This is a genomic window from Clostridium sp. YIM B02569 (assembly GCF_022320765.1).
GTDB classification, from domain to species: domain Bacteria; phylum Bacillota; class Clostridia; order Clostridiales; family Clostridiaceae; genus Clostridium; species Clostridium beijerinckii.
The window spans coordinates 1-57,671 of record NZ_JAKJJX010000031.1; the positions used below are offsets into that span (position 1 = coordinate 1).

At 28.3% G+C, this 57,671-nt stretch carries 53 protein-coding genes and 1 riboswitch (1 of these 54 running past the window's edge); of the genes, 31 read left to right on the forward strand and 22 right to left on the reverse strand.

Going from position 1 to position 57,671, the window contains the following annotated elements:
* Positions 1-123: 123 nt before the first annotated feature.
* The 3 genes from L3B96_RS22750 to nrdJ all read right to left on the reverse strand — a co-directional run bounded on the left by L3B96_RS22750 (position 124) and on the right by nrdJ (position 5,553).
* Complete coding sequence (locus tag L3B96_RS22750; RefSeq protein ID WP_275297333.1) at positions 124-1,491, reverse strand: MATE family efflux transporter; 1,368 nt, start codon at positions 1,489-1,491, stop codon at positions 124-126.
* A 97-nt stretch (positions 1,492-1,588) separates the two neighbouring features.
* Complete coding sequence (locus L3B96_RS22755; RefSeq protein WP_238948655.1) at positions 1,589-3,121, reverse strand: sigma-54-dependent transcriptional regulator; 1,533 nt, start codon at positions 3,119-3,121, stop codon at positions 1,589-1,591.
* A gap of 338 nt (positions 3,122-3,459) precedes the next feature.
* Positions 3,460-5,553 carry a ribonucleoside-triphosphate reductase, adenosylcobalamin-dependent gene (gene nrdJ / locus L3B96_RS22760; protein WP_238948656.1) on the reverse strand — a complete coding sequence of 698 codons (2,094 nt, stop codon included), beginning with the start codon at positions 5,551-5,553 and terminating at the stop codon, positions 3,460-3,462.
* A 515-nt stretch (positions 5,554-6,068) separates the two neighbouring features.
* On the opposite strand from nrdJ, the gene L3B96_RS22765 reads away from it, so the two are divergent.
* The 5 genes from L3B96_RS22765 (at position 6,069) to L3B96_RS22785 (ending at position 12,140) form a co-directional block, all read left to right on the forward strand.
* Positions 6,069-6,917 (forward strand): 4Fe-4S binding protein, encoded by an 849-nt coding sequence (locus L3B96_RS22765; protein WP_238948657.1) that lies wholly within the window; start codon positions 6,069-6,071, stop codon positions 6,915-6,917.
* Between the two features lie 159 nt (positions 6,918-7,076).
* On the forward strand, positions 7,077-7,862 hold the full coding sequence (locus L3B96_RS22770; protein WP_238948658.1) for an HAD family hydrolase: 786 nt from the start codon (positions 7,077-7,079) through the stop codon (positions 7,860-7,862).
* A gap of 329 nt (positions 7,863-8,191) precedes the next feature.
* Positions 8,192-8,767 carry a 3D domain-containing protein gene (locus L3B96_RS22775; RefSeq protein WP_236898120.1) on the forward strand — a complete coding sequence of 192 codons (576 nt, stop codon included), beginning with the start codon at positions 8,192-8,194 and terminating at the stop codon, positions 8,765-8,767.
* A 410-nt stretch (positions 8,768-9,177) separates the two neighbouring features.
* Complete coding sequence (locus tag L3B96_RS22780) at positions 9,178-9,357, forward strand: DUF2935 domain-containing protein (protein ID WP_343073107.1); 180 nt, start codon at positions 9,178-9,180, stop codon at positions 9,355-9,357.
* A 317-nt stretch (positions 9,358-9,674) separates the two neighbouring features.
* Positions 9,675-12,140 carry a sensor domain-containing phosphodiesterase gene (locus L3B96_RS22785; protein ID WP_238948660.1) on the forward strand — a complete coding sequence of 822 codons (2,466 nt, stop codon included), beginning with the start codon at positions 9,675-9,677 and terminating at the stop codon, positions 12,138-12,140.
* 97 nt (positions 12,141-12,237) lie between these two features.
* On the opposite strand, the gene L3B96_RS22790 is transcribed toward L3B96_RS22785, so the two are convergent.
* From L3B96_RS22790 to L3B96_RS22805, 4 genes are all read right to left on the reverse strand, one after another.
* Positions 12,238-12,840, reverse strand: coding sequence for a hypothetical protein (locus L3B96_RS22790; protein ID WP_238901177.1), 603 nt, complete (start codon positions 12,838-12,840; stop codon positions 12,238-12,240).
* Between the two features lie 168 nt (positions 12,841-13,008).
* Positions 13,009-13,611 (reverse strand): trimeric intracellular cation channel family protein, encoded by a 603-nt coding sequence (locus tag L3B96_RS22795; RefSeq protein WP_012058740.1) that lies wholly within the window; start codon positions 13,609-13,611, stop codon positions 13,009-13,011.
* A gap of 148 nt (positions 13,612-13,759) precedes the next feature.
* A riboswitch (glycine riboswitch) is annotated at positions 13,760-13,846 on the reverse strand.
* 50 nt (positions 13,847-13,896) lie between these two features.
* Positions 13,897-15,633: an FtsH/Yme1/Tma family ATP-dependent metallopeptidase gene (locus tag L3B96_RS22800; RefSeq protein ID WP_236898110.1), complete on the reverse strand. Its 1,737-nt coding sequence runs from the start codon at positions 15,631-15,633 to the stop codon at positions 13,897-13,899.
* Positions 15,634-15,783: 150 nt separating this feature from the next.
* The gene (locus tag L3B96_RS22805) at positions 15,784-16,191 is read right to left on the reverse strand and encodes a GtrA family protein (protein ID WP_238948661.1); all 408 of its coding nucleotides are present in this window, start codon (positions 16,189-16,191) and stop codon (positions 15,784-15,786) included.
* A gap of 820 nt (positions 16,192-17,011) precedes the next feature.
* On the opposite strand from L3B96_RS22805, the gene L3B96_RS22810 reads away from it, so the two are divergent.
* The 6 genes from L3B96_RS22810 (at position 17,012) to L3B96_RS22835 (ending at position 22,416) form a co-directional block, all read left to right on the forward strand.
* Positions 17,012-17,926, forward strand: coding sequence for an LD-carboxypeptidase (locus tag L3B96_RS22810; protein ID WP_238948662.1), 915 nt, complete (start codon positions 17,012-17,014; stop codon positions 17,924-17,926).
* Positions 17,927-17,960: 34 nt separating this feature from the next.
* Positions 17,961-18,779 (forward strand): SH3 domain-containing C40 family peptidase, encoded by an 819-nt coding sequence (locus L3B96_RS22815; protein WP_238948663.1) that lies wholly within the window; start codon positions 17,961-17,963, stop codon positions 18,777-18,779.
* Positions 18,780-19,389: 610 nt separating this feature from the next.
* On the forward strand, positions 19,390-19,614 hold the full coding sequence (locus L3B96_RS22820) for a ferrous iron transport protein A (RefSeq protein WP_017211634.1): 225 nt from the start codon (positions 19,390-19,392) through the stop codon (positions 19,612-19,614).
* Positions 19,615-19,667: 53 nt separating this feature from the next.
* The gene (gene feoB / locus L3B96_RS22825; RefSeq protein ID WP_238948664.1) at positions 19,668-21,476 is read left to right on the forward strand and encodes a ferrous iron transport protein B; all 1,809 of its coding nucleotides are present in this window, start codon (positions 19,668-19,670) and stop codon (positions 21,474-21,476) included.
* 78 nt (positions 21,477-21,554) lie between these two features.
* Positions 21,555-21,743 (forward strand): FeoB-associated Cys-rich membrane protein, encoded by a 189-nt coding sequence (locus L3B96_RS22830; protein WP_238901172.1) that lies wholly within the window; start codon positions 21,555-21,557, stop codon positions 21,741-21,743.
* A 151-nt stretch (positions 21,744-21,894) separates the two neighbouring features.
* A complete protein-coding gene (locus L3B96_RS22835; RefSeq protein WP_238901171.1) occupies positions 21,895-22,416 on the forward strand; it encodes a metal-dependent hydrolase in 522 nt (173 codons plus the stop codon).
* Between the two features lie 116 nt (positions 22,417-22,532).
* On the opposite strand, the gene L3B96_RS22840 is transcribed toward L3B96_RS22835, so the two are convergent.
* Entirely contained in the window at positions 22,533-23,492 is a 960-nt protein-coding gene (locus tag L3B96_RS22840) for a DUF1189 domain-containing protein (protein WP_238948665.1), read from the reverse strand.
* Positions 23,493-23,846: 354 nt separating this feature from the next.
* Between L3B96_RS22840 and L3B96_RS22845 the strand changes: the two genes are divergently transcribed.
* The 9 genes from L3B96_RS22845 (at position 23,847) to L3B96_RS22885 (ending at position 31,703) form a co-directional block, all read left to right on the forward strand.
* Positions 23,847-24,275 carry a 6-carboxytetrahydropterin synthase gene (locus L3B96_RS22845; RefSeq protein ID WP_012058749.1) on the forward strand — a complete coding sequence of 143 codons (429 nt, stop codon included), beginning with the start codon at positions 23,847-23,849 and terminating at the stop codon, positions 24,273-24,275.
* A 12-nt stretch (positions 24,276-24,287) separates the two neighbouring features.
* Positions 24,288-24,956, forward strand: a complete 669-nt coding sequence (queE, locus tag L3B96_RS22850; protein ID WP_236898095.1) for a putative 7-carboxy-7-deazaguanine synthase QueE — start codon at positions 24,288-24,290, stop codon at positions 24,954-24,956.
* 89 nt (positions 24,957-25,045) lie between these two features.
* On the forward strand, positions 25,046-25,639 hold the full coding sequence (folE, locus tag L3B96_RS22855; RefSeq protein WP_236898093.1) for a GTP cyclohydrolase I FolE: 594 nt from the start codon (positions 25,046-25,048) through the stop codon (positions 25,637-25,639).
* 71 nt (positions 25,640-25,710) lie between these two features.
* Positions 25,711-26,364 (forward strand): 7-cyano-7-deazaguanine synthase QueC, encoded by a 654-nt coding sequence (gene queC / locus L3B96_RS22860; protein WP_236898091.1) that lies wholly within the window; start codon positions 25,711-25,713, stop codon positions 26,362-26,364.
* 30 nt (positions 26,365-26,394) lie between these two features.
* Entirely contained in the window at positions 26,395-26,898 is a 504-nt protein-coding gene (queF, locus tag L3B96_RS22865; RefSeq protein WP_012058753.1) for a preQ(1) synthase, read from the forward strand.
* A gap of 85 nt (positions 26,899-26,983) precedes the next feature.
* Complete coding sequence (locus L3B96_RS22870; protein ID WP_041897045.1) at positions 26,984-28,201, forward strand: NAD(P)/FAD-dependent oxidoreductase; 1,218 nt, start codon at positions 26,984-26,986, stop codon at positions 28,199-28,201.
* A 92-nt stretch (positions 28,202-28,293) separates the two neighbouring features.
* A complete protein-coding gene (gene cmk / locus L3B96_RS22875) occupies positions 28,294-28,947 on the forward strand; it encodes a (d)CMP kinase (protein ID WP_238901167.1) in 654 nt (217 codons plus the stop codon).
* 13 nt (positions 28,948-28,960) lie between these two features.
* Positions 28,961-30,868 (forward strand): bifunctional 4-hydroxy-3-methylbut-2-enyl diphosphate reductase/30S ribosomal protein S1, encoded by a 1,908-nt coding sequence (locus L3B96_RS22880; RefSeq protein WP_012058756.1) that lies wholly within the window; start codon positions 28,961-28,963, stop codon positions 30,866-30,868.
* Between the two features lie 226 nt (positions 30,869-31,094).
* Positions 31,095-31,703, forward strand: coding sequence for an NUDIX hydrolase (locus L3B96_RS22885; protein WP_238948666.1), 609 nt, complete (start codon positions 31,095-31,097; stop codon positions 31,701-31,703).
* A gap of 157 nt (positions 31,704-31,860) precedes the next feature.
* On the opposite strand, the gene L3B96_RS22890 is transcribed toward L3B96_RS22885, so the two are convergent.
* Positions 31,861-33,153, reverse strand: coding sequence for an NCS2 family permease (locus L3B96_RS22890; RefSeq protein ID WP_238948667.1), 1,293 nt, complete (start codon positions 33,151-33,153; stop codon positions 31,861-31,863).
* Positions 33,154-33,453: 300 nt separating this feature from the next.
* Here L3B96_RS22890 and L3B96_RS22895 point away from each other — a divergent pair, with 300 nt between their 5' ends.
* Positions 33,454-34,773 carry an ATP-binding protein gene (locus L3B96_RS22895; RefSeq protein WP_238948668.1) on the forward strand — a complete coding sequence of 440 codons (1,320 nt, stop codon included), beginning with the start codon at positions 33,454-33,456 and terminating at the stop codon, positions 34,771-34,773.
* A 112-nt stretch (positions 34,774-34,885) separates the two neighbouring features.
* Here L3B96_RS22895 and L3B96_RS22900 read toward each other — a convergent pair whose 3' ends face one another.
* Entirely contained in the window at positions 34,886-35,401 is a 516-nt protein-coding gene (locus L3B96_RS22900; protein ID WP_238948669.1) for a ferritin, read from the reverse strand.
* Positions 35,402-35,623: 222 nt separating this feature from the next.
* Here L3B96_RS22900 and L3B96_RS22905 point away from each other — a divergent pair, with 222 nt between their 5' ends.
* The 7 genes from L3B96_RS22905 to miaB all read left to right on the forward strand — a co-directional run bounded on the left by L3B96_RS22905 (position 35,624) and on the right by miaB (position 40,517).
* Positions 35,624-35,767, forward strand: coding sequence for a hypothetical protein (locus L3B96_RS22905; protein WP_017211617.1), 144 nt, complete (start codon positions 35,624-35,626; stop codon positions 35,765-35,767).
* 267 nt (positions 35,768-36,034) lie between these two features.
* Positions 36,035-36,673, forward strand: a complete 639-nt coding sequence (locus tag L3B96_RS22910) for a pentapeptide repeat-containing protein (RefSeq protein ID WP_238948670.1) — start codon at positions 36,035-36,037, stop codon at positions 36,671-36,673.
* Positions 36,674-36,865: 192 nt separating this feature from the next.
* Positions 36,866-37,357: a hypothetical protein gene (locus tag L3B96_RS22915; protein ID WP_238948671.1), complete on the forward strand. Its 492-nt coding sequence runs from the start codon at positions 36,866-36,868 to the stop codon at positions 37,355-37,357.
* A gap of 70 nt (positions 37,358-37,427) precedes the next feature.
* On the forward strand, positions 37,428-37,649 hold the full coding sequence (locus L3B96_RS22920; RefSeq protein WP_238948672.1) for a hypothetical protein: 222 nt from the start codon (positions 37,428-37,430) through the stop codon (positions 37,647-37,649).
* A 48-nt stretch (positions 37,650-37,697) separates the two neighbouring features.
* On the forward strand, positions 37,698-37,868 hold the full coding sequence (locus L3B96_RS22925) for a hypothetical protein (protein WP_012058764.1): 171 nt from the start codon (positions 37,698-37,700) through the stop codon (positions 37,866-37,868).
* Between the two features lie 291 nt (positions 37,869-38,159).
* Positions 38,160-39,029 (forward strand): GNAT family N-acetyltransferase, encoded by an 870-nt coding sequence (locus L3B96_RS22930; protein WP_238948673.1) that lies wholly within the window; start codon positions 38,160-38,162, stop codon positions 39,027-39,029.
* A gap of 120 nt (positions 39,030-39,149) precedes the next feature.
* Positions 39,150-40,517 carry a tRNA (N6-isopentenyl adenosine(37)-C2)-methylthiotransferase MiaB gene (gene miaB / locus L3B96_RS22935; protein ID WP_238948674.1) on the forward strand — a complete coding sequence of 456 codons (1,368 nt, stop codon included), beginning with the start codon at positions 39,150-39,152 and terminating at the stop codon, positions 40,515-40,517.
* An 844-nt stretch (positions 40,518-41,361) separates the two neighbouring features.
* Here miaB and ybaK read toward each other — a convergent pair.
* The gene (gene ybaK / locus L3B96_RS22940; RefSeq protein WP_017211610.1) at positions 41,362-41,850 is read right to left on the reverse strand and encodes a Cys-tRNA(Pro) deacylase; all 489 of its coding nucleotides are present in this window, start codon (positions 41,848-41,850) and stop codon (positions 41,362-41,364) included.
* An 803-nt stretch (positions 41,851-42,653) separates the two neighbouring features.
* Between ybaK and L3B96_RS22945 the strand changes: the two genes are divergently transcribed.
* Positions 42,654-43,643 carry a tyrosine recombinase XerC gene (locus tag L3B96_RS22945; protein ID WP_012058768.1) on the forward strand — a complete coding sequence of 330 codons (990 nt, stop codon included), beginning with the start codon at positions 42,654-42,656 and terminating at the stop codon, positions 43,641-43,643.
* Positions 43,644-43,772: 129 nt separating this feature from the next.
* Here the strand turns inward: L3B96_RS22945 and L3B96_RS22950 are convergent, their stop codons facing one another.
* The 3 genes from L3B96_RS22950 to L3B96_RS22960 form a co-directional block, all read right to left on the reverse strand.
* Positions 43,773-44,492, reverse strand: coding sequence for a hypothetical protein (locus L3B96_RS22950; protein ID WP_012058769.1), 720 nt, complete (start codon positions 44,490-44,492; stop codon positions 43,773-43,775).
* Positions 44,493-44,588: 96 nt separating this feature from the next.
* Positions 44,589-45,023 carry a hypothetical protein gene (locus tag L3B96_RS22955; protein ID WP_238948675.1) on the reverse strand — a complete coding sequence of 145 codons (435 nt, stop codon included), beginning with the start codon at positions 45,021-45,023 and terminating at the stop codon, positions 44,589-44,591.
* A 147-nt stretch (positions 45,024-45,170) separates the two neighbouring features.
* Positions 45,171-45,674: a GAF domain-containing protein gene (locus L3B96_RS22960; protein ID WP_238948676.1), complete on the reverse strand. Its 504-nt coding sequence runs from the start codon at positions 45,672-45,674 to the stop codon at positions 45,171-45,173.
* 246 nt (positions 45,675-45,920) lie between these two features.
* Here L3B96_RS22960 and lexA point away from each other — a divergent pair, with 246 nt between their 5' ends.
* Complete coding sequence (gene lexA / locus L3B96_RS22965; protein ID WP_012058772.1) at positions 45,921-46,526, forward strand: transcriptional repressor LexA; 606 nt, start codon at positions 45,921-45,923, stop codon at positions 46,524-46,526.
* A 147-nt stretch (positions 46,527-46,673) separates the two neighbouring features.
* Here the strand turns inward: lexA and L3B96_RS22970 are convergent, their stop codons facing one another.
* From L3B96_RS22970 to mutL, 4 genes are all read right to left on the reverse strand, one after another.
* Positions 46,674-47,966, reverse strand: a complete 1,293-nt coding sequence (locus tag L3B96_RS22970) for a methionine gamma-lyase family protein (protein ID WP_077830488.1) — start codon at positions 47,964-47,966, stop codon at positions 46,674-46,676.
* A 64-nt stretch (positions 47,967-48,030) separates the two neighbouring features.
* Positions 48,031-48,276, reverse strand: a complete 246-nt coding sequence (gene hfq, locus L3B96_RS22975; protein ID WP_012058774.1) for an RNA chaperone Hfq — start codon at positions 48,274-48,276, stop codon at positions 48,031-48,033.
* A 44-nt stretch (positions 48,277-48,320) separates the two neighbouring features.
* Entirely contained in the window at positions 48,321-49,250 is a 930-nt protein-coding gene (gene miaA, locus L3B96_RS22980) for a tRNA (adenosine(37)-N6)-dimethylallyltransferase MiaA (RefSeq protein WP_238948677.1), read from the reverse strand.
* Between the two features lie 60 nt (positions 49,251-49,310).
* Positions 49,311-51,305, reverse strand: coding sequence for a DNA mismatch repair endonuclease MutL (gene mutL / locus L3B96_RS22985; protein WP_238948678.1), 1,995 nt, complete (start codon positions 51,303-51,305; stop codon positions 49,311-49,313).
* A gap of 381 nt (positions 51,306-51,686) precedes the next feature.
* Here mutL and L3B96_RS22990 point away from each other — a divergent pair, with 381 nt between their 5' ends.
* Positions 51,687-51,842 carry a hypothetical protein gene (locus L3B96_RS22990; RefSeq protein WP_017211601.1) on the forward strand — a complete coding sequence of 52 codons (156 nt, stop codon included), beginning with the start codon at positions 51,687-51,689 and terminating at the stop codon, positions 51,840-51,842.
* Between the two features lie 49 nt (positions 51,843-51,891).
* On the opposite strand, the gene L3B96_RS22995 is transcribed toward L3B96_RS22990, so the two are convergent.
* From L3B96_RS22995 to mutS, 4 genes are all read right to left on the reverse strand, one after another.
* On the reverse strand, positions 51,892-53,055 hold the full coding sequence (locus tag L3B96_RS22995) for an SAM-dependent methyltransferase (RefSeq protein ID WP_012058777.1): 1,164 nt from the start codon (positions 53,053-53,055) through the stop codon (positions 51,892-51,894).
* Positions 53,056-53,215: 160 nt separating this feature from the next.
* Positions 53,216-53,866, reverse strand: coding sequence for a leucyl/phenylalanyl-tRNA--protein transferase (gene aat, locus L3B96_RS23000; protein WP_238948679.1), 651 nt, complete (start codon positions 53,864-53,866; stop codon positions 53,216-53,218).
* 165 nt (positions 53,867-54,031) lie between these two features.
* On the reverse strand, positions 54,032-54,889 hold the full coding sequence (locus L3B96_RS23005) for a pentapeptide repeat-containing protein (protein ID WP_238901031.1): 858 nt from the start codon (positions 54,887-54,889) through the stop codon (positions 54,032-54,034).
* A 166-nt stretch (positions 54,890-55,055) separates the two neighbouring features.
* Positions 55,056-57,671: the 3' portion of a DNA mismatch repair protein MutS gene (mutS, locus tag L3B96_RS23010; RefSeq protein WP_238901032.1), read on the reverse strand. The gene runs 171 nt beyond the window's last position; only the last 2,616 of its 2,787 coding nucleotides appear in the window; the start codon falls outside the window, past its right edge; it ends in the stop codon at positions 55,056-55,058.

Genomic DNA, 57,671 nt, shown 5'->3' on the forward strand with positions numbered 1-57,671 from the left:
GTCCTGTTCAATACAGAATTCAATCCTTCATGATAGCTTAGTTAAATTTGTCTAACTTTTTGGGGTCAGATCAACTATTTTAATGCCTTCTTTTAATTGATTTTTTAAGGTGAAATTTTAGCTTTAAACTTGAAATTTCTTCTCAGCTTTGTCGTAATCTTTTAATAAATGATTCTTCCTTTTAAATATGAAGTAATATGGAACTTCATAAGCTAACATGAATATCCATCCTATGAGGCTTGCATAGGCCATACTTATCATCCCTACATGAGAAACTAATATAAAAACGAATATTACTCTAAAGGATATTTGGATAAGTGTAGAGATTAATGTAATTTTCATGTTTCCCATGCCTCTGAAGAAACCTTGAATACCATTTGTAAATGCAGGAAATAAATAAAAAAATGCCATAAGTCCTAAGTAACTCACACCTAAGTCAACCATGTTATTATCATTAGAAGAGACAAATAATTTCATTATGGGTGTCTTAAAAATTAATACAACCAAGCAGATTATTATCCAATAGCAAAACTCTATGAATAAGCCAACTCTAAATCCAGCTTTAATACGATTTTTATTATTTGCACCACGATTTTGAGCAACAAAAGTCATCATTCCATGAGATATACTTTGTTGTGGAGTGAAAGCAAAATCATCAACTCTGTTTACAGCATTAAATGCTGCTATTGTAGCTACCCCTAATGGATTGATAGCACCTTGAATTAACAATTTGCCGATTGGCTGACAAGATTGCTGCAAAGCTGTTATTGATCCATGCTGGAGAGTTTGTTTTAAAAGCGTTTTATCTAATTTTATATCCTTTTTAGATAGTCTTAACAATGGTACTTTTTTATATATGTAAATTATACAAAATAGAGCGGAGCAAGCTTCAGAGATAGTTGTGGCTAGTCCAGCTCCAAGTACTCCCATATTAAAGCCTCCTATAAAAATAAAGTCAAGACATCCATTTAAAATAGATGCTATAGCTAAAAATCTTATTGGTGTTTTTGAATCCCCAACACTTCTCATTGCTGCAGATACTGCATTATATAGATATGTAAAAGGCATTGCGGCAAATATTATTCTTAGATAGAGTGTTGCAGATTCGAGAATTTCATTTGGAACTCCAAGGAGGATTAATATATTCTTAGAGAGGATTAAGCCTAATATTACAATTATTAGAGAAAAAAAACATCCGAATATTAAAGTTGTCGAAATCTCTTTTTTTAATTCTTCATATTTCCCAGCTCCAAAAAATTCACTCATAAGAACTGATGCTCCAATACATATACCTGTTATTCCCAAAATTACAATATTCATTACAGGATTAGCCGTTCCAACAGCTGCCAAAGCATCTGTACCAGAAAATCTTCCTACTATGATCGAATCTACGGCATTATAAGTAAGTTGGAGCAGATTTCCGAGTATTAATGGAATAGAAAAGCTTATAAGATGCTTATGTATATTCCCTTTAGTCATATCTTTAGTCATAATTTTCACTTCCTTAATATTTCTTCATTAGGTTATTATACTAAAGGTTAGATTACGTCTTCAACAAACTAATTAGAGAAAAGGTTTCATTTTGAAATCATTTTAACTTTCTCCATAATGTACTATGACTAATTTTCAATCTTTTCTCAACTTTGACCTGATTCATTCCTTCTTCCTCCATTACATGCTTTATAATACGAGTTTCTATTTCTTTTAAGCTTCCATTTAAATTAATAGGGATTAGAGAAGCATTTTTGTGATTTTCAAATTCTACTTTTAAGGCTGTTTTTACTTCATCAACATTAATATAAGAGCCATTACATTTAAGTGCTAATTGGTTTACAACTCTCATAAATTGTCGTATATTTTCAGGCCAATCGTATTCAGATAGTAATTTTATACCACCTTCTTTTATACCTACAACCTGACTTGCACATCTTAAATCTAGTTTTGAAAGATACATACTTACCATATTGCTGATTTCATTACTGTAATTTTTTAAAGGATTTAATTCAATTCTAACTTCATCAATTATTGAACGGAGTTGTCTAAGTAAATTTCCATTGCTAACACAGAGTTCAACAGGGAATTCGCAAGATGCAATTATTTTAATATCATTAGTTCTAGATAATTTTTTTAAAATATTAGCAATCTTTTTTTGTCCTTCTGTATATAACGTATCAATATCCTCCAGAAATAATGTGCCTCCTTCGTTTTTAAATTTATTAATTATGATTTTATATAGAAAGTCGTAGTTGTAATATTCAGGAATAGAGTGACAGCTTATACATATTAAGCTTTTTCTTTTTTGAGGACCATAGTAAGTGCATAAATATCCGATATCATTTTTACACATTCCATCTTGGCCAGTAATAATTGTTGGAAGTGGTGTGTTACTTAGATATGATATTTGAGAAAGAATTGTTTGAGGAAATACTGTATGTACAAAGTTTGGTGATATTTCATCTGGATTTAATATTTTTATAAAATCATCAATATTACTTTTTTCTCTTTTTTCATAATATGTACATTCAACTGCTTCAGATTTTAAATCTTTATTATTAGAAAGAGCGTTGCATAAGCGTATAGCTTCATCAATAGCGCTTTTTACAGCTTCAATTCCACTTGTAATAAGTATACTATTAATTCCAAACTCTTGCGCTGTTTCATATACCATATTATCACCAATAACGAGTTCATAGTTTTCTTGTTTTAGTTCTTTAATTAAGTCTCGAATATCTTTATGTTCAAAATAACACTTTGATTCGATTGAATAACCTAAAAGTTCACTTAGCCGTTTAAATGATTTAAATATATTTGGATAAGATAAGAATATTTTTTTTCCTTTATATCCTTCAGATAATTTTAAAATTCTAAGTATATCAAAGGCATTAATATGAATTTCAACAATAGGAGTTTGAGTAATTTGCCTGCAAACTTCAGCAGTACCACCCCTTGTTATAATTACATCATATTTTTGGTTTATATTTACTTGTTTCAGAATTTTTGGTCCTTGTTCATAATTCCCTTGATATACATCAATTTGGAAATCCTTATATTCAGATGAAACTGACATTGCGATTTCTTTTAAGCCAAAGTAGGGCGCTAAAAAAAGTATTTTTGCTTTCATAATTTTATTTACTCCATTAATTAATTTATTATACTATTATATCAAATATATAAATCAATTAATTAATTAATTACATATAGTATCTATATTTAAAAGTATGGAGATCCAGACACTTAATTGCAACATATATATGGAGTAAATATGTATTCAATTTTCGCTGATATACATATAAGTCTGGCTCTCATTATAGAACCCTATAATATATTGACACCTAAAAAGGCAGTTATCTATAAAATAAAAGTTTGTGTTTATAATTGAAAGAAGCCAGTGTTTTTACAGCACTGGCTTCTTTCAATTACTTAGTAGTTTCTTTTAATATAAGAATATAAAATATTATATTATCTTACTGGACAAACTCCATTTGCGCACTCGTTATCAATTATTTCATGTTCGTCATCATCATCAAGTTCAGCTAATAATTCATAATCTATAGGTTTAACATTTTTTATACGTTCCTCATAATCTTCCTTTGTTGTAGATTCATAAGGTAAAAGAGGGTAAGTTTCGTCTGTTAGAGGAAGGAAAGTTATACCAACCACATAGTCAAAATTCTCATAGAGCCAATTGGCAACATCATCCCACTCATTTTCTCTTACATGTACGGTAATTGAAGTATTGTGATCAGTCCAATTTATCATTGATAATTTATAAAGTTCAAGTTGTTCTATAGCTCCAACATCATATTTTGTTTTTCCGTAAGGAGCTTTGATTGGAAATTCTATAACTTTTGTTGTGCAATTTTCATCACTTTGACCATTTTCATTATAAATTGGATAGCATTTTAGCTTCTCTATCATTTTATATAGAGGATCAGATGTAGAGATTCTAACTCTTCTAATATAATAATTAGAATGTGAATAATGTATTCCTGAACTTACACATGGAAGTGTGGATAGAGATCCTTCAGGCTTAATTGTGGTCATAAGCTCAGGAATGGAAATTCCAAGTTCTGAGCAGTATTTAATACCTTCGCATCTAACTACATCTCGTAAACGCTTTAGCAATAAACCTAAATTTTTATAAGTCATGTTTGTTCTATTTACCATATCCATCATTCCAGTTAATGATATTCCAACGATTCTATCATTTTGCATGATTTTATTCCAATCTGGAAGTTCTACGTCTACTAGGGTCATTCTAATAGCTACTCTAGTAGATAGTTTTATTATTTTTTCTAATTTATCAATATCCAGATTATTATCTTCATTTACGAATGAGGCTAAATTGTTAGTTGATAGGTTGCAGCATTGATGTGAATTAAGCAAAATTTCTCCACATGGGTTACAACCTTTAAATGTACGTTTTCTTCTCATAGCTTCACTTCCATTAATAAAACCAGGTTCACCATTTATTTTTATGGATTCTAAAATTTTCTTTATTTTATTAAGCGATGGTTTTTCTTTATATAAAACAGAATTATTACTCATTTTCCTATGAGATACTTCTGAATTTTCAATCCAATTTCCATTGACTATTGTATATAGTTTACTTTTTGCATTTATAACATCTTCATCATTTTCATCGCAAATTATCATCATTGCACTACGCCTAACTCCACCAGAAACTACATTTTCACTTATTATAGTAGCTATATCAAGCACATCTATGGACCTTAAGCTTCCATTAACAAGATTACTGCAAACCTTATTTATTTTTTCAAACATTCTTTTTAATGATTTATGACCAGATGCTCTGCCACCAAACCTTTTTAATCTTTCACCCTCAGGCCTTACATAACTGTAATCAAATGTAATTTTCTTAATATTAATATATTCAGGACTTGTAATCAAATTAAAGTAAGTTTCTAGGGCATTACACCAGCCTTCTTTGCTGTCACCAATTTTAATCTTAGCGACTGATGGATCTCCATCGTCTAAAATAAGTTTGGTGTTTTCCATATATTCTTTTGGCATGAACTTATGAATATCTTCATTATATTCGCTGTCTAGATATATTCTCCTTATATTAGGCATTTTTGATATTAGAGATTTATCGATTCTAACACCGACACCTGAGCCAATCATGAGAAGATAAAATATGTCTACAAAATCATGGAATTTTTCAACCATTGTAAATGCACAGTTATAATTTGAAAGTGGATATTCCTTTACTATATCAGTTCCACCCATATAAAGAGTTCTACCTGATGTAAAGGTCCTTAAATTGAATAAATTATCAAATAACAGTTCAGCTTCTTTTACTTCATCTTGTAAATTTATGCTTAATCCCTGTTTCTTTTTAAATTCTATGCCAAGTTCAATGTTATAATCTGTTGTTCTAAGAACTGTTTCAAACCAAGTTTCCCTTCGTTTTTTATTGTTTAAATATCTAGAATAAGTTCGTAAATAAACAAATTCACCGATATTGCTTAAAGGCGTATTCCTAATTTCTCTGTATTTGTTTAAAAATGATTCTGATAATAGTTCGCTCATATATATTCCTCCAGTTTTACTTAATAAGCTAATAATTTCTTTCTAATCCTTATATTCTTTTGAATTATAATATCTTCAAGTTTTATAATAACATTATTTTAAATCATTTTATGATAAAATACAATATGTTGTACTTATAAAAAAGTATCTATACAATATATAGAGTTGTCCTATCCGCTATAATGATTGACTTTGACGAGTAATATGAAAATTTAATTAAGTATATTTAAAGAAGGACTTATAAAATAAAAATATGATTTTATAAAGAGATTATATGAGTAATTGCATAAACGTGATATCAATCACAGTTTTATATAATAAATCGTGATACTGTAATTTAGTAATATAAAATTTTAAGCGGCTTTATCTATAGATCTAAATATAAGCTATATGCAGTTACTTACAGGTATAACTGTAGGTTTTTTATTGCGCTCAAAAGTTTCATAATATGAATTATTACTTTTAGCTAAGATTAGCACATAGACCGCTTGCGCAGAAAGGATAGATAAAAAACAATGACTAAAAATGAGCTTGAATCATTAAAATTAGAAGGTTTCATGCAGCAACAAGATAAAGAATATTTTTCACTTAGAATATTGACAGATGCAGGAAATTTAAGTTCTAATGAAATGGTTTGTCTAGCAGAAATATCTGAATTATATGGAAATGGATACATGGGATTTACAACACGGCAATGTGTTGAAATACCTTGGATTAGAGAAGATTTGATTCCAGAGGTTAAGAAAAGGATATTAAACGCAGGAATCAAGACAGGAGGCACTGGTACAAGGGTTGTAGCTGTAGCTGCTTGCAAAGGAGCACTTTGTAGGTTCGGATTATTAGATTCACAAGAAATAGCTAAAAATCTCGATAGAAAGTTTTTAGGAATAGATCTTCCAGGTAAATTTAAAATTGGAGTAGCAGCATGTCCTAATAATTGTGTAAAAGCTCCAATCAGTGATTTGGGTTTTTTAGCTCAAAATGAGCCAAAGGTTGAGGCAGATATGTGCAAAGGATGTAAGATTTGCGAACGTACTTGTAAAGTTGACGCGATATCAATGGTACATAAAAAAGCAGTAATAGATTATGATAAATGCATTTCTTGTGGGCAATGTATCAAAGCATGTCCTTTTAAATCTATGAAGTTAGATAATGAAGGAGTTGCAGTATATTTAGGTGGCAAGTTTGGAAGAAATTTAAGAATAGGGAATCGTCTTAAAAAACTTTACCAGCCTGATGAATTGGAAGCTGTTACAGAAATGGTTATTGATTATTATAAAAATAATGCTAGCAAAGGTGAAAGATTAGGAATGACAATAAGTAGATTAGGTTTTAATCATATAAAGAACGCATTAGATATATAGATGTCGCTATAGTTAATTCTCATTTACTACTATTTTAACAATTATGTTATTGAAACATAATCAAATGAATTGACAATGATAAATAAATAAAATAAAATGATATTAAATGATAATAAAGTATAGTGAATGAGAATGAATTACTATGGGGGAGATGTAATCATGAAAAAAGCAGTTTTTTTTGACATAGATGGAACTTTAATGGACTGTTTAAATGGAATAACAGATATTAGGCCTAGGGTAAAAAAAACAATTCGCTCACTTCAAGCAAATGGAGATTATGTATTTATTGCAACAGGCAGACCATATGCCTTTTTAAATGAATCTTTATATAACTTTGGATTTGATGGATTTGTTCTTACTAATGGAGCATATGTGAAAGTTAAGGAAAAATGTATATATAAAGAATGCCTTAAAGGGGATTCTATAAAAGAATTAGTGTATAATTTTGAGCAGCGTAATATTCAATACATTTTACAAGGAGAAACATATTCATACATTAAAGATGAATATAAAAAATTACATTCTTTCTATGATTCTTTTAGTATATCTAAAAAATATTTCCAATCTGAATATGATCTAGAAAAAGTAGAAACATACAAAATTGAGATGCTATATAATGATAAAAATGGAATGGATTATTGCTTGAATTTAGCGAATGAGGATTATGATTATATTCATAATGTCGAAGAAAAATCTTTTGAACTATATTCAAAATCGAATACAAAGGCAACTGGAATATTAAGAGTATTGGACTTTTTAGATATTCCAATAGAAAATAGCTATGCCTTTGGAGATGGTAAGAATGATATAGAAATGTTATCTACAGTAGGATGCGGAATTGCTATGGGTAATGCCGAGGATTACGTTAAGGAACACGCTAAGAAAGTAACTGATACAGTACAAAATGATGGAGTAGCTTTAGGAATAGAGCGATTTATCTACTAAAATAGACTTGCATTTTATTTATTAAAATGCAAGTCTATTTTAGTATTATTTATATTAATCTAAAAAATCATATGATTTATTTAATGCACTTAAAGAGTACTAAAATTAAAATTTTTCAAATATTATTTACTGCCTATATTACCAAGAAATATGCGAGAATACGGCATATATAACCTTTTCATATGCAATTATGAAAATTATATCTATATGTAACAAAAATTACTTTTGTGTTTGATACATTCTTATCCTATAATAGGGCAATACCATATCGGTGGGGAAAGTAACCTATATTATTATTAGGTCACAAATAAAACACAAGGAGTGGTAATTTGATTAAATTAAAAATAAATGTTATAAAAACTTGTATATTTCTAGGAGTATGTTTGTTAGGATTTGAAACAAACTTTTTAGATCCGCAAACTAAAAATATTCAAATAAATAGAATTGTTACAGGTAGCTATAAAGAAGATTCTAATTTCCAAAAAGAAAGTGCCGATATTGAGAAATATGCAGAATCAGTAAAGAAATCAGATGAAGGTTCATCTGATTCAGTAAATGCATCATCGGTAAAAGAGCAAAAGCAAATAGGTAAACCTATTAAAGCAGAATTAACTGCATATAGTGATGATCCTAGATGTTCGGGAAAATGGAAGTCACAAACAGCAATGCAGACAACAACAAGAATAGGTGTTATTGCGGCCCCATCTAATATACCGCTTGGAAGCAAGATGTATATTCCGGAGTTGGAAAGTTATAAGCCTGATGGCATGTTTGATGTTGAAGATAGAGGTGGAGCAATTAAGGTAAAAAAAGATGGCACTTATGTAATAGATGTTTGGGTCCCGTCATATGAAGAGGCTAAACAATTTGGCAGAAAAACTACTACTATATATCTATTAGAATAAGAATAAGTATAAATTTAAAATTACTTTAATATCGGTGATTTTATTTACACAAATATCCTAAGGGAAGTTACATCTTTCAATTTAAATATTTATAAAATTATATGTAATATTGTTAATATTCAATTGGATGAAACCCTTAGGAATTTTTATAAAAAATTGTAATAATGATTTCATAATTATGACAGTAAGTTTATTAGGAATAAATTTAGTGCCTTTTTCTTGTTTTAAAAAATCAATTGAACATTAATTTTTTCAAAAATTCTATCGATGTATTATACTTCATGTAGTTGCATAAGTTATTTAAAGAAAAATTATTTTGGAGGATTATTTTGTCATCTAGTAAGATTAGAGAAATGTCAATTTTTGAACATCGCTTTTGGCTACAAATATTAGGCGATCATTCATGATTTATTTTAAATGCATTGTCTCCAGAAGAAACTTGTTTTATAGATGAAGCAACTCAATTTATTAAGTTATTTGATTATCTTCTAGAAAAAGCTCGTCGACCAATTTCGTTAGAGAATATTCATGATTTAAACTACAAGGCATATTCTGCAGTGATGAAGATAAGTGAATTTGGTATGTATTAATTTAATTAAGATATAGGTGGAATGTTCGCTTATATCTTTTTGTTTTATAATAAATTTTGTATATTATAAAGATATGTTAATGGAAGCATAATGTAATATTTAATAGTACATAGTATACTAATAATATAATCAGAATAAGACTAACTTTCTCAAATTATTTAATATTATAAATAAATGTAATATTGTTGTATTAACTTTAATGATTTAAAACGAAAATTCTGCTAAATTATGTAGAAAAATAATGAATAAGACCTCGTTAAATGGTATAATTGAATATATGTGTATAAAAATCTAATATCAGATTATTGAGGTGAATTATGAAAACCTATAATGTTAAATATAGGGACTTTAAAACTTTACAATTATACGTAAATAGCAATGACATAATGAAATATAATAATATATTAGTACAAGTGTTTTCTGGGATATGCAATAAAGAGTTTATAAATGAAGTAATAAGAAATTTAAAATTATTAATTCCTCAATGCAAAATAGTTGGGGCTACGTCGTCAGGTGAAATACTAAATGGAGATATATTTGAACGAGAGTGCATAATCTCCATAAGTGTTTTTGAGAAAACCATAATTAAATCCATTTTAGTTAAGGATAATATATGTGATTTTAGTAAAGGTGTGAAAATAGCTAGTCTTCTAATTAGTACGGATACGAAGGTAATAATATCTTTTGGCGATTCAAGCATTATGGGCGAGGAGCTTTTAAATGGGATAAATTCTGTAAATGATCATGTTCTGGTAGCTGGTGGAATTGCTGGAAAGAGCGATCCAGCGTATGAAACATATGTTTTTACAGAAGAGGGAGTAGAAAAAAATGCAGTAGCTGCAGTTGCTTTAAAAGGTGAATTTTTAAATGTAAATAACGGAAGTAGTTTTAATTGCATACCTATAGGGAAAGAACACGAGATAACATTGGTAGAAGATAACATAGTAAAAAAGATAGGAACTATATCAGTAAAAGAATTTTATAACAAGTATTTAGGTACTAACAATAATGATCAAATTCTACGTATGGGAAATAAGTTCCCATTAATGGTAAAAAGAAATAACAGATATTTTAGTACTCACATATTAAAATTTATAAATGCAGAAGAAGCACTTATATCTACAAAGCTGGATATTGGTGAGAAAATAAGGATTGGTTTTGGTGACTTAAGAGAAATTTTGCAAAGTACAAAGGAAATGTATAGTGAGATTACAAGGTGCCCATGTGAGAGTTTATTAATATATTCATGTGATTCAAGAAAAAATATATTTAAGAAAGTAAATGCAAAGGAAATAATACCGTTTAAAGATTTATCTGTAGGTGGTTTTTATACTTTTGGTGAATTTAACAATGTCAATGATAAAAATATGTTTTACACAGAAACGATGACTGTATTAGCACTTTCAGAAGATGTCAATGCAAGAATTAAAATTATATCAGAAATTGACGATGAATATTCTTATTTCAATGAGGAGGATTCAGCATTATATAATCTTATAAAGAATACTGGGGAAGAATTAAATCAATTAAATATAAAATTAGAGGAAAAAATAAAAGAAAAAACAGATGAGTTAGAAAAACAATATTATACGGATAAGTTGACGGGGTTAGAAAATAGAAATAAACTAATTAATGATTTGTGTATAGAAAAATACACTAAACTCACAATTGTTGATATAAGGTCTTTTAATGATATAAATGATTTTTATGGAAATACAATAGGAGATAAGGTGTTGAAAGATATTTCTAAGTTAATTAGCTGGTATTGTAAGGAGAATAAATTAAATTCATATAGAGTAAATTCAGATATATTTGCTATAGCAAGTAGTGATATATCAAAAGAAGATTTTATTGCAAGAATACAATTTTTACAAAATGAAATAAACAATCAATGTTTTGTTTACGAAGAAGGTAAAATTTTCTTGACAATTGTAATGGGAGTTGCATTAGAAGAAGAATTATTATTCGAGAAAGCAGAAATGGCTTTAAATTATGCAAAGAAAAATAAAGAATTATTTCAAATATATAGAGAAGATCTTAACATATATGAGGGAATCAAGGAAAATATAATATGGACTAAAAAAATTAAAGATGCTATAGCTGAAAATAGAATAGTTCCATTTTTTCAACCAATAGTTAATAATAATTTAAAAACAATCGAGAAATGCGAAGCTTTAATTCGTATGATTGATGAAAATGGAAAAGTTATATCTCCATATTTTTTCTTGGATATAGCAAAAAAAGCTGGATTATATAAAGAACTAACGATAATAATGTTAGAAAAAACTTTTGAAGTTTTAAATAAAACTAATTATGAAATATCTATAAATCTTCTTCTTCAGGATATAATGAACAGCGAAATTAGAGCCCTAATCATAAAAAAATTAAAGAAGGTACGAAACCCTGAGAAGATTGTATTTGAAATAGTTGAATCAGAAGGTATAGAAAATTTTAATGAAGTTACTGAATTCATAAAAGAAATAAAAAAATATGGATCTAAAATTGCGATTGATGATTTTGGAACTGGTTATTCAAATTTCAATTATCTTATGAAATTAAATGTGGATTATATAAAGATTGATGGTTCGATTATTAAAAATGTTCATAAAGATAAGTCAGCAGAAATTGTTACAAAAACTATAGTATTATTTGCAAAAGAGCTAGGAATAGAGACTATTGCGGAATTTGTGTCTGAGGAGGAAATATACAATAAGATAAAAGCTTTAAATGTAGATTACTCTCAGGGATATTATTTTTCAGAACCAAAAGAAAATATAGGGTGATTTTTAGGCGCCCTATATTTAAGAATGATTGACTTAATAATAATTAATAATACTTTTTGTAGTTGGGGAAATAATGTTTAATGAACTTATTTGGTTGTTAAACATTATTTGCCTTTTTTAACTTAGAAAAATAATATATTAAACATGTAATAAAGGCACATGTAATCTTTATCATAAGATCGGTTGCAGTATCTTCAAGACTTCCATTTGTCATGTCGGTTTTAAAAAAATAATCTGCTAAGAACTCATATATTTCCCATATGGTGCCTATTGCAATTGTAAAACAAAAAGCAAATACTAAGGTGAATTTAGAAAATTTTTTCTTGGTTGCATTTTTAGTTTTTTCTATAATTCCTTGTAAAAGATGTACTCCAATTATAACCCCATATGCACCAAATGTACCATGAAGAAATAAATCCCACCACCAGAACATACTATAGAACTTTAGAGTTTCTCCTAGATATAAAGTAGCAAATATAAATATTATTGATGCTGATAAAAAACTAGATGGAAGGGTTATTTTGTTAGAGTTAGCAACTTTAAGAACAATAAAAGGAATAAATATGCTTATAGCATCCCAGAGTAAAAAAAGTATATAACTCCACGGATTTGATGAGGCGGTCTTAATAGCTGTAATAATAATTAATATTTCAAATAATATTGCTAATATTACGCCAATTTTACTGCTTTTGTTAATCATTAAAATCAACCCCTTTCTAATGTATATACTTATAAATATTTATAGGGATTCTAAATCTAATGATATCTTTTCCTTTTGTATATAAAAATATGTACGTCTAAAAATAGGCTTGTCCTAGAGTAAAGTATTTTTTATGCTAATTTACTCTAGGATAATGACTTTCTATAATTAATTCTTATGAATTACAGGAAGATTTATTTTTTTCATATAACAAATCATTCTAATTAAAAAAATAACGATTAATGATATATGCTGAGATACATGAGTTCCTAAAAGCGGATATAGAAACCACAGTAAAAGTGAACCAAGAATACATGCAATGCAGTAAACATCAGTTTTGAAAATTTCAGGCTTTCTATTAGTAATTATATCTCTAAGTACGCCTCCACCAACTCCAGTAATGCTTGTAGCAAATAGAAATAGCATTAAATTATAGTCACTTTCAAGAGCTTTAATTCCAGAAGAGACAGAAAAAGCTGAGAGTCCTATTGCATCTATTGTCACAAACATATTATTATATTTTAGTTTTCCGCGAAGTATAACAGGAATTGTTGCACCTAAAATAATAAAAGGAATAGTTGTATAGTTTTCAAAAAATAATGGAATTCCAACATTCGTTACAATATCACGAAGAACTCCTCCTCCCATAGCTGTGACGGTAGCGAGAATATATATACCGAATAAGTCGAATTTTTCCTCGATTGCAACATGAGCCCCAGATGCTGCAAATGCAAATATGCCTAGATACTCCAATATATTAATATCATTCATAAATCAAACACCTCTTTCAATTAAATTTTATGCATAAAAATAGACGAATTGCATAAACAATTCGCCCCTGTTATTTTACCTGAAAGATTCTCTTTTAATAGTTAACTAAAAGATTGCTTCTTGGGTGTCATAAGACTTTACAGAGTTTCGTCAGAATTCGGTCCTTTTGCCTGAGAGTTTGTTGCGATTTCACCTTCGGCTCTACATTGCTTGTAGCATCTCCCAAATTCGTCACACGATTACTATAATTAATCAGAAATATTATAAATTAGTTTTAATAGCATCTCAAACTAATTTATTCAATTCATCTTCGTGTAAAGTCTCTTTTTCTAATAATTCTATAGCAATCTTATCAAGAGAAGCCCTATTTTTACTTAAAAGTTTCAGTGTTTCATTGTATAGATCGTTAACAATATTTTTACATTCTTCAATAACAGGATTTCCATAACTACTATATAAAGGACCTACACTTGATAGATTTATAAGCCCTAAGGTTTCTCCCATACCATACTCAGTAACCATCTTTAAAGCAATATCAGTAGTTTGAGATATATCTCCATGCGCTCCAGTAGAAATTTTATCTTTACCAAAAATTATTTCTTCTGCAGCTCTACCACCTAGTGAAACTTTAATTTTATTTTTCAAATAATCTATTCTGTGGTAATTGGTATCTTCAGGAATAGATAATGTATAACCTCCAGCACCTTTTGTTGTCGGTATAATTGTTATCTTAGAAACTTTATCCTGTGGAAGTAATAGCATATTAACTAATCCATGCCCTGCCTCATGATACGCAGTAAGAAGTTTATCTTCTTCTTTAAGATAACTTCGCTCTTTTTTTTCGTGGCCAGCTAAAGTTATAGAATATGCGTTTTCTATATGGTCATAAGTTATATAATCACTGTTGTCTTTGGCTGCTAATATAGCACTTTCATTAACTAAACTTTCTAGCTTTGCACCAGAAAAATATACTGTTTTTTTAGCAATATCTTTAATATCAATATTTTCATGTGGTTTGTTCTTTAAATGAAGAGATAAGATCTTTTCTCTTGCATTAACATCTGGCAATGCAACTTCTATATGTCTATCAAACCTTCCTGGTCTAAGAAGAGCTTTGTCCAACATATCAAGTCTATTTGTAGCTGCAATTACTACAATTCCTTCTTCTTGTCCAAATCCAGACATTTCAGTTAAAAGCGCATTTAATGTTTGATCTTTTTCATCGTTACTAGAACCATTTTTTCCATTACCTCTTGCTTTACCTATAGCATCGATCTCGTCAATAAATATTACAGCTTTTCCTTGAGATTTTGCTTTCTTAAATAAATTTCTTACTCTTGCAGCACCAACTCCAACATATACTTGAACAAAATCAGAACCACTGAGCGCATAAAATGGAACTCCAGCTTCACCTGCAACTGCTTTTGCAAGTAATGTCTTACCTGTACCTGGATCACCGTAAAGAATAACACCCTTTGGCATTCTAGCACCATACTTTTGATACTTTTCTGGGTTCTTAAGAAAATCTACAACATCCATTAAACTTTCTTTAGCTTCTTCATTTCCGGCTACAGCATCAAAGTTTAGGGCAGCTTTCTTATCTTTGCTAAAATCTTGCATTTCCATTGATGTTACAGAAGAAACTCCACCTTTTGATTTATATACAAGCATCGCAACTATTGCAAAAAGTGATAATCCTAAAATTCCAGAAGGGATAGTTTTTGAAATAGGGGGAGTGGTCTCGTCCTTAACTTCTATTCCATTTAGTAATAGCTTTTCTTTTAAAGTATCAGTATGCGGATTATCTGTAGAGTATTTATCACCGTTATTTAGTATTACAGTCATTTTAGGAGAAGTATCAACTATTACGGTTGATATTTTATTAGAATTAAGATCTTCAGTAAAATAAGAATAACCTTTATTAACTACCTTTGAATTTATTGATGTTACTACCATTACTATAAGAGACAGGATAGCTGTTATTATAGGAATAATAATATAGTATTTTTTTATCTTATTCATTAAGTACCTCCAATTCCAATTTCTTAAAAGATGACTTAAGGCATACATACTTATCACTTATTTTGTATCCCTGATATTGATTATACAGGTTTAAAATCAGAAGTCTAATTTCTTTCATTGATTTTACCAATGTAATTTTTGGAGAAATACTCAATTAACTTTTTTTCTGAATGCAAAAAATTTCATTAATATAAATGTGATTGGAACACCTATTATTGCCGCTAATAAATAAGCAATAATTTTATTTAAACCCATCAAATTAAAAACTATTATTACAACTATATTTTGAATAATAAAATTTGGAATGTATGATATTGCAAATTTTACAAATTTATTCAATTGCAGTTTTTCTTTAAAAGTTATAAGACTGTTCAATAAATAGGATATAATTAAACCTGAAATATAGCCAACTATAAATGCTATATTTTCATTTAAAAAGCTTGAATATATATAAGAAAAAACAGTTCCGTTAAATGTATTTATAACCCCTATTATTAAAAAAGTAACAAATTCTTTTGTATAGAAAGTATTTTTGAATTTTTGAACTATATTATCCATAAGTTTCCTCCTGTAAATTTTCTCATCTATGCTAATTAATTTAGTAAAGATGAGAAATCTTATTTTTTATTTAATTTCATTATGTATTTTCTGAATATATTTTAGTATTATTCAAATGAATAAGAGTTGAAGCTTACTATAAACCATATTGATGAAACCATGAACTTATAATTAACATAAGTCCAATGGAACAATCCCCTTAAAAATAAGCCAGTATCTATAAACTTGTATTAATGATTATAAAGAGCGTTTGTCAATAGGTTTATAATTATAATGATTATGCTTTATATCAACGCAAAGATACTCTATCAGTCTTATAGAAATTAAAGTTGTTTATTACCATTTTAAGAAACGAATTACTCTGGCTGAAGTGTCTTATTCAGCAATCAATATTACTTCAACTATAATATTGTTAAACAAATATATCAATAAAATTGATATATTTATTGTAAATCTATATTAATATGCAGTAGCGTTAACCTAAACATAGATTACTAAAATACTTATGTATATTTTAACTATATACATTATTTCTGAATAAACGCTGAACAGATTTCAAGAACTAGCTTTATTTAAAAGTTCATTCCAATAGTAATATTTCTACGTTATATTACATCGTAGAGTCTTAGAGTCTACAAAAATTTTAAGTATATATTATAAAGTATATTGGTTATTCATATAATTAAATAGATTTGGCAAATGATTATGAAATATCATTGTATTGCAAAATATTATTCATGTAATTTTTAGTAAACTATATTAAATACAATGGTCTTTTTATTTAAATTTGAATATAAAAATATACAAGTGAGGTATATATATGATAAGACCAAGGCCTTTAAAGAAAGGTGATAGAATAGGATTAATTGCAGCCTCAAGTCCAACAAAACCAGATAGAATAAAACCCTCAATTAAAGCTATGGAAGAGCTGGGGTTTGAAGTTGTTTTAGGGAAAAGTTGCAAGTGTTATCATGGATATTTATCTGGAAGTGATGAAATAAGAGCAAATGATATTAATAAAATGTTTGATGATAAGACTATAAAAGGTATTTTTGCAATAAGGGGCGGATATGGAGCAGGAAGACTTTTGAGCATGCTGGATTACAATATGATAAAAAGAAATCCGAAGGTTTTTGCAGGATATAGTGATGTTACAGCTCTTCATACTGTATTTAATGAAAAATGTAAATTTATAACTTTTCATACTCCAATGATATCAACCGAATTTTATAAAGGTGTAGATGATTATACAATGGATTATTTTATAAAAAATATATTTAGTGATAAGCCATTAGGAATACTAAAAAATCCAGATGGACAAGAAATAAAAACTTTAGTAAATGGAAAAGCAATAGGGAAATTGGTTGGGGGAAATCTTTCTTTAGTTGCATCATCTATGGGAACTCCATATGAACTTGATACAAAAGGAAAGATACTGTTCTTAGAAGAGGTAGATGAATATCCATATAAAATAGATCGGATGTTACTTCAATTAAAACAGTGTGGAAAATTTAAAGATGCTGCAGGCATTATTTTAGGTTCATGGACTGGTTGTGATCCAATAGAGGGGGATAACAGTTTAACATTAATGGAGATATTTGAAGAATTGATAAAGCCAGAAAATACTCCAACAATTTATAATTTGGCTTGCGGACATTGTGCTCCTACTATAAGTATTCCATTAGGAGCAAGAGTAAAGATAAATGGAGAAAGAAGCGAAATAGTTATTCTTTAATTTATTATCAAACATTATACATTGGAGTGATTTGATGAAAAATGCAATAGTTAATAATACTATAGGAATGTTAAAACGTGAGCCAAAAAATAATTCAGAAAGCGTAGATGAAGTGCTATTTGGAATGAATGTTGAAATACTCAAGGAGGAATTTAATAATTGGTTTTATGTAAGAACTCGCTACAATTACGAAGGATATATTAATGGTGTTTATTTAATAATAAATGATAAATTATCGAAAAAATGGGAAATGGAAAAAAATTCAATGGTTATTAATTCTTTTGCAGATATTCTTAATAAACCGCAAGCATCCGGGGTTTCAATTGCAACTCTGACAAGAGGAGCTAATTTAATTTCAACTTCTGAATGCAGCAAAGATAATAAGTTTACAAAAGTTATATTACCTAATCTTAGTATGGGCTGGATAAGAAGTAGTTTCATATCCAGTTTGAAGAGCGGTTATGATATAAATGATGAAGAAGATCTTAGGAATAATTTAGTATCATCGGCTGTATCCTATATCGGAACACAGTATAGGTGGGGCGGGAAAACTCCTCTTGGAATTGATTGTTCGGGCCTCTGCTCTATGGCATATATGTTGAATGGAATTCTAATTTATAGAGATGCAAAGATTAAAGAGGGTTTTCCTATTAAAGAAATAACATTTAAGCAAATAAAAAAAGGAGATCTAATATTTTTTCCAGGTCATGTTGCTATGTACTTAGGCGATGGCAAATATATACATTCATCAACAAGTAATGATGTAGTAAAAATAAATAGTTTTAATAAAAATTCAAATGACTATAATGAAAATCTAGATAGAAGTTTAAAACGATTTGGAAGTATATTTTAAAACTCATTTCATAAATTATGTAATATGGATGGTATAATGGATTAGCAATGTAAAGAGCTGTTAACAGAGGATGGGTAAATCCTTATGATTCGCCACTTAAACAATTAGCAAATTCTTATAGTGAATCAAAGCATATAATTAGCGAGATCAAAGAATAGTAAAAAGATTTCAAGAAAGGTGCCTATTTGTAATATTAAGGCGCCTTTTTTAAGTACTTAAATAAATATTAATTTTTAAATAAAATGATCATTGAAATATTTGAAATAGTTAGTACTTTAATCAATAATTTTGAAATATATCTATTTATAGAAAATCAAATAATTATAAATTTTAAGCAATTTTTCTAAATATACTTATATATTTGATTTATAGAATCATAAGTAATAGAATAGCAATATAAATTGCTAAATATATACAATTGATTATTTAATCTAAAATATTATTTATGCTAAATTGTATGCAAATTAATTTCGCATTGCTGTATAAGAAAAAAGCAACTTAAATATATTAAAAATATGAGTAAATATACCAATTTCGTATTGATTATTATAGACAATAATGATATTCTTAATTATATGATAAATAATTTCATTTAGGAGGTGTCATTATTATGAGTATTTGCAGTTTAAATCCGGGGGAGAAAGGAATAATTTCATCTATTAAAGGAGATTCAAAATTAGTTAAGAGATTATTTGCGTTAGGATGCATCGAAGGAACTGAGGTTGAACTTAGGAGAACAGCGCCACTTGGTGATCCAATTATTATAAACTTTAGAGGTTTTGATTTAGCTATTAGAAAAAAGGATGCTAAGAATATACTATTAAAAAAATTATAATAATTTGGGCTTAAATATTTTAATTATTAGCAAAATAGGGGAGACTTAAATAAATGATAAACGTAGCTTTACTTGGTAATCCTAATGTAGGAAAAACTACATTATATAATTTACTCACTGGCTCTAATCAGTATGTTGGTAATTGGCCAGGTGTAACTGTAGACAAGAAAGAAGGTTTTCTTTTTGAGAATATTAAGATTGTTGACTTGCCTGGAATATATGCTATGGACACTTTCTCGAATGAAGAAAAAGTGTCCAAGCAATTTTTAGAAGAAGGTGATGTTGATTTAATATTAAATATTGTAGATGCATCTAATCTAAATAGAAATTTATATCTTACAACTCAACTTAAACAATTTAATAAACCTATAATATTAGCTTTGAATATGATTGATGTTTGTGAAAATAAAGGAATTGTTATTGATTATAATAAGTTGTCTAAAGAACTAGATGTTGAAGTAATTCCAATTATTGCAGGAAAAGATATAGGAGTAGATAAAGTTAAGGAAAGACTTAAAGAAGGAAACTTTGCTAAACCATTGAATCATAGAAAGTTTGATTTTTCATCTGAAAAAGAAGCGTACAAATTTATAGAAAATGTATTAGAATCGTGTGTGACAATAAAAGAAAATATGCAAGAAAGTGTTACTGAGAAACTTGATAAGTTTGTTCTACATCCAGTTCTAGCATACCCTATTTTTCTTTTACTTATGGCTTTAATGTTTCAGTTGACATTTTCTTGGGTTGGGCAACCGATTTCGGATTTCTTAGATGACCTTTTAAATAATAATATTATACCGACTGCTCACCAACTATTATCCAATTCTTCTGATTGGTTTAGTTCTCTAATTGTAGATGGTATTATTTCAGGTGTTGGAGGAATTATAGTGTTGCTTCCAATAATATTAGTATTATTTATATGTATAACTATTTTGGAAGATAGCGGCTATATGGCTAGAGTCGCATTTATGATGGATAAATTGATGAGAAAGATGGGGCTTTCGGGCAAAGCTTTTATTCCTATGATAATAGGTTTTGGATGTACGGTTCCAGCAATTATGACTGCTAGAACTTTAGAAAGTGAGAAAGATAGAAAACTTACAGCATTGCTAGTGCCATTTATGTCATGTAATGCTAGACTTCCAGTTTATACTGTATTTGCGGCTGTATTCTTTGAATCTCATAGAGGATTAGTGGTATCTTCTCTATATTTACTTGGAGTCCTTGTAGCATTTTTGCTTGGTATCTTATTCAAAAATACATATTTCAAAAAAGATGAAGAACCTTTTATAATTGAAATTCCTGAGTATAAGATGCCTAAAATATCATCTATATATAAACAAACATTAGATAAAGCTAGCGGTTTTTTAAAAAAAGCTGCAACTATTATCTTTGCAATGAGCGTAGTAGTATGGTTTTTATCGAACTTTAATCTTCATGGTATGGTGAATCAAGTTGATGATAGTATATTAGCATCAATAGGTAATGTTCTCGCACCAGTTTTTAAACCTTTAGGTTTTGGTAATTGGCAATCTGCAGTATCATTACTTTCAGGACTACTAGCTAAAGAATCAGTTTTAGCTTCTATGCAAGTAATTTTTGCAGGGGATTTATCGGTAATTTTACCAATTCATTTCACTAATATTTCTGCATATGCATTTTTGGTTTTTATACTACTATATACTCCATGTATATCAACAATTGGTACGATGCAAAAAGAATATGGAAGTAAATTAACTTTGTTTTCAATTTTCTTTCAGTTGACTGTCGCATGGATTGCTTCTTTCTTAGTATTTAATTTGGGTGGTTTTCTTTATAACCTTGTGCATTTATTTTTAAAAATGAATAGTTTGTTTTTTTAATAATTGTTAAGAATATGATTAAGTATCATTCTCAAGACTTAAATCATATTTTTATAATAGCAGGTAGGTGAAGCTTAAATGATAGAAATATTAATCACGATTATAATAATTTCTTTTGCTGGATTTATACTCTTTAAATCTTTTAAGAATTCTTCAAAAGGAAAATGCAACTGTGGATGTAAAGGCTGTAAATCTGAGAAAATCTGTTCAGACAAAAGTAATACAGGTATAAAAATTGCTCAAACAAATAAGCCTAATAATCAATAATAGGAAAATATTAAATATATAAACTTGTCCACTAAAAGCATGGCGTTTTAGTGGATTTTTCTTTATATTATAAAATGATTTATAGTATAATAACAAAATGAAGAAATTTAAACCTAAGATAAAATGAGAAACCGAAAGTAGGAATTAAAAAATGAATTACAAAACACATATAAATGGTGGAATACTAGTAGGACTATATGCGAATTGCCAATTGGCAAATATGCCACTTATGTCTACAGCAGTATTCCTTGGAGGAGCTTTTGTTGGGAGTATATTTCCGGATATAGATCATAGAAATAGTTTTATTGGAAAGAAAACTAAAGGTGTATCAAAAGCGATAAATAAATTAGCTGGCCACAGAAAGTTATTTCATGCGCCACTTGTATATCTGTTTTTATATTCGATTGTCATTGGTATGTTTACAGATAAGCTTATGTTAATAGGAATAAAAGGGATATTCTTAGGAATATTTTCGCATTTAGTTCTAGATAGCCTAACGATTGGAGGATTGCCATGGTTTTACCCGTTTAGTAAAAAGAGGTTTTCTATTTGTATGATAAAGACAAATAGTAAAATTGAGGATATATTATGTGGAATGCTTATATGTATTAATATAGTAATGCTACTTGACATGCTTCACATAACTTCAATATTTACATTCACTCATAGATAAAATATAAAAATATCCTAAAGATTTACTAATCAATCTTTAGGATATTTTTATAAGGTACATTATGTTTGAAAAAAGAAATAGCATGTTTTAAGCACTTAATAGCATATAATATAATTTTACTTCATAAAATTTAATTCGGATTTATCACTATTTTTAATTTCTCTTATAGCCAAGCTACAATAGATTAATGTAATAATGGAGAATATAAGGAAAAATTCTGGCATTATTATTCCAGCAACATGTATTAAGGCTTCAAGTAAAAGTGGTAAACTCATCGCATAAAAACTTAAAGTACAAGCTCTAGAGTATTTTAGTTTTACTCCCATAAATGAACCTATAGAAACAGCAAATGGACCAAATATTAAGAATCCTAAAATCAAATTAGTAATAAAGGAATTAATAGGATTAACAACAAAAAAAACTATTGGCGTAAGTATTTTAATTATGGAAAGATAGTATCCTGAATTTTCGTTATTAATATTTATACTTGAAAAATCAGAAAAGTTGATAGTTCCAACTGTTCTATAATCTTTTCTAAGATATATGTTATTAGAATCAAGAAACACAGCATCTTTGTAGGAATTTAGAATGCTTTTATCAGTTTTACCTTTAGTATCAATAATAAAAGTATAATAATTTGATTGATCAGTACTTACGCTGAGCGTTGAGTCATCAATACTAAAAGTTGAGGAACCATTTTCAAGGTTGTCCTGAATACTTATGGCATCAGAGTCAAGTGAATTTACTGTATTTATGTTTCCAATAAAACTTGATATTAAATAAAATAGAAAATCACCTTCATGTTTATTGTAAATAGTTTTATCTGAATCAACAGATAATACGCCATCATTAAATTCAAAATTTGGTGCATTATTTGAAAGATCATTTTGTACTACCGATATTTCGCTAGCAATCATATTTATTTCCTTAACATTAGTTATTACTGAAAATAGTAATGTAACAAGAAAAATATATAATATTGACTTTCTAAGCCCTTGTGCTAAGAATTCGCTGTATGCTTCAAAATTAAAGAAACTATAAGCGAATTTATCTTTAAATCCCATTATTTTTTTCAAAAAAAGACCTCCTAAAAGAAAAGTTAGATAAATTTAACTGATTCTTGATAATTATAACACATTGGATAAAAATACAATAGAAAGTTTGCATAATTAAATGAAATATGTTATCATTACCAATATCAAAAAAATTTATGAAAAATTAAATACGGACAGTTCATTAAGACCATCCTGTCATTAAAAAAAACTAGGCATTTTAATTTTGAATTATTTTAATTTAAGATTAATTTTGTTGCGCTAGTTTTAGATGTTACAAAATTAATCTTTTTTATATTTAAATGGAAAGTTAATTTATGGATAAGCCTTATAAAACTGATTTCGAAAATTTTATAGAAATTATGTGAGGAGAAAAATATGTTTAAAATAAAAAGTGAAGTACAATTTGATATGGCGCATTATTTAAGTGGGTATGAAGGAAAATGTTCTAACATTCATGGCCATAGATATAAATTAATTGCAAAACTAAAATCTGAAAAGTTACATCAAGATGGTCAGCTTAGGGGAATGGTAGATGATTTCGGAAATTTTAAAAACATATTAAAAGAGATTGCAGAAACTTTTGACCATAAATTAATTATTGAAAATAATGAAGATGGGAAAGCTTTGGTTAAGAATTTGGAAGAACTACAAAATAATTTCAACATTTATTTAGTTGACTATAGACCTACAGCAGAAGAAATGTCTAGAGATATTTTTAATAGATTAAAAGCTAAAGGATTGTCAGTGTGTGAAGTAGAATTATTTGAAACTCCTAATAATAGCTGCATTTATACAGAGGACTAATGGAGGGGAATTATGTTTAATATAATTGAAAAATTTTTATCAATAGATGGGGAAGGTCCTACTTCTGGTGAACTTGCAACATTTATAAGGTTTCAAGGTTGCAACTTAAGATGTTCTTGGTGCGACACGACTTATTCATGGGATAAAGAAAGTACTGTAGAAGTTCTAACAGCAGAAGAAATTTACAAGTATATAAAAGAAAATAAAGTTACTAATGTTACTTTAACAGGTGGAGAGCCACTTATTCAAAAAAATATACATGAATTACTAGGACTTTTGAACTCAGATGATAACTTAAAAGTTCATATAGAAACAAATGGTGCTGTTAACATAGGAACTTTTAAAAATAAATTTATAAATAATAATATCAGCTATATTGTAGACTTTAAACTTCCTAGCAGTAATATGATGGATAGAATGGATTTCGATAATTTAAGTATTGTAGAATCCAATGATGTTTATAAATTTGTGATAGGAAGTAAGGAAGATTTACAAATAGCATACGAAATAATATGTAGGCACAATTTAACATCAAAATGCTTTGTTTATTTGAGTCCAGTTTCGGGAAATATAGAAATGCAAGAAATTGTAGAATTTATGAAAGATAAAAATTTGAATAAAGTAAGATTGCAAGTACAATTACATAAAATTATCTGGGATAAAAATGCACGCGGAGTTTAATAATTGAGTGGTTATTATATATAATATAGACTAGCTTATAGTAAATTTTATTTTTACAAAAGGTTTAGAAATACAAGGAGGCTTAAGTTATGCCAAAGAGGATAGATACAAAAAAGATAGAGGAATGTATAAGAGAAATTATTGTTGCTTTAGGAGATGATCCTAATAGGGAAGGATTACTAGATACACCTAAAAGGGTATCAAAAATGTATGAAGAAGTTTTTCAAGGAATGACACTTTCAAACAGAGAAATAGCAGAAGCGTTTGGAACCACATTTGAGAATGAAGATTATGATTCAGAAACTCATAATAATATGGTTGTGGTTAAGGATATACCAATTCATAGTTATTGTGAACATCACTTAGCGCTTATGTATAATATGAAGGTTACAGTAGTATATATACCAAAAGATAAGATAATTGGTCTTAGTAAAATTTCAAGAATTGCAGATATGGTTGGGAGAAGACTTCAACTTCAAGAACGTATTGGAACAGATATAGCAGAAATAGTTTCTATGGTTACAAAAAGTAGTGATGTTGGTGTACTTATAACTGGAGAGCATGGATGTATGACTTCAAGAGGAATAAAAAAACCTGGAACATTGACTACAACAACTACTTTTACAGGAAAATTTCAAACCAATGATTTACTAAGACAAGAAGCTTTACTAATTATGAAATAAGTAACGAACGAAGAAGCAGTAGTGCTTTGGTATATTTCTATTTAATTAATTTATTTTAGGAGGTTTTGAATATGAGTAATAAAGCAGTAGTTGTATTTAGTGGAGGACAAGATTCTACTACATGTCTATTTTGGGCATTAAAGGAATTTGATGAGGTTATAGCAGTAACTTTTGATTATAATCAAAAACATAGAAAAGAAATAGAGTGTGCAACTAGTATAGCAAAGGAGTTAGGAATAGAGCATCATATATTAGATATGGGGCTTCTTAATCAATTGGCTCCTAATGCGCTTACAAGAAATGATATAGAAATAAAAGCCGGAGAAAATGGTTCTCTTCCATCAACATTTGTTGAAGGTCGTAATATGCTATTCTTAACGTTTGCAGGAGTATTAGCTAAAGTAAAAGGCGCAAAACATATAGTAACTGGAGTGTGTGAGACTGATTTTAGTGGATACCCTGATTGTAGGGATATATTCATAAAATCTCTTAATGTAACTTTAAATTTAGCAATGGATTATAATTTTGTAGTTCATACCCCATTAATGTGGATAGATAAAGCCGAGACATGGAAGATGGCAGATGATTTTGGTAAGTTAGACTATATAAGAGAAAAGACTCTTACTTGCTATAAAGGAATTGTTGGCGACGGTTGTGGAGAATGTCCTGCTTGTAATCTTAGAAAAAATGGTTTAGATAAGTATTTAGAAAGTAAGAAAAATTAAAATATAAAATGAATTTAAGGAGAAAGAACAATGAGTGAAAGTGGAAGAAAATCAAAAGAACTTGAGGGTATAACATTGCTCGGAAATCAAGGAACAAAATATGATTATGGATATACCCCTGAAGTATTAGAGGTTTTTGAAAATAAACACCCAGATAATGATTATTTTGTAAAATTTAATTGCCCTGAATTTACAAGTTTATGCCCAATTACAGGTCAGCCAGATTTTGCAACAATCTATATAAGTTATATACCAAACATAAAGATGGTAGAAAGTAAATCGCTGAAATTATATCTTTTTAGTTTTAGAAATCATGGAGATTTTCATGAAGATTGTATGAATATTATAATGAAAGACTTAATAAAACTTATGGATCCAAAATATATTGAAGTATGGGGAAAATTTACACCAAGAGGTGGTATAAGTATAGATCCTTATTGCAATTATGGAATGAAAGGAACTAAGTTTGAGGATATGGCTAATTATAGAATGATGAATCATGATATGTATCCTGAGAAAGTAGATAATAGATAATAACCTAATGTATTGTATAAATGATTTATATTAATTAGCAAAGCAATGACTGCAATACATTTTTATTAAGGAGCTGATATTTAAATTGAGTAAAGTAATTGTTATAGGTGCAGGGCCTGCAGGAATGATGGCTGCTATACAAGCAGCGAAGAAACATGATGTAATATTATTAGATGGTAATGAAAGAATTGGAAAAAAGCTTTTCATTACTGGAAAAGGTAGATGTAATGTTACAAATGCAAAAGATATATCTGAGTTTTTTGAGTATATTCCAGGTAATCCTCATTTTCTTTATAGTTCATTATATAGTTTCACCAATAATGATACAATGAATTTTTTTGAAAACGAAGGAATTAAATTAAAAATCGAAAGAGGAGACAGAGTTTTCCCAGAATCTGATAAGTCTTCAGATATAATAAGAGGATTATCAAACGCTTTAAGTAGAACTAATGTAAAAATAAGATTAAAGTCAAAGGTTACTAATATAGAATTTAAAAGTAATAGAATTATAGCAGTAGAAATTAATAATGAAGAACGATTATATGGAGATCATTTTATTTTTGCGACAGGTGGTGCATCATATCCGCTTACTGGTTCAAGAGGAGAAGGACAAAAATTCGCAAGTGTGCTTGGCCATAATGTTACTCAATTAATGCCAGCTCTTGTTCCGATAGAAGTTGTTGATTCCAAAACAAAAGAATTGATGGGGCTGTCATTAAAAAATGTGGAAGTTATAATTAAAGAAAATGACAAGAAAGTAGTTTATAAGAATTTTGGTGAAATGTTATTTACCCATTTTGGAGTTTCAGGGCCTCTTATATTAAGTGGAAGTAGATTTATAGAAAAAGGAAAAAGATATACTTTGCATATAGATTTAAAACCTGCATTAAATTTAGGAGAATTAGATAAACGTATCCAAAAGGATTTTAATAAATATTTAAATAAAGATTTCAAAAATTCTTTAGACGAGTTATTACCACAAAAATTAATTCCTGTAATTATAAATAACTCAGGAATATTCGAAAATAAAAAAGTAAATGAAATAACGAGAGAGGAAAGAAAGACTTTAGTAAAGGCTATTAAGGATTTGAGCTTTGATATTAAAGGATTAAGACCTATAGATGAAGCAATTGTAACTTCAGGAGGTGTAGATATAAAAGAAATTGATCCGTCTACCATGAAGTCTAAAATAATAGAAAATCTTTCGTTTGCAGGAGAAGTTATGGATGTAGATGCTTTTACAGGTGGTTATAATGTACAAATAGCTTTTTCTACAGGATTTATAGCAGGAAGTAATATTTGATATAAAAAATATTTCCTTGTTTGGAAAGGTAAAAAATTATATAATCTTAATGAAGGCATAAATTTATAGGATTTGGAAATGAGGAGAAAGTTTTGAAAATTTCAGTAGCAATAGATGGACCGGCTGGAGCAGGAAAAAGCACTATAGCAAAATTGGTTTCTAAGAGGTTTGATCTTATGTATATAAATACAGGAGCAATGTATAGAGCTGTGGCGCTAAAAGCACAAGAACAAAACTTGCAACCAGAAAATGTTCAAGAAATTTGTAATATAATAAAAACTATGGAAATGCATTTTGAAAATGATGATTTGATTTTAAATGGTGAAAATATACAGGATAAAATAACTACTCCAAACATAAGTAGTATTGTATCTGAATATGCTAGTATTTCGGAAGTAAGAGCTATTCTTGTAAAACTTCAAAGAGAAATGTCAAGCAAATTTAGTGTAATAATGGATGGAAGAGATATTGGAACTGTTGTTCTAAAAGATGCAAATTTTAAGTTTTTCTTAACAGCTAGTCCAGAACAAAGAGCAACCAGGCGATTTAAAGAATTGCAGGAAAGAAATATAGAGTGTTCTTATGATCAAATACTAAAAGATATAATAGATAGAGATTATAAGGATACTCATAGGGCTACAGATCCGCTGAAAAAAGCAGATGATGCAATTGAGATTGATTCTACTAATTTAGATATTAATGGTGTTGTTAATGTAATTGCAGAGTACATAGGAAAAGGAAAGTAACAAGGAGATAGTAATGAGTAAAGTTATTCTAGCAAAAAATTCAGGTTTTTGCTTTGGAGTTCAAAGAGCTGTAAATGAAGCTATACGGATTCAAAAAGAACATAATTCGAAAATCTATACTTTAGGTCCTTTAATACATAATAATGATGTAGTAAAATATTTAGAAGAAAATAATATATTTTCTATAGAATTTGAAGAAATAGATAAATTAAATAAAGGTGATACTATTGTTATAAGATCTCATGGTGTATCTGAAACAGTTTTAGATACACTTGAACAAAAGGAACTAAAAGTCATAAATGCGACTTGTCCTTTTGTTGCTAATATTCAAAAAAAAGTTAAGAAATATTCAAAAGAAGGATATCATATAGTAATATTAGGAGATAAAAATCATCCAGAAGTCATTGGAATTAATGGATGGTGTGATGATAAAGCAATTATCACTAAAGATGGTACTTTTGATGAAGAAAATATGCCGCATAAGGTATGCGTTGTATCTCAAACAACTGAAAAGATGAAGAATTGGGAAGAAACACTAAAAAACTTAAGTTATGCAAGAGAAATATTAGCTTTTAACACAATTTGTGCAGCTACTGATGTTAGACAAAGAAGTACGAATAAAATATCCAAAAAAACAGATGCTATGATAGTTATTGGCGGAAAAAATAGTTCGAATACTACTAAGTTATATCAAATTGCTAAAGAAAATTGTGAAAATACAATTCATATTGAAAACGCAAAAGATCTACCAATAAGTTTTATAAAAAATAATAATATAAACAAAATAGGAGTTACAGCTGGTGCATCAACACCAGATTGGATTATTAGGGAGGTACTAGATATTATGAACACAGAAAATAATAATTTTGAAGATCAATTATCATTAATGAACGAATTAGACAAAAGATTTGTTATTGGCGATGAGGTACAAGGAGAAATACTTTCAAAGACTAGAGATTCAGTTATAGTTTCACTTGTGGGATACAAGTCAGATGGAGTGATTCCATTTACAGAGTTATCTGCAAAAGAAGATCCACTAACATTTGCAGATAAACTTAATATAGGTGATACTATTAATGCAAAAGTTATAAAACTACAAAATAATGATGGGTATGTAGTATTATCAAGATTAGAATATGAAAGAGAAGAAGCTTTTAAAGAACTTGAAAAAATATATTCAGAAGGAACAACATTTGAAGTTAATGTTAAAGAAGCTAGAGAAAAAGGGATAGTAGCAGATTATAAGGGAGCTAGAATATTTATTCCAGCATCACAAATTGACATAAAGTTTACTAAAGATAAAAGTGAATATGTTGGGAAGAAATTAGAAGTTAAATTGATAGATTTTTCTCTAAAGAATCCTGTAAAATTAGTTGCTTCAAGAAGAGTTTTATTAGAAGAAAGCAAGAATTCTGAAGACGCAAAAGCTTGGGAGAGTTTTAATCTTGGGGATGTTATAAAAGGTGAAGTAAAACGATTTACAGACTTTGGAGCTTTTGTGGAAGTCAATGGTATAGATGGATTATTACATTTATCACAAATTTCTTGGAATCATATCAAAAAGGTAAGTGATGTATTAAAAGAAGGTCAAATTATTGATGTTAAGATCATTGGTCTTGATAAGGAAGCTAAAAAGCTATCTTTAAGCATTAAAGAACTTGTAGCTAAGCCTTGGGATAATGCTAAAGAAAAATATCCAGAAGGGTCTATTGTACTTGGTAAAGTAGTTAGATTAAATGATTTTGGTGCTTTTGTAGAATTGGAACCAGGAGTAGATGGGTTAGTTCATATATCAAAGATATCTCATAATAGAATAGAGCACCCTTCTGAAGTTTTAAAAATTGGTGAAGAAATTAAAGCTAAGATATTAAGTGTTGATGAAGAAAATAAAAGAATAAGCTTAAGTATAAAAGATGTATAAAACAAAAAAGTAGAAGGAATATTTTCTTCTACTTTTTTGTTTTTTTATGTAGAGTTAAAATAATTTTTATGAAATTATTTTAACTCTAGAAATAGGTAAGGTATACGTAGATTTTAATTATATGCATAAGGTAAAGAATTGAAGTATAATATTACTATGCGTAATGATTATTGGATATCTAAAGTTCGTAATATTTAAATTTTAATTGTTAGGAGGCTATATACTTATGAAACAAAATAAAGTTACTAAAGTAAAATCTTTAGTAGAGACTAAGTTTTTGAGTTTATATGAAGCAGAGTATGAAAATAAAGTTGGAAATATAAGAACGTGGACAATAGCATCCAGAAAAAATAATGAAACTATACAAAAACAATTTTTTGAAAATAAAGAAGATACGGCAGATGGTGCAATAATTGCAGCATACCATAAAGATGAAAATAAGATTGTTATAATAAGACAATTTAGAATACCACTTAATGATTATGTTTATGAATTACCGGCAGGTCTCATCGATCCAGGGGAAGATTCTATTAGTACAATAAAAAGAGAGCTAATGGAAGAGACAGGTCTTAGGTTAGTTGAAGTTATCAATAATAAGAGTCTTGATAAGGTGTATGTTTCTGCAGGAATGACAGATGAATCGTTAGCTATGGTTTATTGTACTTGTGAAGGCGAAATAAGTGATGAACACCTTGAAGACGATGAATGTATTGAGGCACTTCTAATATCTCAAGATGAAGCTAAAGAACTTATACAGAGTAAGGAGAAATTTGACATTAAATGTTTTTTGCTCCTTCAAAGTTTTGCTTTGTTAGGAAATAAAGTATTTCAATAATAAAAAACTGGTCTACACAAAAAAAGTGTAGACCAGTTTTTTATTATAAGTTTTTGTAGATAATAAATTTACGCTTAAAGCTCCAACTAACAGAGTCTTTAATTAAGTTTAGAGTGTAGAAAATTAATTGAAATATATGGGTTCATATATTTTCGTATTATTTAATTACTGAATTTAAACCGAAATATAATAAGAAAATAAATGATGTAAAATACATCAGAATGGATACTTCTTTTCCTTTTTTATAACACAGCTTGCAAATAGGATACAATATAAAGCCTAATGCTATACCATCAACGATGCTATATGTTAATGGAATTAATATTATTGTCATAAAACTAGGAAATAGTTCGCTTAAATCATTAAAGTTCAAATTCTTTAAGTTCTGACTCATTAAACAGCCTATTATAATTAAAATAGGAGCTAAAGCTACATCTGGTATGATAGAAATAAACGGTATAAAAAAAATTGATAGAAGAAATAGTATACCAGAAATTAATGAAACTAAACCTGTTCGTCCTCCAGCTGTTATTCCTGCAGTTCCTTCAACTGTTGATACAGAAGGGCTTGAACCAAAAAGTGCACATCCAATTGTAGATAATGATACTGCCACCATAGCGTTAGAGGTTTTGTCTGATTTTTTCAGTATTCCTGAAACCTGGCTATGAAGTATCCCAATATTCTCAAAAACCAGTACTAAAGTTAATGAAAATGTTCCAACCCAGAATTTCAGTGTATTTATTCCACTAAAATCTAATTTGAAAAGTATATTGCTATATTCATTAAAATTTGGCATAGTATAACTTATACCTTGTGTATCAACGATACCAAGCTTTATACAAAATATAGTTCCAATTATAATTGAAATTAAAAAGCTTCCCGGTATATTTTTAAGGAATAAAATTAATGTTAGAATCATTATTAATATAAAAGCTAGTACTTGAATACTTGTAATATCTCCAAGTTTTAACATAGTAGAAGAATCAGATACTATAATTTTAGATTTTTGAAATCCAACAAAAGTTATAAATAAACCAATTCCTACTGTAATAGCTTCTTTTAAATTTTGAGGAATAGCTTCAATAATAAACTTGGATAATGGAGTTGTTGCTATAAGTACAAATATTAATCCTGAGACAAAAACTGAAGCTAATGCTTGGCAATAATTTAAGCCTAGAGTATGAACTATTGTATATGTGAATAATGCATTAATTCCCATACCAGGCAGAATTATAAGTGGAGTATTACTTATTAAAGCAATTAACAAGCAACCTACAGCTGATGATATTGCTGTAGCGATGATTAGAGGCTCCATAGAAATGCCACCATCACTTAATATACTGGCATTGACGATAATGATGTAAACTGCAGCAACAAAAGAAGTCAGCGCTGCTATAGTTTCGCTTTTAATTGTAACATTGTTTTCTTTTAATTTAAAAAATCTTTCCATCCTTTCAACCTATCTTTCATAACTCCCTCACCCTCCCACGCTAAAATGCGCATATTAATTATAACATCATTATCATTTATGTCAACTTTTATATATAGCTTGAAATCTTATACAATTCATTTATACTCCATAGTATTGCATGAGAATAATAAAATAATGTTTAATCACAAATTTTGAAGAATATATTTATAATCGCTCCTTACGTATACACATTGTGATTTAAATAAGAAAAGAATAGTAAAACAACACTAAGAGTAGTAATATATTACTATACGTATTTTATAAAGGGGGCATACAAGTATGTATACAGAATTTGAACAAATAAACAAAGCAAGCATAATGATAAATTCATTATGTATTTTTAAGAATCTAAAAGATGACAGTGTTTTATTGAAATATAAGACGCTACTAAAGTACCTTAATAGTAAGGATATATCAGTGGAAGAGGGCATTGAATTATATACTGATTTTATTTATGAACTATTAAACAAAGCTGATGGAAAATCATTAAAAAAGTATATAATTGATATGATTTTTCTCGATAACAATCCGTTTAGTAAAATAATTGACGAACAAAATTCATGTGATAAACTTTTTAATCAAGTGCATTATGAGTTAAATGCCTTGCAGTACATATCTAGTATAGAATCTTCTGCGATTAAAGATGCTATAATTATTAAAGGAAACGTTAAAGAGTTTGAAATAGGTATAGTTAAGTCGCTTATGGATTTTGATTCTGACTTGGAATGTAATATCTCAAGCAAAGCTATTGATAAGTTAAAGGTAAATATATTAAATTGTGATAATTGGGGAGGTGCATTGGAGAGTATTGTAGAATTCTACAAGCAATATGGGACTGGCATATTTGGGGAGTATAGAGCGTTTGTATGGGAACACGAAGATGGAGCACCTTATCTTAGAGGTATTGAATCACCAGATCCAGTTAGGCTAGAAAACTTAGTAGGGTATGAATATCAAAAAGAGATTATAATAGATAATACAAAACAGTTTTTAAATGGATATCAAGCGAATAATATGCTACTATATGGATCAAGAGGAACTGGTAAATCTTCAACTGTAAAAGCTATTATAAATGAGTATTACGATGATGGCTTAAGGCTTATTGAAGTTGATAAAAATAAATTATGCGATTTTACGAAGATAATTAGGATACTTAAAAGTAAGAATTTAAAATTTATAATTTTTGTTGATGATTTAGTATTTGAAGAAGGAGAAGCTAGTTATTCAGCTTTAAAGACAATATTAGAAGGTGGAGTAGAGAATAGATCAAACAATATTCTAATTTATGCAACAACCAATCGAAAACACCTAGTAAAAGAAACATTTAGCGAAAGATCTGGTGATGATGTGCATGCTAATGACACAATTGAAGAAAAACTTTCTCTAGCAGATAGATTTGGTATGACTGTATCGTTCTATTCGCCTGATCAGAAAGAATTCTTAAAGATAATAGATGGAGTAGCAGAAGCAAGAGGGATTAAAGTTGAGAAGGAATATTTGCATGCAGAAGCATTGAAATGGGTAAGATGGTATAATGCTCGTTCGCCACGAACAGCAATTCAATTTATAAATTGGCTAGAGGGTACGTTAAAACAGTAACTTTATATTAAAAGTTTGTGATTTGTTTTGGAATATTCTGTAACTTTTTAGCTAATAAAGTGATAAGAGCTAGTAAAGAATTCTTTACTAGCTCTGTATTTTTTATAATAATTTAAGCATTAGTTGTTGTAGGGGGCGTATATACTCTTGTAGCAAGTTCGTCGTCTAACATATACAATGCTGCAGAGTTATTTTCGCATCTCCTAATCTTTTTGATTATAGTGTTAAATGTATTTTCTTCTTCAACTTGCTCGTTAATAAACCAATTAAGTAAACCGATTGTTGAATGCTCTTTTTCCTCAGTAGCTATATCTGCAATTTTATATAGCCTGCTAGTAACCATTTGCTCATGTTCATAACCTGCCTCAAAGACATTTAGGATATTGTCAAAATCAGAATGTGGTTTTTCAATTTGTTCTAAAGTTACAGTTCCATTTTTCTGAAATATGTAGTCATAGAACTTCATTGCATGAAATAATTCCTCCTGGGATTGAACTTTGAAAAAATTGGCAAACCCATTTAAATCAATAGATTCGCAGTAAGAAGCCATTGATAAATAAGTATAGGCTGAATAAATTTCAAAATTAACTTGCTCATTTAGTTTTGCGATCAGTTTTTCACTTAACATACTAATACCTCCCATAAATAAAAACATTATAATTAACATAATTTAAAAAGTTCAGAAAAACTATACCCTATAGTATAAAAGTTTAACTTTATATTCTGAAATTTTTAACTATATATTAATATATTACATCATATAACATAATTTATCAAATAATATTTATTATTATGTTACATAAGTATTATTGCAAAACTAATAATATAAATAAGAGAGGAGATGATATAATTGACATATAAAAAGAAGGAAAAATCGATACAAAAAACTGGAGATATGTCGCAATCTAAAGTTAAATCTTTTGTAGAGAGAGAAGAAACAACAAACAAGGTGGTATCTAGGGGGCGAGATATTACAATTAATCAAAAACATTAAAATTTAATCTATCTCAAAGTATTAAGTAAAAATTAATAGAAATTTAGTGGAATTCCATTCTACTAAATTTACTTACATATATTTTGAGATAGAAATTTTCCTATTATAAAGATTTATCTAGTTTTATATGATAGAATTAGATAAATATAGAAAGAATTAAGGAGGACAAGTTATAAAAATAAGTTATCATTATTTTATTAATATATAAATACATTGTTATTGTAAACTACTAAAAATATTTATTTGTAATACGGAAGGATAGATAAAATGTCGATAAACAGAAGTGCACCAGAAAATTTTTATTATGACAATGCGGAGAAAACTAATAAAAATTTTATTTATAAAAATCTTAAAAGAAGTAAATGCTATAACTGTAATTTTTCAAACTCGAATTTTGATTTTGCTAGCTTAAGAGGGGCTCATTTTAAGAAGTGTAATTTTTTTAGATGTAGTTTTAAAGGAGCAGAGTTTATAGGATCGAATTTAAAAGGATGCAAGTTTAGGGAAGCTAAATTTGAAGACACAGTATTTGAAGGAGCAAATTTAGATGGAGTAAATTTTGAAGATGCTAAATTCAAAAACACAATATTTGTAAACTGTGATGTGACTAAGGCTAAGAATATAAGTGAAGATAACAAGAACATCAGAATTTTTAATACAATGCCAGAAGTTGAAATAAGCGATGAATTAGAAAAGTTGATTTCAAATGTGATGGAAAATGAATTTATAAAAAAATCAAGGGTTTTTGATACTAAAGATGGAAAAATAAATACGTTATCTTTATTAATTCTAAAAGAAAAATTTGATGAATCAACACTTTTAGAAGGTCTACATTATATTAGATATGAGATTGATAGAGATTTTTATACATTAAGCTATGTTATTAGGCTTATAGAAAATATGTAAATGGTAGAAAAGGAGTATTTCGTTTTAAATGAAAGCTCCTTTTTTGAGTTCTTAAAAAAGAGTTAATAATAATAATAGATATGCAAAAATACTTTTTTATGAACCTATTATTTTGCAATTAATATATATTTATTGAATATCTATATAGTAATAAAAAATGATGATGTTATTATTTTTGAAGGAAGAATATAGATGGAAAAAAATTATTTAATTAAACTAAAATATAATAAATCTTCAAAAAAAGTAAATTCAAATAATTTCAAGATATATACTCCTGAAATGATAGAAAAGTATAAAGATTACCAAAGAAGATTATTAAAAATTAATGAGGATAAAGTCAAGGCGAAATTCCTACTATATAGAAAGATTTATAATTACTATTCTCAAGAAAGTTATCTAGATATTAGCATTGAAAGAATTTATATTAAATCGAAGTTAGACTCATATACCTTTGGAGGATGTGGAATAGGTGCATCAATTTTAGCAGGATTAACAGCAAGTGGCATTTTTTCTTATATAGATAATTATATAAAAAAACTTAGTCCGACTTTCTTGGGCATATATATTGTGTTGATTTTAGTATTTGGGCTCAAAATTCTTTCAAATGAAGACAGTAAGGTAGAAATGTATAATATGTTTTTAGAAGTATTAAATAATCTAGAATATGATAAAAATGAAAAATGAGGATAATTAAAATAAGGATAAAAGTCTACAATAGTGCACAATATATTCTTGTAGAAAGGAAGTGCTTATAATGAGTAATGAATCAAAATCAAAATCAAACAATCTTCAAAGCTTTTCTAGTACAGGTGGCACTAGTAATTCGAATTTATCTAGCAAAGAAGAACTTAGAGAACAAAAAAGTGCAGGGTGTAATCAATGGGATTCTGTACCACGTACTTATGACAAAGAAGAGTCTACACATAAACATGAAAAAACTGCTACTAATAATCAATGGACATCTACATCTAAGTAAGAATTTACTGTAATAAATACTACTTTAAATAAAGAGGGAGTGGATATTATGAGTGAAGAAAATAAAAAACGTGAGTCTGATAAAATGAATGATGGTTATTATGATTATCAAGGTGGATATATTTCTTATGACCCTGAAGTTTTAACAGAGCATTATACTGTAAAAGGATTTGAAGGTAAAATAAAAGATAAGCAATTATCAAATAGTAAATGGTGTTAATGAATAAAAATATAAATTAAGTATATATATTAATATAAAATACTTAAAGTTTCCTTCATATAGATTTGCTGTTACCTATATGAAGGAAACGATTTTTATGAATCATACTATTATCAATAAACTACGATATTATATTTTAAATTACTTAAACTTTTAAATTGAAAATATCCTAATATATATTTATTTATATATTATTCTATATATTAACACATTGTTTAAGTCTATCAAAAGTTGACTATAATTTTTGTAAGATTTATAATTTATTTATTAAAGGGGAAATGAGGAATTTTTATGGTTTTTTTAGAAAAATTATCTTTATTCAATATGAATCATTTCAGGAGATTATATAATAGGAGTGAAGATGCATATTCGTGCGATAAAAGCTTTTTTGAGATTTATGATGATGAATCTTTTGTAGTAAAATATATAATTCGTAAACAAATTAGACTTTTTAGAGTTAATAGTGAATATGTGGGATATATATGGTACGAATATCCTTCGTATAATGGTTTTAGTAATATATATTCTATATATTTGAAAGATGAATATATACATTTAATTAATTCTAAAATCTTATCATTTTTTAATGCTAGTGCCTTCAGATTCGATATGTTAGCAAACTCAAAGGCTTCTTTTATAATGAAAAAATTAAATTTTGATGTTAATTCTAATAACATTTTAATGAAGATAAGGACAAGCAATATTAAAAATAATTTTTGTGAAAATAGAATATTTTTTAAACACTTTAAAGAAGGACAAGATGAAGAATTAAGATGCAGAATTCAAAATTCGGTTTTTAATGAAAAAAATAGAGTTCCTTTAACGATTGATGATATATATAGGGAAGAAGAGGAAGACTATTATATAAAAGATTTTGGTGTTTTTATATGCAACAATAATGGACAAGTTGTCGGATATGGTCAAATTATTTTCAATAGAGGATTTTATACTATTGTTAATTTAGGAATATTAGAAGAATACAGAAAACATGGGTATGGAGAGTTATTGGTTAGATATCTTATAGATTTATGTTATAGAAATTCTATAAAAACTGTTTATATAAGAGTAGAAAGGAATAATTTAAAAGCCTTATCTTTGTACACTAAAATTGGATTTAGGGAATATCAATCTTTTATTAGCTGGTATAAAAAAATTAATTAATTAGCGTTAGGAGTTGTCTATGAGTATAACTCCTTTAATTATGCATAATTATAGTCTTTTATTTAGAATTATTATTTGTTATAATACTATAGAAATTGTAATTTATACGGAGGAACAATAATGAACTTTGATATAGAAAAACTAGATAGCCAAATGGCTAGTGATGAAAAAAAATTATTCTTTATACAAACTTATGGTTGTCAAATGAATGAAGAAGATTCAGAGAAACTTTCAGGTATGCTTAAAAGGATGGGGTATGAAAATACTGAGAATAGAGATGAAGCATCTATAATTATATTTAATACCTGCTGTGTTAGAGAAAATGCAGAAAATAAGGTTTTTGGAAATCTTGGCGCTTTAAAAAAGCAAAAGGAAAAGAATCCTGATTTAGTTATTGGAATATGTGGATGTATGATGCAGCAAAAAGGGATGGCTGACGATATATTAAAGAGATTTCCATATGTAAACATAATATTTGGAACTCATAACTCGTATAAGTTTCCTGAATATTTAAATAGAGTTAAAACAGAAGGTGTTCAAATTAAAGAGATTATTGATAAGGAAACTGAAATAGTAGAGGGGATACCTATAGATCGAAAAAGCGATATTAAGGGCTTTGTAACTATTATGTATGGATGTAATAACTTTTGTACATATTGTATAGTTCCTTATGTTAGAGGTAGAGAAAGAAGTAGAAAGCCAGAAGATATAGTAAATGAAATAAAAGATATGGTAACAAGAGGGTATAAGGAAGTAACTCTTTTAGGACAAAATGTTAATTCATATGGAAAAGGATTGGAAGAAAATATTACTTTTGCAGACCTTCTAAGAAAAGTTAATGAAATAGAGGGGATTGAAAGAATTAGATTTATGACTTCTCATCCAAAAGATTTAACTTTAGATGTTGTATATGCTATAAGAGATTGTGATAAAGTATGCGAGCAAATTCATTTACCAGTGCAAAGTGGTTCTGATAGAATTTTAAAAGAAATGAATAGACATTATACAAAGGAACAATACATCACGTTAGCAAAAAAGATAAGAGCTGAAATTCCAGATGTAACATTTTCTACTGATATAATCGTTGGTTTCCCTGGAGAAACTGAAGAAGATTTTAGTGAAACATTAGAGCTAGCTAAAGAAGTTCGATATGATGCTGCTTTCACATTTATTTATTCGAGAAGAAATCATACTCCGGCGGATAAAATGGAGAATCAGATACCAGATGAAATTAAACATGAACGTTTCAACAGATTAGTTGAGATAGTTAATACGGGCATAGCTAAAGGAAATAAGGATGCAGAAGGAAAGATATATGAAGTCTTAGTTGAAGGTTATAGCAAAAATGATGAATCAAAATTAACAGGTAGAACTAGGAATGGAAGACTAGTTAACTTTGAGGGAGGGGAAGACCTAATAGGAAAATTAGTTAATGTAAAAATAATTAAAGCTAATTCGTTCTCTTTAATTGGAGAAGTTGAAAAGTAAAAAATAAATTTATGATTTAAATAAAATGAATTTAAAATAGTCTGTATAGATTCTTAATAGGAGAGGCGTTATAACTTTCCCTAATGATCATACAGACTATTTTCTTTAGTTGGTTAAAATAAAAAAAAGAGTAGATACGAACGTTTGTTCTTAAACTATAAAAATAGCATTTTTGTTCAGCATACATATTATTGCTTTTATAATTTGAAAAAAATATAAATTATAGGTTAAAGAACTTCAATGTGGGGTTTATCAGATGATAAAAATAAAAAAATATTTCATGCTGTGATGATATCTTGTGGAATAAATGCCATTTTTATCGCCTGAGAACATTTGTTCTGTAAAATATAAGAATTAATTTGTTATTTTTTAAAATATATAGATAAACAGCTTAAGGATTAGATTTATTAGATGAATATATTTTCAAATTTACTAAGACTTTAAGTTTGTATATTCACAAGAAATCATAAATATATTTGTGGAGAAAACATTTGAAAATGAGCTTTTAAAGGTTCTTAGCTGTAGGTTGTTCCAGCTTAGCTTGTCAAACTGAAAGTTGGAACATGCTAAAGTGGCTACAACCTGCTGCTTAGAACCTTAAGCGATATTTTCATAGCTTTTCGGAACAAAATATTTATGATTTCGGTAAGTTATAACATAAATTTAGTTTTAGAGTTGGATATCTATATAGATAAGCCAATTATAAGTTAGATTTATACTATGAAATATATCTCAACTAGAAACTGGAACAAAAGTATGTTATTCATTTCGGCGAGTTATATGCATAAGTTCAGGTTTTAGTTGGGTTATCTATAAAGAACTTATATTTGATTTTGACAATTGTTTAATTAGTTTTGATTATATCTACAAATGAACATTCTATTGCTTTTTTTAGATCATTTGGATTCATTTCTATTTGAGAACCTATTTTTCCTCCACTAAATACAATTGTATCAAATAATAATGCGTTTTCTTGAATAAAAGTTTTAAATATTTTTTTCATACCGAGTGGGGAACAGCCACCTCTAATGTATCCTGTTACTTTGTTTATATCTTTAACATGAATCATTTCTATATTTTTTTCGCCTGCGATTTTGCTGGCTTTTTTCATATCTAATTCTTCAGCAACTGGAATAACAAAAACATAAAATTCTTTAGAATGACCTTGAGTTACTAAAGTTTTAAAAACTTGATTAACGTCTTTTTCTATTTTGTGTGCAACTGCAACACCATCTATCTTACCATCATTATTTTCGTAGCTGTGAGTTGTGTAATTTATTTTATTATTATCTAGAATTCTCATAGCATTAGTTTTTCCTTTTCCTTGAGCCATAATTTCAACATTCCTCCGTAAGTTTTAGTTTATATTCATTACTGATGATTAATGACATTGTTTATTTAAATTATATCATAAAAGCAGATATAGTTTTTTATTTTGAGATTATTTCTATACGTGAATTTTAGATACAAAAATTATCTGAATTTGATCAAAAACTGAGTTTGGTTATTATGAATTTGAACTTTTGTTAAATGTAGAAAATATAGTATTGAATAACGTTCGAATTTATTTTTTTATCAGAATCGAATGCTATTTAATGGAAATATAATTGTGAAAAGGTGGGAGAAAACAGTATATTGATAATTGTTATCAATATGTGGAAAAAAGAAAAAACTTGATAGTGTTTAAAGTTAATGTTTTTTTATATGAAAAATCATTTGTTTTTTTATTTCAAATAAGATTAAAAAAATATTACTTTAGAATTTATGATTGAAGTTATAAATTTTGATTTAGTTATAATAATTAACAGTATTTGAAGAACTGAATCATAAAAGCTTATTATAAAATATTGATTATAAATGGTTCTTAATAAGAAAGCACATGGATAATTTTGATATTCATTTAAATGCAAAGACTAAAATTATAATAAAATCAACTAAATTATTATAAAAATAGCTAATAATTATTTCGCTAAATATACATTTAGCGAAATAATTGCATAAATTTATGATATTTGATATAATATTTTTAACTTAGTATAAAATTACTTTATTAGAATAAATTTTATCAATGATAATTTAAATTATTAGTATTGTAACTTAATTAATAAGAAATTTATAAATGTTGCAGGTGAAAAAATGAAATACGATATTCAGGTTCTTAAGAATAATAATCTTCCAGAAAGTTTAGTCGATTTTTTAAATTATTTAGAAACGATTAAAAGCACATCTATAAACACAATTGATGGGTATAGAATAGATTTGACTATATTTTTTAGATTTATGATGATTTATAAAGGGAAAGTAAATTCTGACTCTGTTGAGTTTGAAGATATAGATATAAGCGTTATTGATGATGAGTTTTTAAGAGGTATAAAACTTAGAGATTTGTATGCGTTCCTTTCTTTCACAGAGAAATATAGAGATAACAGTTCATATGCTAGAGCTAGAAAAGTTGCTACTCTAAAGTCTTTTTTTAAGTTTCTTTTTGGGAAAGCTAAAGTGATCACAGAGAATCCGGCTTTAGAGTTGGAATCACCTAAAATAAATAAGCGTCATCCTGTATACCTTACTCTAAATCAAAGCATCCATCTATTAGAATCATTAAACAAAAATGACAAAAATTACTCCAGAGACTATTGTATTTTGATGTTCTTTCTGAATTGCGGAATGAGACTTTCGGAACTTTGCAGTATTCAAATTGATAAAATCAGAGATGATACTCTTACTATCATAGGTAAAGGAAATAAAGAAAGAACTGTTTATTTAAATGACGCATGCCTTAAAGCTTTAGCAAATTATTTAAATGTACGAGATGATTCTAAGGCTTTGCCGGATAATAAAAAGTTTTTATTTTTATCATCTAGAAATGGTCCTATAAATAAACGTACGGTTGAGATAATGATAAAAAAACATATAACGAATGCTGGGTTAACTGATGATAAATATACTCCACACAAGTTGAGGCATACTGCAGCAACTCTTATGTATAAGTACGGAAATGTAGATATAAGAAGCTTGCAAAGTATATTAGGTCATACAAATATTTCGACTACCCAAATTTACACTCATGTTGACGACGATTCGTTGAGAGATGCTGTAAAATCAAATCCTCTTTCAAAATTGTAATTTTATCATTAAAATTTATAATAAAAGGTTTCTACTACTCTCCTACTATGCTTTGGTGTTGCTTAAATTAAAAAATAAAAGGTTACTTTATTTTCTATCGTAACCTTTTTGTGCTTAATATAAATATTTTTAGTGTTGTGGTCTTAGTGTGTTTCCGTACATTTTTCCAAACTCGTCAACATATGCAGGTTCTTTTCCTTCATAAACGATAAGAGTATTTCCCTTTCTATAATAATAAGGGCTCGTATTGCTATTTGCATTATTGCTGCTAGCATTCATTCCGTTTGGTACGATTCTGTTGATAGCCCATTCTAGCTCTGTTGGAGAATTATACTCGTATATTCTAACTACATCTCCACCTAATAAATAATCAGTTTCATTTCCTTTGAAATAATCATTTTTGTTAGTGTTAGTTGATTCTTTGACATCATATCCGGCATTTGTGAAATCGTTTTTAAAATCGGCGGCTCTGTATGTTGTATCATTAGTAGTTAGACCTGTTCTATCCCTCGTAGTATCTGAAGTCGATCCGGCTACATTGTTTTGATTAGTATCCCCTACTGCATTATTTTGATTGGTATTCCCTCCTACAGTTCCATTTCCTGCTGCGCCTTGCATATTTCCGCTAGTTCCACCTTGCATGTTTCCGTCAGTACCATTTTGAGCATTATTAGCGCCAGTACCTGTTCCATCTACACTTCCACTTCTAATGCCATCGTTTGTTATGTCGTTTTGTCTAGTGACATCATTATTTGTTCTTGTTCTTGATATGTTGCCACACCCAAACAAAGATATTGAAACCAAAAGAATTGCTGTCAAATTCAACGCTAAAATAGATTTTCGCTTCATAATAATTCATCCTTTCTTGTGAAATCTTCTACGAAATTATTATGTGAAATAAAGCGAAAATCTATGCATTTCTTTAGTGTAGTCTACAAGCTTCTTTTATTCGATTGATTTTTTTAATCTTCTAACTCCAGGATATACTTCTTCTGTCATTTCATCGAGGATCAGATCATCATCTAAACTGATCTCATCTAAATATTCAATATGATCAAAAGCATCTTCGTAAGCGCCGTCTTCAAGATTAAAGTCATTTACGTCAATGTCATTTGATGTTTTTGCAAACTTATTATATATAGATTTTAAATCTAATTTATCTTCGTTAATTTCATGTAATTCATCTTCACTTAAGGATGCTTTTAAGTCATTTAAAAATTCTTCTTCTAGTAATTCGTTCTCTTCTTGTGTTTTCGCAATGTCTTCTATTTTAATGGCTTTTGTATCTATGCCGTTGATTTGCAAACACTTACCACAATTATCACATATTTTATTTTCATAGATATCGCAATAATCATCATCAGTATATTTATATGTCATTTAAAACACCTCATTTTTTTATTATGGAAACTTAATTATACCAAAAACAATAAATTAAATCAAATTTTTTATCGAAGATAGAATATCAAATAAAGAATAAAATAATTTAACGTAGATAAATTATTAAATGCAATCTAATTATTTAATCTAAATTATATCATTCCATTCTATATATTTACTAAGTATAACAACAGCCTTTTCTAGGTAAGTCTTTTCTACTTCAGTAAATCTTTCGAATTCTTCACTATCCAAGTCTAAAACTCCAATAAGATTTCCTTCTTTAATTATAGGAATGACTATTTCTGAATTTGAGGCAGCATCACACGCTATATGTCCCTCGAAATTATGTACATCTTTAACAAGTAAAGTTTCTTTTTCTAATGCAGCTTTTCCGCAAACCCCCTTCCCTATTTCGATTTTTGTACAAGCAGGCATTCCTTGGAACGGCCCTAATACAAGAGTATTATTTTTAACCAAATAGAATCCACACCAATTTATTCGATCTATAAGTGCATTAATTAATGCTGATGCATTACAAAGCTTTGTTATTGAAGAATCTTCATCTCCTTGAATCAAACCTTCAAGCATTATAAGCATGTTGTCTAATTTGTTTTCTGTACTCATGCCTTCAAAAATTTTAATATCAAACATATCTACTACCGCCTCACTTTGAAACTATCGTCCCAAAAAAATAATTTTATAACCTTAACCTTAGTTATTCTACTATAAAATAATACTACCATTTTTAATTAATTGGAATACTTAGTTAATATATTGTATTCCAATTTAGTGTGTATCTAAACCAAATACATACTACCTATAAACACTTTAGAACACAAGTTTGCTATGTTATATAGTATATGTTATAATTATTAGAAGAATAGTGAGGTGTTTGTAATGTCAGACGAAAAAGATAAGCAATCAGAGATATATGAATTTTTAAAAAGTTATACAGAGAGCAAAGGTTATCCACCTTCAGTAAGAGAAATTTGCGAAGCAGTCTCTTTAAGGTCAACTTCAACTGTTCATGGACATTTAAAAAGATTAGAAAAAAAGGGAATGATTAAAAGAGATCCTTCTAAACCAAGGGCTTTAGAAATAGCAGAACTTTCAATGCCGAAGAAAGAAATGATTAACATTCCTATTATAGGCAAGATTACAGCAGGTTTACCAATACTTGCAACCGAAAACATAGAAGACACATTTACGCTTCCATTGGATTTTATAAAACATGATAGAGAATTATTTATGTTGCGTGTTTCTGGTGAAAGTATGGTTAATGCTGGTATTAGAGATAATGATTTAGCTATTATAGAAAGTGCACAAACAGCGATAAATGGTGATATAGTAGTAGCTTTAATAGAAGATAGCGCTACAATCAAAAGATTTTTTAAAGAAAAAGATCATATTAGACTTCAGCCAGAAAATGATGCTATGGATCCTATAATAGTAGATGATTGCATGATTTTAGGAAAACTTGTAGGTATATTCAGATCATTTTAAACAAATTACTTTGTTATTGATTTCGAAATTATATTATAAGATAGTAAATTAATAGACTATTAAATTTTATGATCTATAAAATTTAATAGTCTATTTTTAATTTTATGCCTACTTACATATTGGGAAGCTAGTGATAAATTAGTGATATTATTTATCGACTTCTAATACTTTGCTCAACCCAATAAGTATTCCAATTTTTCCATGATCAAAGTTTAATCCACCTTGAATATATGCTATATATGGCTCTCTAACTGGTCCATCTGCTGATAATTCGATTGTTGAACCTGAGATAAATGAGCCAGCAGCCATTACAATTTCACTATCATATCCTGGCATTGCCCATGGCTCACACACTGCAAATGCATCTATAGGAGATCCAGCTTGAATACCACTACAAAAATTAATCAATTTTTTAGCGTCGCCAAATTCAATTGCTTGAATTATATCAGTTCTTTTATCTGTTGACGAAGGAAATACCTTAAATCCTGCAATTTCCATTACACGGGCACAGAATATTGCTGTTTTTACAGCTTCTATTGCCACGTGAGGAGCGGAGAACAATCCTTGATATAAACTCCTCATAAGTCCGTATGTAGCGCCATATTCGCCTCCTACACCTGGTACAGTCATTCTATTAGCAGCTGCATCAACATACTGTCTCTTTCCTACGATGTATCCTCCACCTGGAGCAATACCTCCACCTATATTCTTCATAAGTGATCCAGCCATTATATCTGCACCATATTCTGTAGGTTCAACAGGTTCAATAAATTCTCCGTAACAATTATCCACAAATATAATTACATCTTCTCGTATTTCTCTTATATGCCTAATAACTTCAGCTATTTCAGAAACTAGAAAAGATTTTCTTGAAGCATAACCAGTGCTTCTTTGAATATGTATAAGTCTGATACTTGGATCATTTCTCAATGCTTCTTGAATTTTATCAAATTGAAATTTACCTTTAGTATCTAAATCTACTATATCGGTTTTAATTCCATATTGATCTAATGAACCAGCGTTTTTCTTCTCTGATAGTCCAAGAACGCCAAGCAAAGTATCATAAGGAAGTCCGGAAACACATAAAATCTTATCTCCAGGCCTAACATTACCAGCGATAGCGCATCCAATAGCGTGTGTACCACTAACAAAATGTGGACGGACAAGTCCGGCTTCAGTATTAAAGATATTAGCATATACTTTATCTAATGAGTCACGCCCTAAATCATCAAGTCCATAACCTGTAGTATTTGTAAAGTGAGAGTCGCTAATTTTTTCTAATTGAAATGCTTTCAGTACTTTAAGTTGATTAAATTCTCTAATTTCATCATATTCCTTAAATTGAGCTTCAGTATCAGATAAAGCCTGTCTATATATATCAAATGTCCTTTCGCTAATATTATAATTCTTAATTAAAAATTCTTCTGTCTTTTTTAACATATCTAAGTCTCATCCTCCAAAGTTTAGAAATACTCAAAAATAAATAGGCAAAAATGCCTATTTACTAAGTAGTTTCGTATTCGTTATCTGCAAATAAAATTGGTTTAGTTGGCGTTATAGTTGATATTGCATGCTTATATATAAGCATTTGCTTATTATCACAATCCAAAATAACAGTGAAATTATCAAAACCCTTTACAGTACCTTTTAACTGGAATCCATTTACTAAGTGTATTATTATTTGTATTTTATTTTTTCTCGCATTATTTAGAAATATATCTTGTAGGTTGTTTTGTTGCTTATTGACCAAAATATAACACCTCCATAAGTGATTTTATTACTAATATTATAACGCTAGTTCTTTATTATGTCATTAATAACTTTATCTAAAATTTCATCATCACTCATAATATCCTTATCTAAAAACATACATCTTTCATCACGTCTAAACCATGTAAGTTGCCTTTTAGCGTAATTTCGAGATCCTTGTTTTATCATATCTATTGCTTTATCTAGAGTTATTTTACCTTCTAGATAATATAATATTTCTTTGTATCCTATCCCCTGCATAGATTGAATATCTGAATTATATCCCATTTCTTTTAATCTTATGCATTCATTTAGCAAGCCCTTTTCCATCATTAAATCAACTCTTTTATTGATTCTATCATATAATTTTTCTCTATTCATAGTTAGTACGTAATAATATACATCATATTCACTATTGTAAAAATCCAATCCGACATTATATGAGCTAAAAGGCTTATTGGTAAGTTTAAAAACCTCTAACGCTCTGATAACTCTTTTCCTGTTGTTAGTATGAATTTCTTTGTAACTTATAGGGTCAACATCTTTAAGCATTTCATGTATATATTCATTACCCTTTTCTAATGCTAAAGTTTCTAGATATTCTCTATAACTTTCATCTTTTTCTGCTTCTGTAAAAGTCATGTTGCAAGTTAATGAATTAATGTATAAACCTGTTCCTCCTGATATTATTGGAAATTTTCCGTTACATATAATTTTTTCTAATGCTTCTTCACCAAGTTGCTTAAAATCTGCTACTGAAAAAGGAGTATCAGGTTCTATTGCATCAATTAAGTAATGCTTTATCCCGTTCATTTCATCTTTAGTTACCTTTGCAGAACCTATATCCATATATTTATAGATTTGCATAGAATCAGCTGAAATAATTTCTCCATTTAAATTTTTTGCTAATTTTATTGAAAGATCAGTTTTTCCTACTGCAGTAGGGCCACCAATAACTAATAATTTTTGCTTCATTATTTTATCCTTTCGTTAATAATTTTAAAGTTTATATTCATTTATAATAATACAAAAGCATTATATTATTCTTTTAAATTTTTTATCAATGTCTATACTTGTAAATTTTATTATTACAGGCCTCCCGTGTGGGCAGTGAAAAGGATCATCTATATATCTTAGATCTTCAATTAATTTAATCATCTCATTCATTTCTAATTTATCATTTCCTTTAATAGCTGCTTTACATGCTTTAGTTGCAATAGCATTATGTTTTACTTCACTTGTTTTTCCGTTTCCTAAATTTTTTAAATTATCAAGTATATCTAGGAACAAGTTTTTAGGATTAAGTCGTCCTAAGAAGTACGGAACTTCTTTTAAAGATAATGAACTTCCACCAAACTCTTCTAATAAAAAACCAGCTTCTCTAAATATGTCTTTATTCTCTTCAAAATAAGAATAATCATCAATACTCAAGTCAATTATACTTGGAACAATAAGAGGTTGAATTATAATAGTACCTTCTTCAATTTCTTTAAGATATTTTTCAAATAATATTTTTTCATGAGCAGCATGCTGATCAATCATGTATAAGGTACCGTCATACTCTCCTAATATATAAGTTTTATTATATTGACCTATTATAGTAATTGGTGGAAACTTAGCAATAGGATTTGGCTTAATATTTTCGTATTTGTTTTCTGTAATTACGTTTTCTATAGGTTCAGAATTAGATTTTATTTCATCTTCTGCATTGTCACTATAATCATCAACCAAATTTTCTATATATGAATTAGGCTTAAGATCTACAGGAATACTTATAGGCTCTTCATTTTCCTTGTTATAATCAGTGCTTTCCTCAACTATTGTTTTATTAATATTATTCAAGCTTGGATCATATACACTTTTAAGGCTACTCTCGTTATTAGCCTTGAGGTCTTTTCCTTGAGACATTAAAGTCTTTGCTGCAGAACTTGCAAATTTAACCTTTTCTTCTTCTTCTTTTATTTTAAAAGTAATCTCCTCAAATGTTGGGAGCGGTTCTTTTTTTGTATTTTCTTCTTCTTTTATCGCAAAAGTATCAAAAACTTCATTTTTTAATGCAGTATGAACTGCTCCAAAAATCTTTTTGAATATCATTCTTTCATCATTAAATTTTATTTCAGCCTTTGTTGGATGAATATTAACATCTACATATTCGGGATATACTTCTATAAATAATATAAAGAACGGAAATTTATTTACTGTTGAAAATGACTTAAATGCTTGCTCTACAGCTATTGCTAACGCCCTATTTTTTATGTATCTTCTATTTACGAAAATACTTTGATTATTTCTTGATCCTCTAGCTATTTCCTCAGTTCCTACATAACCATAAACAGTTATTAAATCGGAACTATCACTAAAGTAAAGTATATTATCTGTTATAGACTTACCATATATAGTTCTTATTACATCCTTAAGATCTCCATTACCAAAAGTATGTAATACTTTTTTATGATTGTTATACAATTTAAAACTTATTTTAGGATTTGCAAGTGATAATCTTGTTACTATATCATTTATTAATGAACTCTCTTTTGATACAGATTTTAAGAACTTCTTCCTAGCAGGAACATTAAAGAATAGATCTTGCACTTCTAGTATAGTACCTTTATTTATTCCACACTCTGTTACTCCTGATGCTTTACCGCCCTCAATAGATATTTCATATCCAAAAGCTTCTTCATCCTGCTTAGACTTTAAATTAACTTTACCTACAGATGCTATAGATGGCAGTGCTTCGCCTCTGAATCCAAGAGTATGTATATTATAAATATCTTCTGACTCTTGTATCTTGCTTGTAGCATGCGGAAGAAATGCTTTCGCTATATCATCTTTATAGATTCCGTCTCCATCATCTATTATTCTAATAAGAGAAATTCCACCTTCTTCTATTTCAATGATTATGTTTTTAGAATTTGCATCAATTGAATTTTCAATCAGCTCTTTGACTACTGACGCTGGTCTTTCTACAACTTCTCCTGCTGCAATTTTATTTGCTGTGTCTTCATTTAATATATTTATTCTCTTCAAGATGTCCTTTCCTCCTTTCAATGCTTATGGGCGTAAAATGCAAATGATAAAATCACTTCCAAATAAGCCTTCCTAATGAACACATGAACTTATTTCTAATACATTGTTATTATTACATACTTGTTTAATATATTCAATAATATTGAAATACTGGCATTGGAATGATCTGTAATTCGAATATATCTTTTTGACTATGATTTTTATTGTATACTCTAAATGATTTTAGTATTTCTATTAATATTTCCATTAGAACAATATTATATTTAATTTACATATAAGTAACAATCTAAATACAAAATATATTTACAATAAATAATATTTGCCGATAATATGGTTAAGCTAATATTAGAAATTAAATATTTTCTATAAGGAGGCTTTAATATGAATGATAAAGATTTTTATAATTCAACTAAAAGTGTATCTGATCCAGCATCACAAAATTATAATAAGGTAGTAAAAGAAAAAGCACATCAAGAAAGTCCATTTGGGGAAGCTGAGCCTTCTTCTCATACTGAATTTAAAAAGAAAAGACACTAAAATCATAAATCCACGACAAAAATTAAATTATGTCGTGGATTTATGAACTTTAAATTAAATTATCATTTTTCAATAGATTATATAATGTAGGATTAAAATTAAATTGACCAATTAAATTTTCAACTTCTAATAAAGCTTTTTCTTTTTTATCCTTAGATATATTAGACTTAGAGGCTCTAATCAATATATTTTTAGGAGAATGTGCAATATCAATAAATTCTAAAAGTTGTGTTTTGTATCCTATGCATTCTAAAAGGTTTGCTCTAACAGAATCAGTCATAAGTGCTGCAATTCTTTCTTGAACTATTCCATACTTTGTTAATATAGACAGTGAATCTGTTTTCATCTGGGCGTTAAATTCATGCTGACAACAAGGGACAGAGAATATTAATTTAGCATTCCATTTTATAGCATTATATAATGCGTAATCAGTAGCAGTATCGCATGCATGTAATGTTATTACCATATCAACTTTATTATTATATTTAAATCCATTTATATCTCCAAGCTCAAAGTGTAAATTTTCATAGTTATAACTTTGGGCTATATCATTACATTTTTTTATAACATCGGCTTTAAGATCTAATCCGATCATCTTTACTTTAATATTCTTTATTTCTACAAGGTAATAATACAATACAAAAGTTAAGTAAGATTTTCCACAACCAAAATCTAAAACAGTAAGTTCTTTATAATCATTTTTCTTGATTTCATCATCAATAATTTCAACAAAACGATTAATTTGCTTGTATTTATCATACTTTGAGTTCACTACTTTTCCTTCTTTAGTAAATACACCTAAATCTATTAAGGGCTCAATAATCATACCCTCTTTTAATATATAATTTTTTTCCTTGTTATGAGCTTTATTAAGTGTTTTTTGATTATCACTTTTTTTCTTACTTAATAGAACCTTGCCCTTTTTTGATATTTTTACCTCAAAGCTAGCCGAATTTGACCATGCAGAAATTTGCTTATAATTCGGCTCCACATACTCAATAATTCTTTCTTCCAAAATATCTGTATCAATGTTTTCATGGAACACCTGCTTATCAGTATATTTTTCTATTTGATAGTACGTTCTTTTATCATTTTCTTTGAGATATATAACTATTTTATTATATTCAAAATTTTTATTTGTTTTATTGCTAATAACTAGCTTTATAACATTGTCTTCTATTATTTCTTTAATCGCTTTTTTTAACTCTTCCATACTTCAACTCACCTTATATTCAATAATCTTGTTTACTAACAGTATTAATATATTAGTTTTAAACCTATTTTTATATTTTATATTAATTTCATCTACAATACTATGATTATTTATAGATAATTTCAATATTAGGAATTTATTATTTACGATGTTTCTTCAGTTATATTATACCTTTTCTTAATAATTCCTTGAATGTAGCCCATTCCACAAATTTTCCACCCATACTTTCCAAATGTTTTGTATGCATCTGGCAATCTATAAATATGAAATTTTCGTTTTTAAGTTTTTCTGCAAGCTTTATTAATGCTATTTTAGATGCATTACTTACCTTAGAAAACATACTCTCTCCGAAGAAGCATTTTCCTATTTTGACGCCATATAAGCCACCTACTAATTCATTATTAAGGTATGTCTCCACGCTCATTGCATAACCTTTATTAAATAAATTCATATATGCTTTTTTCATATCATTATTAATCCAAGTTCCCTCATTATTATCTTCCCTAATATCCTTGCAGTTACTAATTACACCATAAAAATCTTTGTTGAAAGTTACATGAAACCTCTCTTTTTTTATAATTTTCTTCATTGATTTAGAAATTTTAACTTCATCTGGTATTAATATAAATCTTGGCTTGGGACACCACCAAAGAATCGGCTCACCTTCGTTATACCATGGAAATATACCATTACAATAAGCTAATATCAATCTTTCTAATGATAAATCTCCTCCGATTGCCAAAAGTCCATCTTTTTCTGAAAGCTCAGGATTAGGAAATAATATCTCATTTGTTAGTCTAAATATAGGCATTATATTCACTTCCTTGTATTTTAATTCTTCTTTTAAATTATTCTATCATATTCTAATACTTAAATAATTCTTTGCAAAAAAATAAGCTTGTAAAAGCTTATTTTTGTTAAAAATGCAAAATACTTTATGATTATAACATTTTATAAAAATCTAACATTGATTCCTTTACCAAGAAGTTGGACGCACTATTGACTTTGGTAAGATTGTATTAGAATCTCCTTTAGCTGAATTAATCTGAGATTGCGTAATGAATAAGCTATCTTTAAGATTAGCACCTCTAATATCTGCATCACGTAAGTCAGCTCCAATAAGATCCGCATAACTCAAATCATTTCCTCTAAGATCTGCTGCTATGAGAAATGCCCCTCTTAGGTCCGCACCTTTAAGATTAATCTTTTTAAGATCTGCACCAATGCAATCCAATCTGCCAGCAATTGTTTTTTTACGTTTTAAGTTAGTTTTACTGTTACCAAGCGCTTTGGCCCTAACAAATTCGCTTGTTTGCCTGAGTAGCGCATTAACATTATCTCTATGCACCTCTATATCTAAAGTCATAAGGAGGTCGGGTGCTGATTTAGTAATATCTTCTGTTTCAGTTATTAGATCATTTATTTTATTTTTTATCTTTTCATTAGTTTGAATTGATAAAGTTTGTTTTAGATACCACAACATTTCATGAAGCTGCCTCATAATCAAAAAGACTTCATACATTTTATCGGATAATTCGGGATTTTCTCTCCAATTATGTCCAGCATATGTAATTTGAGCAACCTTTTGTCCAGCACCAAAACAGTCGTAAGTTGTACAACCTTTAAGTCCTTTTTTTCTCAAATCTTTATGAATAGAGCAACCAAAATCTGATTGCAAATTTAAGCAAGGCTTTCCAGCGCTTTTATTGTTTGGAAATCCGTCTGAAGCCGAAAAATATAATGCAACACAACAAAAACCAAAGCATTCTTGGCAATTAATTTTTAGATCTTCAAATAATTCTTCTTCAAATGTATTTTCGTTTATATATGTCAAAGTAACTCACCCCGTAATAGTATATATAACACAGTTGTAACTTATAGCAAGTAATTTAGCATTAAAATATTATATTATTTATTTAAAAACTTATGTTCCAACTGCATTTAGAATTATTTTAACATAATTGGAACTATTAAACTACTTTAATAGGATTAGAAAGTTTTTATTTTAATTTTTTAGCTTCAGCAACTAACCTATATAGAGTGTTCATGGCTTCCATAGGATTTAAACTTAATATATCCACTTCGCTAACTTCTTTTAGAAATGCCTCTTTTTCTATAAAAGTAAAATCTAATTGCATATTGTTAGAAGAATCCTTATTCTTATGTTTTTTAGATGAATTTTCAGTCTTTTCATCAATTCTATGATCAGCTTTATTACTTTCTGTTTTATCAAAAGGGTCTTTTGCTTCAACTTTTTCTATATATTCACTCTTACTTTCACAGGCTTTTTCAGTAATAGTAACTACATTGTTGCCTCCATTTATATCTACAGCAACCTCATTTTCTATGATTTCAGTGTTTGTTACTTTGTGTATATCAAAATTATTTTCGCCTTCAAGGCCTAGAAGAATTTCTTTTGCTCTATTAATGACATCATCAGGAAGACCAGCAAGTTTTGCAACTTCTATACCATAAGACTCATCCGCACCACCTTCGACTATCTTTCTTAAGAAGATTACGCTATCTTTCATTTTCTTAACAGCTACAGAGTAATTCTTAACACCAGGCAAAACTCCTTCAAGTTTTACTAATTCATGATAGTGTGTTGCAAATAAAGTTTTACATCTTAAATTTTCGTTACCAGTTATGTATTCAATGACAGACCAAGCTATCGAAAGTCCATCATAAGTTGATGTTCCACGCCCTACTTCATCTAATAATACTAGACTTTTAGAAGTTGCATTCTTAAGTATATTTGATACTTCCCACATTTCAACCATAAATGTGGATTTACCACCAGCTAAATCATCAGAAGCTCCAATTCTAGTGAATATCTTATCACAAATTGAAATATTAGCGCTAGAAGCAGGTACGAAAGATCCTATTTGGGCCATTAACGTAATAAGGGCAACCTGTCTCATGTATGTTGACTTACCTGCCATGTTAGGTCCAGTTATTAATAGTAATTCCTTATCACTTTGATTCAAGGTAGTATTGTTGGAAACAAATTCACCTCTTCCAATTACCTTTTCAACAACTGGGTGCCTGCCATCTACTATTTCGATAATTCCATCCTCGTTGATTTCAGGTTTTACATAATCATTTTCAAGAGCGATTAATGCCAAGGTAGAAATACCATCTAGATTAGAAATTATTCTAGCACTTTTTTTTAGTCTTGCAATTTCCTTCTCAATGGAATCTCTTATATCAGTGAATAAAGAATATTCTAAGTTTATAAGCTTCTCTTCTGCGCCAAGAATTTTATCTTCCATAATTTTAAGTTCTTCTGTTATATATCTCTCAGCGTTTGCAAGAGTTTGTTTTCTTACATACCTACCTTCTGGAATAGAATTATAATTTGATTTTGAAATTTCTATGTAATATCCAAATACTTTGTTATAACCTACCTTTAAAGATTTGATCCCGGTAAATTCTCTTTCACGATTTTCCAGAGCTGCAATCCATTCCTTACCATGAAGCTTTGACTGTCTTAATTCATCAACTTCTGAATTATAACCATCTTTAATTATATTTCCTTCTTTTATACTTAAAGAGGGCTCTTCTTTAATGGAAGATTCAAGTAATTCTCTTATGTCTGATAGCTCATCTAAATCTTCATAATATTCCTTTAGCAGTTCTGAATTAGCACTTCCTAAAAGTTCTTTTATAGATGGTAATTTGTCTAATGAAGCTTTAAGAGATAACATATCTTTTGCATTCACATTTTTATTTGAAATTTTACCGACAATTCTTTCTATATCATAAATATCTTTTAAAGAACTTCTTAAATCCTCATTAAAACTAATTGAACTAAATGCTTCGCTAACACCACTTAGTCTTTTTTCTATTTCAGATTTAATAATTAACGGTTCTTCAATCCATTTTCTAATTGTTCTACCACCCATAGATGTAGCACTCTTATCAAGAACCCATAAAAGAGACCCTTTTTTGCTTTTTTCTCTTATACTTTCAGTAAGTTCTAAATTCCTTCTTGAATTTCCGTCGATCGTCATGTAATTAATTATTTCATATTGTTCTAGCAAATTTATATTAGTTAAACTCATTTTTTGAGTTTCATATATGTATTTAAGTAGTACTCTACTTGAAATTTCTCTTTCATTTACTAATCCAGAAACCTCTAAATCCGAAAATTGATCTATAATTTCTTCTTTTGATACGATAAATTCATTAAAGTCTTTCTCTGTAATAAGTGCAGTAGTTATACCCTTTATATCATCTATTAAAGATTGGCTAATGTTTTTATCTACTAAAATTTCTTTAGGTGCAACCTTTGAAATCTCATCTAGTAAGGTTATCTTAATATTATCAAAGGAAGTTGTTTTAAATTCGCCAGTACTTATATCCGAAACTGCTAAACCTATTTTTTCATCACTTTCATATATGGTCATTAAATATGTATTATCATTTTCTAGAGAACTATTAGCATCTATGAATGTTCCTGGTGTAATTATTTTTACAACACCTCTTTTTACAATTCCTTTTGCTTCCTTTGGATCTTCAAGCTGTTCACATATTGCTACCTTATACCCCTTATTAACAAGCCTTGGTATATATGCTGCAGCTGCATGATGTGGTATTCCACACATAGGAGCCCT

What these genes read in the sequence shown, in the direction of transcription:
- L3B96_RS22750 (WP_275297333.1), bottom strand. Translation starts at nt 1,491, where the DNA reads ATGACTAAAGATATGACTAAAGGGAATATACATAAGCATCTTATAAGC.
- L3B96_RS22755 (WP_238948655.1), bottom strand. Translation starts at nt 3,121, where the DNA reads ATGAAAGCAAAAATACTTTTTTTAGCGCCCTACTTTGGCTTAAAAGAA.
- nrdJ (WP_238948656.1), bottom strand. Translation starts at nt 5,553, where the DNA reads ATGAGCGAACTATTATCAGAATCATTTTTAAACAAATACAGAGAAATT.
- L3B96_RS22765 (WP_238948657.1), top strand. Translation starts at nt 6,069, where the DNA reads ATGACTAAAAATGAGCTTGAATCATTAAAATTAGAAGGTTTCATGCAG.
- L3B96_RS22770 (WP_238948658.1), top strand. Translation starts at nt 7,077, where the DNA reads ATGAAAAAAGCAGTTTTTTTTGACATAGATGGAACTTTAATGGACTGT.
- L3B96_RS22785 (WP_238948660.1), top strand. Translation starts at nt 9,675, where the DNA reads ATGAAAACCTATAATGTTAAATATAGGGACTTTAAAACTTTACAATTA.
- L3B96_RS22790 (WP_238901177.1), bottom strand. Translation starts at nt 12,840, where the DNA reads ATGATTAACAAAAGCAGTAAAATTGGCGTAATATTAGCAATATTATTT.
- L3B96_RS22795 (WP_012058740.1), bottom strand. Translation starts at nt 13,611, where the DNA reads ATGAATGATATTAATATATTGGAGTATCTAGGCATATTTGCATTTGCA.
- L3B96_RS22800 (WP_236898110.1), bottom strand. Translation starts at nt 15,633, where the DNA reads ATGAATAAGATAAAAAAATACTATATTATTATTCCTATAATAACAGCT.
- L3B96_RS22805 (WP_238948661.1), bottom strand. Translation starts at nt 16,191, where the DNA reads ATGGATAATATAGTTCAAAAATTCAAAAATACTTTCTATACAAAAGAA.
- L3B96_RS22810 (WP_238948662.1), top strand. Translation starts at nt 17,012, where the DNA reads ATGATAAGACCAAGGCCTTTAAAGAAAGGTGATAGAATAGGATTAATT.
- L3B96_RS22815 (WP_238948663.1), top strand. Translation starts at nt 17,961, where the DNA reads ATGAAAAATGCAATAGTTAATAATACTATAGGAATGTTAAAACGTGAG.
- L3B96_RS22820 (WP_017211634.1), top strand. Translation starts at nt 19,390, where the DNA reads ATGAGTATTTGCAGTTTAAATCCGGGGGAGAAAGGAATAATTTCATCT.
- feoB (WP_238948664.1), top strand. Translation starts at nt 19,668, where the DNA reads ATGATAAACGTAGCTTTACTTGGTAATCCTAATGTAGGAAAAACTACA.
- L3B96_RS22830 (WP_238901172.1), top strand. Translation starts at nt 21,555, where the DNA reads ATGATAGAAATATTAATCACGATTATAATAATTTCTTTTGCTGGATTT.
- L3B96_RS22835 (WP_238901171.1), top strand. Translation starts at nt 21,895, where the DNA reads ATGAATTACAAAACACATATAAATGGTGGAATACTAGTAGGACTATAT.
- L3B96_RS22845 (WP_012058749.1), top strand. Translation starts at nt 23,847, where the DNA reads ATGTTTAAAATAAAAAGTGAAGTACAATTTGATATGGCGCATTATTTA.
- queE (WP_236898095.1), top strand. Translation starts at nt 24,288, where the DNA reads ATGTTTAATATAATTGAAAAATTTTTATCAATAGATGGGGAAGGTCCT.
- folE (WP_236898093.1), top strand. Translation starts at nt 25,046, where the DNA reads ATGCCAAAGAGGATAGATACAAAAAAGATAGAGGAATGTATAAGAGAA.
- queC (WP_236898091.1), top strand. Translation starts at nt 25,711, where the DNA reads ATGAGTAATAAAGCAGTAGTTGTATTTAGTGGAGGACAAGATTCTACT.
- queF (WP_012058753.1), top strand. Translation starts at nt 26,395, where the DNA reads ATGAGTGAAAGTGGAAGAAAATCAAAAGAACTTGAGGGTATAACATTG.
- L3B96_RS22880 (WP_012058756.1), top strand. Translation starts at nt 28,961, where the DNA reads ATGAGTAAAGTTATTCTAGCAAAAAATTCAGGTTTTTGCTTTGGAGTT.
- L3B96_RS22885 (WP_238948666.1), top strand. Translation starts at nt 31,095, where the DNA reads ATGAAACAAAATAAAGTTACTAAAGTAAAATCTTTAGTAGAGACTAAG.
- L3B96_RS22890 (WP_238948667.1), bottom strand. Translation starts at nt 33,153, where the DNA reads ATGGAAAGATTTTTTAAATTAAAAGAAAACAATGTTACAATTAAAAGC.
- L3B96_RS22895 (WP_238948668.1), top strand. Translation starts at nt 33,454, where the DNA reads ATGTATACAGAATTTGAACAAATAAACAAAGCAAGCATAATGATAAAT.
- L3B96_RS22900 (WP_238948669.1), bottom strand. Translation starts at nt 35,401, where the DNA reads ATGTTAAGTGAAAAACTGATCGCAAAACTAAATGAGCAAGTTAATTTT.
- L3B96_RS22910 (WP_238948670.1), top strand. Translation starts at nt 36,035, where the DNA reads ATGTCGATAAACAGAAGTGCACCAGAAAATTTTTATTATGACAATGCG.
- L3B96_RS22915 (WP_238948671.1), top strand. Translation starts at nt 36,866, where the DNA reads ATGGAAAAAAATTATTTAATTAAACTAAAATATAATAAATCTTCAAAA.
- L3B96_RS22920 (WP_238948672.1), top strand. Translation starts at nt 37,428, where the DNA reads ATGAGTAATGAATCAAAATCAAAATCAAACAATCTTCAAAGCTTTTCT.
- L3B96_RS22925 (WP_012058764.1), top strand. Translation starts at nt 37,698, where the DNA reads ATGAGTGAAGAAAATAAAAAACGTGAGTCTGATAAAATGAATGATGGT.
- L3B96_RS22930 (WP_238948673.1), top strand. Translation starts at nt 38,160, where the DNA reads ATGGTTTTTTTAGAAAAATTATCTTTATTCAATATGAATCATTTCAGG.
- miaB (WP_238948674.1), top strand. Translation starts at nt 39,150, where the DNA reads ATGAACTTTGATATAGAAAAACTAGATAGCCAAATGGCTAGTGATGAA.
- ybaK (WP_017211610.1), bottom strand. Translation starts at nt 41,850, where the DNA reads ATGGCTCAAGGAAAAGGAAAAACTAATGCTATGAGAATTCTAGATAAT.
- L3B96_RS22945 (WP_012058768.1), top strand. Translation starts at nt 42,654, where the DNA reads ATGAAATACGATATTCAGGTTCTTAAGAATAATAATCTTCCAGAAAGT.
- L3B96_RS22950 (WP_012058769.1), bottom strand. Translation starts at nt 44,492, where the DNA reads ATGAAGCGAAAATCTATTTTAGCGTTGAATTTGACAGCAATTCTTTTG.
- L3B96_RS22955 (WP_238948675.1), bottom strand. Translation starts at nt 45,023, where the DNA reads ATGACATATAAATATACTGATGATGATTATTGCGATATCTATGAAAAT.
- L3B96_RS22960 (WP_238948676.1), bottom strand. Translation starts at nt 45,674, where the DNA reads ATGTTTGATATTAAAATTTTTGAAGGCATGAGTACAGAAAACAAATTA.
- lexA (WP_012058772.1), top strand. Translation starts at nt 45,921, where the DNA reads ATGTCAGACGAAAAAGATAAGCAATCAGAGATATATGAATTTTTAAAA.
- L3B96_RS22970 (WP_077830488.1), bottom strand. Translation starts at nt 47,966, where the DNA reads ATGTTAAAAAAGACAGAAGAATTTTTAATTAAGAATTATAATATTAGC.
- miaA (WP_238948677.1), bottom strand. Translation starts at nt 49,250, where the DNA reads ATGAAGCAAAAATTATTAGTTATTGGTGGCCCTACTGCAGTAGGAAAA.
- L3B96_RS22990 (WP_017211601.1), top strand. Translation starts at nt 51,687, where the DNA reads ATGAATGATAAAGATTTTTATAATTCAACTAAAAGTGTATCTGATCCA.
- L3B96_RS22995 (WP_012058777.1), bottom strand. Translation starts at nt 53,055, where the DNA reads ATGGAAGAGTTAAAAAAAGCGATTAAAGAAATAATAGAAGACAATGTT.
- aat (WP_238948679.1), bottom strand. Translation starts at nt 53,866, where the DNA reads ATGCCTATATTTAGACTAACAAATGAGATATTATTTCCTAATCCTGAG.